Below are 56,610 nucleotides of genomic sequence, written 5' to 3'. Positions count from 1 at the left end.
AGCCATGATCAAACTCTTCAATTTAAAAGTTTGATGCTCAAAGAATTAAACTTCGTAATGAATTACGTGTTCACTCTTGAGACTTGGTATTCATTTTTCGTCTTGCGACGTTAAGAATCCGTATCTTCGAGTGCCCACACAGATTGTCTGATAAATTGTTAAAGAGCAGTGCCGCTTCGCTTTTTCTCAGCGGCGCGGGGTGTGCATAATACGCTTTCCCGCTACAGAGTCAAGCATTTATTTTTGCTTTCTCTGCCGGAATTCTCAGGAGAACCCCGCTCACCCGGCGGCGTGTTTGCCGTTGTTCCGTGTCAGTGGTGGCGCATTATAGGGAGTTATTCCGGCCTGACAAGCGAAAAATATAAAAACTTTATCGTTCGCTCATTTTTCAGGCAAAACATCTTAAATATAGTCTTTTCCGTCTAACTTATAGACAAAAACGAGCCCCGAAGGGCTCGTTTTATCATTTACTGGACGGCGACAATCCGGTCTTCATTAACTTCCAGGCGAATCACTTTACCCGGAACCAATTCACCAGACAGTATTTGCTGTGCCAGCGGGTTTTCAATCTGCTGCTGAATTGCACGTTTCAGAGGACGTGCGCCATAGACCGGATCGTAACCGTTCTCGCTCAGCAGTTTCAGCGCCTCGTCAGAAATGTGGATTTCATAACCACGTTCTTCCAGACGTTTATACAGACGTTTCAACTGAATCTGCGCAATCGACGCAATGTGCTGTTCACCCAGCGGATGGAAGACCACCACTTCATCGATACGGTTAATGAATTCCGGACGGAAGTTATGGCTAACCACACCGAGCACCAGCTCTTTCATGTGCGCATAATCCAGTTCACCGAAGCGTTCCTGAATCAAATCGGAACCGAGGTTAGAGGTCATAATGACAACCGTATTACGGAAGTCGACCGTTCTCCCCTGCCCGTCAGTCAGACGCCCATCATCCAGTACCTGCAACAGAATGTTGAAGACATCCGGATGCGCTTTTTCCACTTCATCCAGCAGAATGACGGAATACGGACGACGACGCACCGCTTCGGTCAGGTAGCCACCTTCTTCATAACCGACATATCCCGGAGGCGCACCAACCAGACGAGACACCGAGTGTTTCTCCATAAACTCGGACATATCGATACGGACCATCGCCTCGTCGCTATCAAACATAAAGTTCGCTAGCGCCTTACAAAGCTCAGTTTTCCCCACACCGGTTGGGCCGAGGAACAGGAATGAACCAATCGGGCGATTTGGATCCGCCAGCCCCGCACGGCTACGACGAATAGCGTTAGATACCGCATCAACCGCTTCGTTCTGACCAATAACGCGATGGTGCAGTTCTTGCTCCATACGCAGCAGTTTTTCGCGCTCGCTTTCCATCATGCGAGAAACCGGAATCCCCGTCCAACGCGCCAGCACTTCAGCAATTTCGGCATCGGTCACTTTATTACGCAACAGACGCATAGTTTTGCCTTCGAGCTGCGTTGCGGCTTCCAGTTGCTTTTCCAGTTCCGGGATTTTGCCGTATTGCAGTTCAGACATCCGCGCCAGGTCACCCACACGGCGAGCCTGTTCAATAGCAATTTTCGCCTGTTCCAGTTCCGCTTTAATGGTCTGCGTACCAGAAAGCGAGGCTTTCTCTGCTTTCCACTCTTCTTCTAACTCGGAGTACTGACGTTCTTTGTCGCTCAGTTCTTCGTTGAGCATATCCAGGCGTTTTTTACTGGCTTCATCAGACTCTTTCATTAACGCCTGTTGTTCCAGTTTGAGCTGGATGATACGGCGATCGAGTCGGTCGAGTTCTTCTGGTTTTGAGTCAATCTGCATACGAATGCTGGATGCTGCTTCATCGATCAGGTCGATGGCTTTATCCGGCAGCTGACGGTCAGCAATGTAGCGATGAGACAACGTCGCTGCTGCAACAATTGCCGGGTCAGTAATTTGCACATGGTGGTGCAGCTCGTAACGTTCTTTCAGGCCTCGCAGAATAGCAATGGTATCTTCAACAGAAGGCTCGGCAACAAACACTTTCTGGAAACGACGTTCCAGCGCAGCATCTTTTTCGATGTACTGGCGATATTCGTCAAGCGTCGTGGCACCTACGCAGTGCAATTCACCACGCGCCAACGCTGGTTTCAGCATGTTTCCGGCGTCCATTGCGCCATCGGCTTTACCCGCGCCGACCATGGTATGTAATTCGTCGATAAACAGGATGACGTTGCCTTCCTGTTTAGCAAGATCGTTAAGTACGCCTTTTAAACGTTCTTCAAACTCACCGCGATATTTCGCCCCAGCCACCAGCGCGCCCATATCCAGCGCCAGTACGCGGCGGCCTTTCAACCCTTCGGGCACTTCGCCGTTGATAATACGCTGCGCCAGACCTTCAACGATGGCAGTTTTACCGACGCCGGGTTCACCAATCAATACCGGGTTATTTTTAGTACGACGTTGCAGCACCTGAATGGTACGGCGAATTTCTTCATCACGACCAATCACCGGATCGAGTTTGCCTTGTTCGGCTCGTTCGGTAAGGTCGATGGTATATTTTTTCAAAGCCTGACGTTGGTCTTCAGCACCTTGATCGTTCACGCTTTCACCTCCACGCATTTGTTCAATCGCTTGAGTAATGTTGGCGGTGGTCGCCCCTGCTGCTTTCAGGATGTCGGCCAGCGTGCCGCGAGACTCAAGTGCCGCCAGAACGAACAGTTCTGACGAGATAAAGTTATCACCACGTTTTTGCGCCAGCTTGTCGCAAAGATTAAGAACGCGCACCAGATCCTGTGATGGCTGGACATCACCACCAGTACCTTCAACCTGTGGTAAACGATTTAATGCCTGATTGATATCTGTGCGCAACTGGCCAGCATTAATGCCAGCGGATGTTAATAAAGGACTAACCGAACCCCCTTCCTGATTCAGCAGGGCGCTCATTAAATGAAGTGGTTCGATGAATTGGTTGTCGTGCCCGAGTGCAAGTGATTGGGCATCGGCAAGAGCAAGCTGGAATTTATTAGTAAGACGATCCAGACGCATAACTCCTCCCATAACGGATCAAAGTTGCTACTGGAGATTAAATGAGGTCATCCCTCAATTATTCAAGGTTATTGACCAGATTAATGTGAAAAGAAAATCACGCGTACCGGATCGTCTTGATTCTTTAGGTTATATCAGCCAAATGAAACTTGCCATACGACCGGTGGTCTTGTCGCGACGATAAGAGAAGAAAGTCTCATTTTCCGTATATGTACAACGGTCGCCGCCGAAAATTTGTTCAACACCAACGCTCGCCAGACGCTGCCGGGCAAGCTGATAAATATCCGCCAGATACTTATCACCATGCTGAATGAAAGCTGTACTCGCTTTGGCGTCTACTGCCATAAACGCCTCGCGAACCTCCGCCCCCACTTCGAACGCACGTGGCCCAATTGCCGGCCCTAACCAGGCGAGAATATTTTCCGGATTATCAGCAAAACAGGAAACCGTCTCTTCCAACACGCCTGCGCACAGTCCACGCCAGCCAGCATGAGCGGCGGCGACCTCCGTTCCCGCACGATTGCAAAACAGCACGGGCAGGCAGTCGGCAGTCATCACTGCGCAAACCGTGCCAGGCGTATTGCTATAAGAGGCATCTGCTCGTTTTGAGGCATAAGGTTCGCCAATAAGCTTAAGCACGTCTTTGCCGTGTACCTGCTCAAGCCAGACCGGTTTAGAAGGCAAATTGCCCGCAGCAAAAAGTCGCTTGCGATTCTCCCCAACGTGATCCGGGTTATCGCCACAATGGGCACCGAGGTTGAGCGAGTCATACGGGGGTAAGCTCACACCGCCGATACGGGTAGAGCTACAAGCCGCAACACCTTTTGGCAGCGGCCACTGCGGGACAATCAGCTTACTCATAACCAGTCCACTTCATCCTTATGCTCTTCGAAATCGGCGCGCATCTCCTCAATCAGCTCCACCATATCTTGTGGAATAGGCGCATGCCATTCCATTTCGATGCCGGAGATCGGGTGATAAAGACGCAGCATGGTTGCATGAAGCGCCTGACGGTCAAACTTACGCAGCGTGGAGATAAACGCTTCCGAAGCACCTTTTGGCGGACGCGGACGTCCACCATAAACCGGATCGCCCACCAGCGGATGAGTGATATGGACCATATGCACGCGGATCTGGTGCGTACGTCCGGTTTCCAGACGCAACCGCAGACGCGTGTGCACACGGAAGTGTTCCATGATGCGATAGTGAGTGACCGCCGGTTTACCCATGGGATGTACCGCCATGTGAGTACGTTTGGTCGGGTGGCGGCTGATTGGTTCATCTACTGTACCGCCAGCGGTCATATGACCAATTGCCACCGCTTCATACTCACGTGTAATTTCACGCCGTTGCAAAGATTCGACTAAACGCGTCTGAGCCGGAACGGTTTTTGCCACAACCATCAGGCCAGTGGTGTCTTTATCCAGACGATGGACAATGCCCGCACGCGGTACATCGGCAATGGGCGGATAATAATGAAGCAATGCATTCAGTACCGTGCCATCCGGGTTACCCGCGCCAGGATGTACCACCAGGTCGCGCGGTTTATTAATAACGATGATATCTTCATCTTCATAGACGATATCCAGCGGGATATCCTGCGGTTCAAAACGCGCTTCTTCTTCAATCTCAGCGTTGATGGCAACCTGCTCGCCACCCAATACTTTTTCTTTCGGCTTATCACACACTTTGCCGTTAACCAGCACACGCTGGTCGAGGATCCATTCTTTTATCCGCGAACGTGAATAATCCGGGAACATTTCGGCCAAAGCCTGATCTAAGCGTTGACCGAGTTGGTTTTCGGACACCGTTGCAGTGAGCTGTACTCGTTGTGCCATATATACTGCTTCTTCGTTTATCGTTGGGGTTTTACGGCTTTGCCGTTTAATATAGTGTGCTATTGTAGCTGGTCTTAACCGGGAGCAGGAACAGAGAATCTCCCGTATTACATTTTGAGGAAAGTCAAAACGTCATGACGCGCATGAAATATCTGGTGGCAGCCGCCACACTAAGCCTGTTTTTGGCGGGTTGCTCGGGGTCAAAGGAAGAAGTACCTGATAATCCGCCAAATGAAATTTACGCGACTGCACAACAAAAGCTGCAGGACGGTAACTGGAGACAGGCAATAACGCAACTGGAAGCGTTAGATAATCGCTATCCGTTTGGTCCGTATTCGCAGCAGGTGCAGCTGGATCTCATCTACGCCTACTATAAAAACGCCGATTTGCCGTTAGCACAGGCTGCCATCGATCGTTTTATTCGCCTTAACCCGACCCATCCGAATATCGATTATGTCATGTACATGCGTGGCCTGACCAATATGGCGCTCGATGACAGTGCACTGCAAGGGTTCTTTGGCGTCGACCGTAGCGATCGCGATCCTCAACATGCACGAGCTGCGTTTAGTGACTTTTCCAAACTGGTGCGCGGCTATCCGAACAGTCAGTACACCACCGATGCCACCAAACGTCTGGTATTCCTGAAAGATCGTCTGGCGAAATATGAATACTCCGTTGCCGAGTATTATACAGAACGTGGTGCATGGGTTGCTGTCGTTAACCGCGTAGAAGGCATGTTGCGCGACTATCCGGATACCCAGGCTACGCGTGATGCGCTGCCGCTGATGGAAAATGCATACCGTCAGATGCAGATGAATGCGCAAGCTGAAAAAGTAGCGAAAATCATCGCCGCAAACAGCAGCAATACATAACAGAAACCTGAAACACAAAACGGCAGCCTTGAGCTGCCGTTTTTTTATTCTGTTAGTTGTGAAACTGAAGCGATTTAGTCACTATCGATCTCATCAAATATGGCCCGCTTTGAGATATTCCTCAAGTAAAAAAACACCTCTTCCTGCGATTTCTCACAAAAAAGATTCGTTGACAAAAAGTGACAAAATTATGAGATTTCCATCACACATTTTGACATCAGGAACGTTATGCTGAATTCACCAAGACGGGAAGACAAGAGGTAAAATTTATGACAATGAACATTACCAGCAAACAAATGGAAATTACTCCGGCCATCCGCCAACATGTCGCAGACCGTCTCGCCAAACTGGAAAAATGGCAAACACATCTGATTAATCCACATATCATTCTGTCCAAAGAGCCACAAGGGTTTGTTGCTGACGCCACAATCAATACACCTAACGGCGTTCTGGTTGCCAGTGGTAAACATGAAGATATGTACACCGCAATTAACGAATTGATCAACAAGCTGGAACGGCAGCTCAATAAACTGCAGCACAAAGGCGAAGCACGTCGTGCCGCAACATCGGTGAAAGACGCCAACTTCGTCGAAGAAGTTGAAGAAGAGTAGTCCTTTATATTGAGTGTATCGCCAACGCGCCTTCGGGCGCGTTTTTTGTTGACAGCGTGAAAACAGTACGGGTACTGTACTAAAGTCACTTAAGGAAACAAACATGAAACACACACCGTTTTTCTTCGCATTCTTTTTTACCTTCCCCTGAATGGGAGGCGTTTCGTCGTGTGAAACAGAATGCGAAGACGAACAATAAGGCCTCCCAAATCGGGGGGCCTTTTTTATTGATAACAAAAAGGCAACACTATGACATCGGAAAACCCGTTACTGGCGCTGCGAGAAAAAATCAGCGCGCTGGATGAAAAATTATTAGCATTACTGGCAGAGCGACGCGAACTGGTCGTCGAGGTGGGAAAAGCCAAACTGCTTTCGCATCGCCCGGTACGTGATATTGATCGTGAACGCGATTTGCTGGAAAGATTAATTACGCTCGGTAAAGCGCACCATCTGGACGCCCATTACATTACTCGCCTGTTCCAGCTCATCATTGAAGATTCCGTATTAACTCAGCAGGCTTTACTCCAGCAACATCTCAATAAAATTAATCCGCACTCAGCACGCATCGCTTTTCTCGGCCCCAAAGGTTCTTATTCCCATCTTGCGGCGCGCCAGTATGCTGCCCGTCACTTTGAGCAATTCATTGAAAGTGGCTGCGCCAAATTTGCCGATATTTTTAATCAGGTGGAAACCGGCCAGGCCGACTATGCCGTCGTACCGATTGAAAATACCAGCTCCGGTGCCATAAACGACGTTTACGATCTGCTGCAACATACCAGTTTGTCGATTGTTGGCGAGATGACGTTAACTATCGATCATTGTTTGTTGGTCTCCGGCACTACTGATTTATCCACCATCAATACGGTCTACAGCCATCCGCAGCCGTTCCAGCAATGCAGCAAATTCCTTAATCGTTATCCGCACTGGAAGATTGAATATACCGAAAGTACGTCTGCGGCAATGGAAAAGGTTGCACAGGCAAAATCACCGCATGTTGCTGCGTTGGGAAGCGAAGCTGGCGGCACTTTGTACGGTTTGCAGGTACTGGAGCGTATTGAAGCGAATCAGCGACAAAACTTCACCCGATTTGTGGTGTTGGCACGTAAAGCCATTAACGTTTCTGACCAGGTTCCGGCGAAAACGACGTTGTTAATGGCGACCGGACAACAAGCTGGTGCACTGGTTGAAGCGTTGCTGGTACTGCGCAACCACAGTCTAATTATGACCCGTCTGGAATCACGTCCGATTCACGGTAATCCGTGGGAAGAGATGTTTTATCTGGATATTCAGGCCAATCTTGAATCAGCGGAAATGCAAAAAGCATTGAAAGAGTTAGGGGAAATCACCCGTTCGATGAAGGTATTGGGCTGTTACCCAAGTGAGAACGTAGTGCCTGTTGATCCAACCTGATGAAAAAGTGCCGGATGATGTGAATCATCCGGCACTGGATTATTACTGGCGATTGTCATTCGCCTGACGCAATAACACGCGGCTTTCACTCTGAAAACGCTGTGCGTAATCGCCGAACCAGTGCTCCACCTTGCGGAAACTGTCAATAAACGCCTGCTTATCGCCCTGCTCCAGCAACTCAATCGCCTCGCCGAAACGCTTATAGTAACGTTTGATTAACGCCAGATTACGCTCTGACGACATAATAATGTCGGCATAAAGCTGCGGATCCTGAGCAAACAGTCGCCCGACCATCGCCAGCTCAAGGCGGTAAATCGGCGAAGAGAGCGCCAGTAGTTGCTCAAGCTGAACATTTTCTTCTGCCAGGTGCAGCCCATAAGCAAAAGTAGCAAAGTGGCGCAGAGCCTGAATAAACGCCATATTCTGATCGTGCTCGACAGCGCTAATACGATGCAACCGAGCGCCCCAGACCTGAATTTGCTCCAGAAACCATTGGTATGCTTCCGGCTTACGTCCATCACACCAGACCACAACTTGCTTTGCCAGGCTACCGCTGTCCGGGCCGAACATCGGGTGTAACCCCAGCACCGGGCCATCGTGCGCCGCCAGCATGGCCTGTAATGGTCCATTTTTCACTGATGCCAGATCAACCAGAATACAATCTTTCGGTAAAGGCGGTAATTTGCCGATAACTTGCTCAGTAACGTGGATGGGCACACTAACAATCACCATTCCGGCATCGGCAACAATATCAGCCGCTCGATCCCAGTCATGTTGCTCCAGAATCCGCACCTGATAACCCGAGAGTATCAGCATCTTCTCGAACAGACGTCCCATCTGACCGCCACCACCGACGATAACCACCGGGCGCAGTGACGGACAAAGCGTTTTAAATCCTTTGTCGTTTTCACTGGAGTAAGATTCACGCATCACCCGACGCAAAACATCCTCAATCAGATCTGGCGGTACACCCAGAGCTTCCGCCTCCGCACGACGCGAGGCCAACATAGATGCCTCGCGCTCCGGAACATAAATAGGCAGTCCAAATCGGCTTTTCACCTCGCCCACTTCAGCAACCAATTCCAGACGCTTCGCTAATAAATTCAGCAGCGCTTTATCGACTTCATCAATTTGATCGCGTAATGCGGTCAACTCAGCAACCATAATAAACCTCTTAAGCCACGCGAGCCGTCAGCTGCCCGTTCAGATCCTGATGAATTTCACGCAGCAAGGCATCGGTCATTTCCCAGCTAATGCAGGCATCGGTTACGGATACACCGTATTTCATTTCACTGCGCGGTTGCTCGGAAGACTGATTGCCCTCGTGGATATTACTTTCGATCATCAGACCAATAATTGAGCGATTGCCATCTTTGATTTGAGCAACCACGGATTCTGCCACCGCAGGCTGACGGCGATAATCTTTATTGGAATTACCGTGGCTGCAATCTACCATCAGAGACGGGCGCAGTCCCGCCTGTTCCATCTCTTTTTCACATTGCGCAACATCCGCAGGGCTATAGTTTGGCGCTTTACCACCGCGCAGGATCACATGCCCGTCCGGATTCCCCTGAGTTTGTAGCAACGCAACCTGCCCTGCCTGGTTAATGCCAACAAAACGGTGCGGCTGGGCGGCGGCGCGCATAGCGTTAATTGCCGTTGCCAGACTGCCATCGGTGCCGTTTTTAAAACCAACCGGCATGGAAAGCCCGGAGGCCATTTCACGGTGAGTTTGCGATTCCGTTGTACGAGCACCAATTGCTGACCAGCTAAACAGATCGCCCAGGTATTGCGGGCTATTCGGATCTAACGCTTCCGTCGCCAGTGGCAGTCCCATATTCACCAGCTCAAGCAGCAATTTACGCGCGATCTGCAGCCCGGCTTCTACATCAAAAGAGCCATCCATATGGGGATCGTTAATTAACCCTTTCCAGCCGACAGTGGTACGGGGTTTTTCAAAATAGACGCGCATTACCAGATAGAGGCTATCGCTGACCTCTGCGGCAAGGGCTTTAAATCGACGAGCATATTCCAGAGCAGTTTCCGGATCATGAATGGAACAAGGACCACATACTACCAGAAGACGAGGATCGCGCCCGGCGATAATATCTGAAATGGTTTTACGCGAGTCAGCAATCTGGGCTTCTTGTTGCAGGCTTAATGGAAAAGCGGCCTTCAGTTGTTCCGGAGTCATTAAAACCTGTTCGTCGGTAATATGTACGTTATTCAGCGCGTCTTTTTGCATGATGGCGATCCTGTTTATGCTCGTTTGCGATAGTTGATCCTCAGCGAGGATGACGTAACGATAACACATAAAGTAAAGTTTTCAATCCATATTTCGTACACATTTCTTTACGTAAGCAATTTATTCGCGCTTTTTACCCTTATTTCTGTATATATAAATTTACACCATCTTTAAAAACAATCCGCTATGCTTTGAAAAAGGAGAAAGAAATGATGAAAAAATTTATCGCCCCCTTGTTGGCTTTACTGGTTAGCGGATGTCAGATTGATCCTTATACTCACGCGCCAACCTTGACCAGCACCGACTGGTATGATGTTGGTATGGAAGATGCGATATCGGGCAGCGCCATTAAAGATGACGATGCATTTAGCGATTCACAGGCGGATCGCGGTCTATACCTTAAAGGATATGCCGAAGGGCAAAAGAAAACTTGCCAGACCGATTTTACTTATGCCCGGGGGCTTTCTGGTAAAAGCTTTCCTGCCAGCTGCAATAATGTTGAAAATGCCAGCCAACTGCATGAAGTATGGCGAAAAGGGGCTGATGAAAATGCCAGCACAATACGATTAAATTAATTACCCCCAAAATAAATTAAGCATGAGATTTTACTCATTATGTTTTATTTCTCACATTGATGACGACCGCATGAAAGGATGATATTTTAATGAGCATTCTGAAAAAATATCGATGCATTTCGAGCGAAGATGGTGAGGATCCCTGAATGCGTTTTTCTCACCGACTGTTCTTACTGCTGATTCTCCTGCTGACGGGAGCACCAATACTCGCTCAGGAACCTTCTGACGTTGCGAAAAACGTGCGTATGATGGTTTCCGGTATTGTCAGTTACACCCGCTGGCCTGGGCTATCAGGGCCACCAAAGTTATGTATCTTTTCATCTTCACGTTTTAGTACCGCCTTACAAGAAAATGCTGCTACATCTTTACCTTATCTGCCTGTCATCATTCATACTCAACAAGAGGCGATAATTTCAGGCTGCAATGGTTTTTATTTTGGCAACGAGTCACCGACATTCCAGATGGAATTAACCGAACAATATCCGTCAAAGGCGTTATTATTAATTGCCGAACAAAATACCGAGTGCATTATTGGTAGCGCCTTTTGTCTGATCATCCACAATAATGACGTCAGATTTGCCGTAAACCTGGATGCCTTATCGCGTAGCGGTGTAAAGGTCAACCCGGATGTCTTAATGCTCGCACGGAAGAAAAATGATGGATAACGATAATTCTCTTCATAAGCGCCCCACGTTTAAAAGAGCATTACGCAACATCAGCATGACCAGCATATTTATCACTATGACGCTGATCTGGCTGCTGCTTTCCGTGACGTCAGTGCTAACCCTGAAACAATACGCGCAAAAAAACCTGGCACTGACAGCAGCAACAATGACTTACAGTCTGGAAGCAGCTGTCGTTTTTGCCGATGGCCCTGCAGCAACTGAAACACTGGCAGCGCTGGGCCAGCAAGGCCAATTTTCAACTGCAGAAGTGCGTGATAAGCAGCAAAATATTCTGGCATCCTGGCATTACACCCATAAGGAACCAGGCGATACTTTCAGCAATTTCATAAGCCACTGGCTCTTCCCTGCCCCCATCATTCAGCCGATTCGTCACAATAGTGAAACCATTGGCGAAGTACGCTTAACTGCTCGCGACAGTTCAATCAGCCATTTTATCTGGTTTTCGCTCGCTGTCCTGACCGGTTGTATTCTGCTGGCATCAGGCATCGCAATTACCCTCACCCGCCATTTGCACAATGGCCTGGTGGAAGCGCTGAAAAATATCACCGATGTCGTACATGATGTGCGTTCTAACCGCAATTTTTCCCGACGAGTTTCGGAAGAACGTATCGCTGAGTTTCACCGCTTCGCTCTCGACTTCAACAGTCTGCTGGATGAAATGGAAGAGTGGCAGCTTCGTTTACAGGCCAAAAATGCGCAGCTTCTACGTACCGCGCTACATGACCCATTAACCGGGCTGGCTAACCGCGCAGCGTTTCGTAGCGGCATCAACACGTTGATGAACAATTCCGATGCCCGAAAAACGTCGGCGTTACTATTTCTTGATGGCGATAATTTCAAATATATCAATGATACCTGGGGTCATGCGACGGGCGATAGAGTCTTGATTGAAATAGCAAAACGGTTAGCTGAATTTGGCGGGCTGCGACATAAAGCATACCGCCTGGGCGGCGATGAATTCGCTATGGTGCTCTATGATGTACAGTCGGAATCTGAAGTGCAGCAGATATGCTCAGCACTGACACAAATTTTTAATCTCCCGTTTGATCTTCATAATGGCCATCAAACTACCATGACATTAAGCATTGGTTACGCGATGACCATTGAGCACGCCTCTGCGGAAAATTTACAAGAGCTTGCCGATCACAATATGTATCAGGCCAAACACCAGCGTGCCGAAAAACTGGTGAGATAACAAGGATATATCGATATGATAAAGCACCTGCTAGCCCCCCTGATTTTCACCTCGCTAATACTTACTGGCTGCCAGTCCCCTCAGGGAAAGTTTACTCCTGAGCAAGTCGCCGCTATGCAATCTTATGGATTTACTGAATCCGCCGGCGACTGGTCGCTGGGCTTATCAGATGCCATTCTGTTCGCAAAAAATGACTACAAATTGCTCCCGGAAAGCCAGCAACAAATCCAAACCATGGCAGCCAAATTGGCCTCGACAGGGCTAACACATGCCCGTATGGATGGACACACCGACAACTATGGTGAAGACAGTTACAACGAAGTCTTATCATTAAAACGGGCGAATGTCGTGGCCGATGCATGGGCTATGGGTGGACAAATTCCGCGCAGCAATCTCATCACACAGGGTTTAGGAAAAAAATATCCCATAGCCAGTAACAAGACCGCCCAGGGCCGCGCCGAAAACCGCCGCGTCGCAGTGGTGATTACAACCCCTTAAAACACGAGCAAACAGACAAAAAAAGGGCCAGCCAATTGGCCAGCCCTTCTTAACAGGATGTCGCTTAAGCGAAATCTTAGTTAAGACGCTCTTTGATACGAGCAGCCTTACCAGTACGCTCACGCAGGTAGTACAGTTTAGCTTTACGAACAGCACCACGACGTTTGACAGAAATGCTGTCAACTACCGGAGAGTGAGTCTGGAAGACACGCTCAACGCCTTCGCCGTTGGAAATTTTACGAACAGTGAATGCAGAGTGCAGACCGCGGTTACGAATTGCGATAACCACGCCCTCGAATGCCTGCAGACGTTTTTTGGAACCTTCAACAACCCATACTTTCACTTCCACGGTATCACCCGGACGGAAGGAAGGTACGTCCTGCTTCATCTGCTCTTGTTCAAGTTGCTTAATAATGTTGCTCATAATTTAATCTCTTATCCTGGGTAAACTGATATCTCGGGGGCTTACGCCATCCCATCATGTTTATGTTGCTGTTGTGCGTGTTCCGTTTTGAACTCCGCCAGCAACCTTGCTTGCTCTTCAGTCAGAGCCAGGTTTTCCAGAAGTTCAGGTCTTCTAAGCCAGGTACGGCCCAGCGACTGTTTCAAACGCCAGCGACGTATCTCGGCATGGTTGCCCGACAGTAACACTGGCGGAACTTCCATCCCTTCTAACACCTCAGGCCGCGTATAGTGCGGGCAATCCAGCAATCCTTCAGCAAAGGAGTCTTCCGTTGCCGAGGCCTCATGTCCCAGTACTCCCGGAATAAACCGGGAAACGGAGTCAATCAGCGTCATTGCTGGTAACTCACCACCACTGAGAACGTAATCGCCGATTGACCATTCTTCATCAATTTCGGTTTGGATCACGCGCTCATCTATACCTTCGTAGCGACCGCACACCAGAATCAATTTTTGATTCGTTGCCAGCTCGCTGACGCCCGCTTGATCAAGCTTGCGTCCCTGTGGTGACAGATAAATCACCTTTGCGCCTTCACCCGCCGCGGCTTTTGCTGCATGAATGGCGTCCCGCAAGGGTTGCACCATCATTAACATCCCCGGTCCGCCGCCGTAAGGACGATCGTCCACGGTACGGTGCCGATCATACGTGAAGTCGCGAGGACTCCAGCTCTGGATGCTCAGCAGGCCATTTTTAACTGCCCGGCCAGTTACCCCGTAATCGGTAATTGCGCGGAACATTTCAGGAAACAGGCTAATTATGCCAATCCACATAGCGCCGTCTTTTACCGTTTATCCGGTGGTTTAAAAACCAGGATCCCAATCTACTTCGATTGAACGAGTAGTGAGATCGACTTTCTTGATAACCTGCCCATCGAGGAACGGTACGAGACGTTCCTTGATACCAAACGCATCTTTCAGGTTTGCCTTAATGACGAGAACGTCATTAGATCCGGTTTCCATCATATCTACGACTTTACCGAGATCGTAGCCTTCAGTGGTTACTACCTGGCAGCCCATCAGGTCTTTCCAGTAGTAGTCACCCTCTTCAAGCTGAGGCAACTGCGATGAATCCACGACAATTTCACAATTCGTCAGCAGGTTCGCCGCATCACGATCGTCAACGCCTTTCAGCTTGATGATCATGTCCTGATTGTGGTGCTTCCAGCTTTCCAGCTGGACTTGCTGCCACTGACCCGCCTTCTGGATAAACCAGGGCTGATAGTCAAAAATGCTTTCGGCGTCTTCGGTGGAAGAAAACACTCTGAGCCACCCACGAATACCGTAAGACGAACCCATTTTTCCCAAAACGATGGGATCAACAGGTGCTTGCGCGGTGAGTTGTTTGCTCATCATGACCACCGTGACAGATTAAGCTGCTTTGTTTACTTCTTTGATCAGCGCAGCAACGCGATCAGAAATAGTTGCGCCCTGGCCAACCCAGTGAGCGATGCGATCCAGATCCAGGCGAGTGCCTTCTTCTTTTTCGCTAGCGATTGGGTTGAAGAAACCAACGCGCTCGATGAAGCGACCGTTGCGTGCATTACGGCTGTCAGCGACAACAACCTGGTAGAACGGACGCTTTTTAGCGCCGTGACGTGCTAAACGAATAGTTACCATAACATCCTCTTGTGTGAATAAAACAACCGGACCCCATCGAGGAACGGAGTCCGGTGTCATATTAAAAGCCCGAAAATTTTACTGATTTCTGGAGAAAATGCAATCAGCAGTTAATAACTCTGTCGCATAAGGTCATTTAGCGACCAGGAAATCCCGGCGGCATCATCCCTTTCATGCTTCTCATCATCTTCGCCATCCCGCCCTTCTTCATTTTCTTCATCATGCGCTGCATGTCGTCGAACTGTTTCAGAAGACGGTTAACGTCCTGCACCTGCATACCGCAACCGGCAGCGATACGGCGCTTACGCGAACCTTTGATGATTTCTGGCTTAGCGCGCTCTTTCATCGTCATCGAGTTGATGATGGCTTCCATACGCACCAGCACTTTATCGTCCATCTGCGACTTGACGTTATCCGGGATCTGCCCCATGCCCGGCAGCTTGCCCATCAGGCTAGCCATGCCGCCCATATTTTTCATCTGGCGCAGCTGCTCAAGAAAGTCGTTGAGATCGAAGCCGTCGCCTTTTTTCAGCTTGCTGGCTAATTTCTCAGCTTGCGCGCGGTCAACTTTGCTTTCGATATCTTCGATCAGTGACAGTACGTCGCCCATGCCGAGAATACGGGAGGCAATACGGTCCGGATGGAATGGCTCCAGCGCCTCGGTTTTCTCGCCAACACCGAGGAACTTGATCGGTTTGCCAGTGATGTGACGAATAGAGAGCGCCGCACCGCCGCGGGCATCGCCGTCCACTTTGGTCAACACTACACCGGTAAGCGGTAACGCTTCATTGAATGCTTTTGCCGTATTGGCCGCATCCTGACCGGTCATGGCATCGACCACAAATAGGGTTTCAACCGGATTAATCGACGCATGGACTTGTTTGATCTCGTCCATCATCGCTTCGTCAACGTGCAGACGACCGGCAGTATCCACCAGCAGCACGTCGTAGAATTTCAGTTTGGCTTCTTTCAGCGCCGCGTTAACGATATCTACCGGCTTCTGACCAACATCAGAAGGGAAGAAATCAACGCCCACCTGCTCTGCCAGCGTCTCAAGCTGTTTGATTGCTGCCGGGCGATAGACGTCGGCAGAAACCACCAGTACTTTCTTCTTGTGCTTCTCGCGCAGGAACTTACCGAGTTTACCAACGCTGGTTGTTTTACCGGCACCTTGCAGGCCCGCCATCAGCACGACCGCAGGCGGTTGCGCAGCCAGGTTCAGGGTCTGGTTCTCTTCGCCCATCGCCGCAACCAGTTCGTTACGGACAATTTTGACGAACTCCTGCCCCGGCGTCAGGCTCTTATTAACTTCATGACCAACCGCTTTCTCTTTTACGCGATTGATAAACTCACGCACTACCGGCAGAGCGACGTCAGCCTCCAGCAGCGCCATGCGCACTTCGCGCAGCGTATCTTTTACGTTGTCTTCAGTGAGGCGTCCACGGCCACTGATATTGCGCAGCGTGCGCGACAAACGATCGGTTAAATTATCAAACATTGTCTCTCGCCTGGGGTGGAAACGGTTGGCCGCAATCGCGACACATCATCAGTATTTTGCCGCAGTATAACATGAAGGCGTCTTTGTTGTTATGCAACGGTTGGAGCAGCGTTCACCTGACGCTATACTGCTTCTCTTTCTTATTGCTCAAACTGTCGACATTACTATGCCCGTTTTTGCTCTGCTCGCGCTTGTCGCCTACTCCGTCAGTCTTGCGCTGATTGTTCCCGGTCTGCTGCAAAAAAACGGCGGCTGGCGGCGCATGGCTATTATTTCTGCGGTCATCGCGCTGGTCTGCCACGCAATCGCTCTGGAAGCCCGCATCCTGCCCGACGGTGATAGCGGACAAAACCTCAGCCTGCTGAACGTTGGTTCATTGGTCAGTTTGATGATCTGTACGGTAATGACCATTGTGGCTTCTCGCAATCGTGGCTGGTTGTTGCTACCCATTGTCTATGCCTTTGCGCTTATCAACCTAGCGCTGGCGACCTTTATGCCCAATGAATACATCACCCATCTGGAAGCAACGCCGGGGATGCTGGTGCACATTGGCTTATCGCTTTTTTCCTATGCCACGCTAATTATCGCTGCCCTGTACGCGCTGCAACTGGCGTGGATTGATTACCAACTGAAGAACAAGAAGCTGGCGTTTAACCAGGAAATGCCGCCATTGATGAGTATCGAGCGTAAAATGTTCCATATCACGCAGATTGGCGTGGTGCTGCTAACGCTCACTCTTTGCACTGGCCTGTTCTACATGCACAACTTATTTAGCATGGAAAATATCGACAAGGCCGTGCTCTCTATCGTGGCGTGGTTTGTCTATATTGTGCTGCTGTGGGGACATTATCATGAAGGATGGCGTGGACGCCGCGTCGTCTGGTTTAACGTTGCGGGTGCAGTCATTCTGACACTGGCCTACTTCGGCAGCCGAATTTTTCAGCAGTTAATCAGCTAAACCCAGAAAAGGAGTTTCCCCTGGAACACATTTCTACTACTACGTTGATCATTATTCTGATCATCATGGTGGTCATTTCAGCCTATTTTTCCGGGTCCGAAACCGGAATGATGACCCTCAACCGCTATCGTCTGCGGCATATGGCGAAACAGGGTAATCGCTCGGCCAAACGCGTCGAAAAATTGCTGCGTAAGCCAGACCGCCTGATAAGCCTGGTGTTAATCGGCAATAACCTGGTCAATATTCTTGCCTCCGCGCTCGGCACTATTGTTGGAATGCGTTTGTACGGCGATGCGGGCGTGGCAATTGCGACTGGTGTGCTGACTTTTGTCGTGCTGGTTTTTGCTGAGGTATTGCCAAAAACCATTGCCGCGCTGTACCCGGAAAAAGTCGCTTATCCGAGTAGTTTTCTGCTGGCTCCGCTGCAAATTTTGATGATGCCGCTGGTCTGGTTGCTGAATGCTATTACCCGCATGTTAATGCGCATGATGGGCATCAAAACCGATATCGTGGTTAGTGGCTCTTTAAGCAAAGAAGAATTACGCACCATTGTGCACGAATCGCGGTCACAAATTTCCCGTCGCAATCAGGATATGCTGCTGTCGGTACTCGATCTGGAAAAGATGACCGTCGATGACATCATGGTGCCGCGCAGTGAAATTATCGGTATTGATATCAACGATGACTGGAAATCGATTCTGCGCCAACTCTCCCACTCACCTCACGGGCGCATCGTGCTCTACCGTGATTCGCTGGACGACGCCATCAGTATGCTGCGTGTGCGTGAAGCCTGGCGACTCATGTCGGAGAAAAAAGAGTTCACCAAAGAAACCATGCTACGCGCCGCGGACGAGATCTATTTTGTCCCGGAGGGTACGCCGCTCAGCACACAGTTGGTGAAGTTTCAGCGCAACAAAAAGAAAGTCGGCCTGGTCGTCAACGAGTATGGAGACATTCAGGGGCTGGTGACGGTCGAAGATATTCTCGAAGAGATTGTCGGCGATTTCACCACGTCGATGTCGCCAACACTTGCCGAAGAGGTCACGCCGCAAAACGACGGGTCGGTGATTATCGATGGCACCGCCAACGTGCGAGAAATTAACAAAGCCTTTAACTGGCATCTACCGGAAGATGATGCTCGTACTGTTAACGGCGTCATTCTGGAAGCGCTGGAGGAGATTCCGGTAGCAGGCACCCGCGTGCGTATAGGCGAGTACGATATCGATATTCTCGACGTACAGGACAATATGATTAAGCAGGTAAAAGTTTTTCCTGTAAAACCGCTGCGCGAGAGTGTGGCGGAGTAAAAAAACGGCCCGGCATTCGCATGCTGGACCGTGATTTATTACGAAAACAGAAATTAAGCTTTTGCCTTCGCTACAGTCACCATCGCCGCACGAATTGTACGACCGTTCAGCGTATAACCCTTCTGCATAATGCCCAGTACGTTACCTGGCGCAACGTCATCAGATTCCACCATTGCGATGGCCTGATGCACATTCGGGTCCAGTGGTACGTTAGTTTCGGCGATCACTTCAACGCCAAACTTACGCACAACATCCAGCATCGACTTCAGCGTCAGCTCAATACCTTCAACCATCGCGGACATATCCGGGTTAGCTTTATCAGCCACTTCCAGCGCACGATCCAGGCTATCAATCACCGGCAGCAATTCGTTGATGAATTTCTCCAGCGCGAATTTGTGAGCTTTTTCAATATCCAGTTCAGTACGACGACGCAGGTTTTCCATTTCGGCTTTTACGCGCAAAATGCCGTCACGTTCACGGGTCTGGGCTTCAGCCAGCTGAGCTTCGAGATTCGCAATTTTTTCATCGCGCGGATCCACCTGCTCAGCAGAAGCTTCTGGCTCAACTGCCTCAATCTCTTCGTGCTGATCCATGATAATTTCTTCCGGGGCTTGCCCCTCAGGCGTTTTCTGTTCTTTACTACTCATGAATTTCTCCGCGTTTTTTTCGCATTCATCTCGCTAACTTCGCTTATTATGGGGATCAGTTTCAGGGTTTCAAGGGAAGCACTCACATTGTCATCAATCTTCGCAACAAGGACCTCGGAAAAATGAATAATCATTTCAAGTGTATTGGCATTGTGGGACACCCACGGCACCCCACTGCACTGACAACACATGAAATGCTCTACCGCTGGCTGTGCACAAAAGGTTACGAGGTCATCGTTGAGCAACAAATCGCTCACGAACTGCAACTGAAGAATGTGAAAACTGGCACGCTCGCGGAGATTGGGCAACAGGCTGATCTCGCGGTTGTCGTTGGCGGCGACGGTAATATGCTGGGCGCGGCGCGCACGCTCGCCCGCTACGATATTAAAGTTATTGGAATCAACCGTGGCAACCTGGGTTTCCTGACTGACCTTGATCCCGATAACGCCCAGCAACAATTAGCCGATGTGCTGGAAGGCCACTACATCAGCGAGAAACGTTTTTTGCTGGAAGCGCAAGTCTGTCAGCAAGATTGCCAGAAACGCATCAGCACGGCGATTAACGAAGTGGTACTTCATCCTGGCAAAGTAGCGCATATGATTGAGTTCGAAGTGTATATCGACGAGATCTTTGCGTTTTCGCAGCGTTCCGATGGACTGATTATTTCGACGCCAACAGGCTCCACCGCATATTCCCTCTCTGCGGGCGGTCCTATTCTGACACCCTCTCTGGATGCGATTACCCTGGTGCCCATGTTCCCGCATACGTTGTCAGCACGACCACTGGTCATAAACAGCAGCAGCACGATCCGTCTGCGTTTTTCGCATCGCCGTAACGACCTGGAAATCAGTTGCGACAGCCAGATAGCACTTCCGATTCAGGAAGGTGAAGATGTCCTGATTCGTCGCTGTGATTACCATCTGAATCTGATTCATCCGAAAGATTACAGTTATTTCAATACATTAAGCACCAAGCTCGGCTGGTCAAAAAAATTATTCTAATTTTACGCCAGCCTCTTTACTGTATATAAAACCAGTTTATACTGTACACAATAACAGTAATGGTTTTTCATACAGGAAAACAACTATGTTGGCACAACTGACCATCAGCAACTTTGCTATCGTTCGTGAGCTTGAGATTGATTTTCATAGCGGCATGACCGTAATAACTGGCGAGACCGGCGCGGGTAAATCTATTGCAATAGATGCCCTCGGCCTTTGTCTCGGTGGTCGCGCTGAAGCCGACATGGTGCGTACCGGCGCTGCTCGTGCCGACCTGTGCGCCCGTTTTTCTCTGAAAGATACGCCAGCGGCCCTGCGTTGGCTGGAAGAAAACCAGCTTGAAGACGGGCATGAATGTTTGCTTCGTCGCGTAATCAGCAGCGATGGTCGCTCCCGTGGTTTCATCAACGGTACAGCTGTTCCTCTGTCACAACTGCGCGAACTGGGTCAGTTGCTGATTCAGATCCATGGTCAGCACGCTCATCAGTTACTCACCAAACCCGAGCACCAAAAATTCCTGCTTGATGGCTATGCCAATGAAACCTCTCAGCTCCAGGAAATGACCGCACGTTATCAGTTGTGGCATCAAAGCTGCCGTGACCTCGCGCATCATCAGCAGTTAAGTCAGGAACGCGCCGCCCGTGCGGAGCTGCTGCAATACCAATTAAAAGAACTTAACGAATTTAATCCGCAGCCTGGAGAGTTTGAGCAAATCGACGAAGAGTACAAACGTCTGGCGAACAGCGGTCAATTGCTGACCACCAGCCAGAATGCATTGGCATTAATGGCTGACGGTGAAGACGCAAATCTGCAAAGTCAACTTTACACGGCTAAACAACTGGTGAGCGAATTGATTGGCATGGACAGCAAACTGTCCGGCGTACTTGATATGCTGGAAGAGGCTACCATCCAGATTGCTGAAGCCAGTGATGAACTACGCCACTACTGCGATCGTCTGGATCTCGATCCCAACCGACTGTTTGAACTTGAACAGCGCATCTCAAAACAGATTTCGCTGGCACGTAAACATCACGTCAGCCCTGAGGCATTGCCACAGTATTACCAGTCGCTACTGGAAGAACAGCAGCAACTGGACGATCAGGCCGACTCACAAGAAACGCTCGCGCTGGCGGTAACGAAACATCATCAGCAGGCACTGGAAACGGCGCGCGCGTTACACCAGCAACGCCAGCATTATGCAAATGAGTTGGCACAGCTGATCACCGATAGTATGCATGCACTCTCTATGCCACATGGGCAGTTTACGATCGATGTTAAATTTGACGAGCATCACCTGGGCGCTGACGGCGCTGATCGTATTGAGTTTCGGGTAACCACCAACCCAGGTCAGCCAATGCAGCCTATTGCCAAAGTCGCATCCGGTGGTGAGTTGTCCCGCATCGCATTGGCAATCCAGGTCATTACCGCGCGTAAAATGGAAACCCCAGCACTGATTTTTGATGAAGTGGATGTAGGGATTAGCGGCCCAACAGCGGCAGTTGTCGGCAAACTGCTACGTCAACTTGGCGAATCAACTCAGGTGATGTGTGTTACCCACCTGCCACAAGTCGCGGGATATGGTCATCAACACTATTTTGTCAGCAAAGAAACCGATGGTGCGATGACAGAAACGCATATGCAATCCCTGGATAAAAAAGCGCGGTTACAAGAGTTGGCGCGCCTGCTTGGTGGCAGTGAAGTCACACGTAACACACTGGCGAATGCGAAAGAACTGCTTGCGGCGTAAACTTTTTTCCTGCTTCACGGTCAGAGTAAACAGCAAAACGCCGTAAGACCGGAAAGCAAAAGGTTTTAAAGTGATGAAAGGTCTATTATCATCGGCATATTACAGATGAGCCACGTACTGCTCGGGCCCGAAAAGGAATCAAATCACTATGCGCTGTAAAACGCTGACTGCTGCAGCAGCAGTACTATTGATGTTGACCGCAGGCTGTTCCACTCTGGAGCGAGTGGTTTACCGTCCTGACATCAACCAGGGGAACTATCTGACCGCTAACGACGTATCCAAAATACGTGTTGGCATGACGCAACAACAAGTTGCGTACGCATTGGGTACACCGCTGATGTCCGATCCATTTGGTACAAATACCTGGTTCTATGTCTTCCGCCAGCAACCTGGTCATGAAGGTGTAACGCAGCAAACGCTGACGCTGACCTTTAACAGTAGCGGTGTGTTGACCAACATTGATAACAAACCTGCGCTGAGTGGTAACTAATAATAAAGTTGCTCTCAAAGACGTTAAAAAAGGTGCTCAATGAGCACCTTTTTTCTGTCTGTTATTTATTCGCTGATTTTTCTGCTCGTTGCCTGCGAAGCTCTTTCGGATCGGCAATGAGAGGACGATAAATCTCCACCCGATCGCCATCATGCACAATATCGCTGAGTTTTGCCGGACGGCTGTAAATGCCGACTTTGTTTTTAGTTAAATCGATATCGGTACGCAATTCCAGCAAACCACTGGCGCGAATAGCTTCTTCAACCGTCGCGCCCTCCTGCAACGTCACGCGCTGCAGGTACTGCTTCTCAGGTAGCGCATAAGCCACCTCAACGGCAATTTTACCTGGCACTGTAGACCTCTTTTGCACGAACAGTAAAAGCCTGCACCATATTAGCTGCCAGCTCTTTAAACACACGACCAAAGGCGAGTTCAATCAACTTATTGGTAAACTCAAAGTCGAGATGAAACTCAATACGGCACGCGTCCTGGCTCAACGGCGTAAACTTCCAACCGCCTATCAATTTCTTAAACGGTCCATCAACCAGACTCATGAGAATACTTTGATTACTGGTCAACTGGTTGCGGGTTGTAAACGTTTTGCTGATCCCAGCCTTAGACACATCTACCGCAGCGGTCATCTGCCCAGGAGTGGACTCCAGAATCCGGCTTCCAGTGCACCCTGGTAAAAACTGAGGATAAGACTGAACGTCATTCACTAACTGATACATTTGCTCCGCGCTGTAGGGTACCAGTGCGGTCCGGCTAATCTGAGGCATAACAATTTCCATCAACAAAAATCCAACAAATAATATCATTTATCCTGCTGTAAAAAAAACGCTATCCCGGCGCTGGGTAACATCGGGATCATGCTAAGATAGAGCCTTGTCCCCCGCAGGATTGATATGGGGTGTTTTCGATTTCAGATTACCGATGATTCACGACGCTTATGACGAAGAAAAAAGCACATAAACCTGGTTCAGCGACCATCGCGCTTAACAAGCGCGCCCGTCACGAATACTTTATCGAAGAAGAGTTCGAAGCGGGACTTGCCCTGCAAGGCTGGGAGGTTAAATCCCTGCGTGCAGGAAAAGCCAATATCAGCGACAGCTACGTCCTTCTGCGTGACGGAGAGGCATTTCTGTTTGGCGCTAACATCACGCCAATGGCTGTGGCCTCCACGCATGTGGTGTGCGATCCTACCCGTACCCGCAAGTTACTTCTCAACCAGCGCGAACTGGACTCATTGTACGGTCGCGTAAATCGAGAAGGCTATACCGTAGTGGCGCTCTCCCTGTACTGGAAAAATGCCTGGTGCAAAGTGAAAATCGGCGTCGCCAAAGGTAAAAAACAGCACGATAAACGTTCAGATATCAAAGAACGCGAATGGCAGGTGGATAAAGCGCGTATCATGAAAAACGCCCATCGTTAAACCTATATAAGCGATACTAATCAAATCCTCACCGCGCCTCCCTATCCGGTGGCGCGAATGAACATCTTGTCGACTGTCAAATCTGACACAGATGTAGCCATCCCATTGCTTAATCGAAAAAAAATCATACTATGCAGGCGCTAATTCCAGGATGATAACGCCTTTTGGGCTAGTCATGCTGCTCATAAATCTGGTATACTTACCGTTACACATTGGGGCTGATTCTGGATTCGACGGGATTTGCGAAACCCAAGGTGCATGCCGAGGGGCGGTTGGCCTCGTAAAAAGCCGCAAAAAATAGTCGCAAACGACGAAAACTACGCTTTAGCAGCTTAATAACCTGCTTAGAGCCCTCTCTCCCTAGCCTCCGCTCTTAGGACGGGGATCAAGAGAGGTCAAACCCAAAAGAGATCGCGTGGAAGCCCTGCCTGGGGTTGAAGCGTTAAAACTTAATCAGGCTAGTTTGTTAGTGGCGTGTCCGTCCGCAGCTGGCAAGCGAATGTAAAGACTGACTAAGCATGTAGTACCGAGGATGTAGGAATTTCGGACGCGGGTTCAACTCCCGCCAGCTCCACCAAATAATGATTGGACGGTGTAAGGACTACACCAACAAAAACAGGAAGTTATAAGTCTCAGCAGGACACCGACCAGACGGTGAGGAGACAAAAAAGGATACGCAACGGAGTCGCGACTCCCTATGACATTAAAGCCCGCTGATGCGGGCTTTTTTATTGGTCCTGACCCGCCCTGAATAGAATTCATCCAATTACAGTCCAGACATATACAGTATCCCTCAGCTCAGTATCAGCTTCTCGACAAATGGTCACTGTTATTTACCCGTTTCCAGAAAGAGAATAATTTGCCCCCATAGCCAGCCTTCCCGGAATCTGTATGTTCATTAATATTGTTATCGATGCCATCAAGTAACATAGGTTGGATGCGATTGATCTTACTCACATTAGTCGACACGGAACTCAGTAAGTTGAACTCTGAAAAAGCAGTTTAAATAGCATTTAAACAAATGCCACCAGTTCGAAAAAGAGTATAAGCACACTTAATATATTGTTTTAATTATTCATTTCCTTTCAACCCAATTCTTATCCCTCACATTACTTGTTATTAATTTGCTGTTTTTGATCACAATAAGAAAACAATATGTAACTTTTATGCGCATTTTTCAGAAATGTAGATATTTTTAGATTATGGCTACGAAATGAGCATCGCCATGTCACCCTACATCTCATAAGAGGATCGCTTCTGATGAATGCACTGACCGCCGTACAAAATAACGCTGTCGATTCAGGCCAGGACTATCGCGGATTCACTCTCATCCCGTCGGCGCAATCCCCGCGTCTGCTGGAACTCACCTTCACCGAACAGACGACCAAACAGTTTCTCGAACAGGTTGCCGAATGGCCCGTGCAGGCGCTGGAGTACAAATCGTTTCTGCGTTTTCAGGTAGGCAAAATTCTCGACGATCTGTGTGCGAATCAGCTGCAACCGCTGCTGTTGAAGACCCTGTTAAACCGCGCTGAAGGTGCGCTGTTGATCAATGCGGTGGGTATCGATGATGTCGCGCAGGCGGATGAGATGGTGAAGCTGGCGACGGCGGTGGCGCATCTGATTGGCCGTTCCAATTTCGATGCCATGAGCGGTCAGTATTACGCGCGTTTCGTGGTGAAAAATGTTGATAACTCAGACAGCTATCTTCGTCAGCCGCACCGCGTAATGGAGCTGCACAACGACGGCACTTACGTCGAAGAGATCACTGATTACGTGCTGATGATGAAAATCGACGAGCAAAACATACAGGGCGGTAACTCGCTGCTGCTGCATCTCGATGACTGGGAACATCTGGACCTCTTTTTCCGCCATCCGCTGGCGCGCCGTCCGATGCGCTTTGCCGCGCCGCCGAGCAAAAACGTCAGCAAAGATGTCTTCCATCCGGTGTTCGATGTCGATCAGCAGGGCCGCCCAGTGATGCGCTATATCGACCAGTTTGTCCAGCCGAAAGACTTCGAAGAAGGCGTGTGGTTGAGCGAGCTTTCGGACGCCATTGAAACCAGTAAAGGCACTCTTTCTGTACCCGTTCCCGTTGGCAAATTCCTGTTGATTAACAACCTGTTCTGGCTGCACGGTCGCGACCGCTTTACTCCGCACCCGGATCTGCGCCGTGAACTGATGCGTCAGCGTGGCTATTTCGCTTACGCCACTCACCACTACCAGACGCATCAGTAAGCGCAAAGGAATTGAGCGGATGTATGATTTTGTGATTATTGGCGGCGGCATCATCGGCATGTCGACCGCCATGCAACTGATTGATATCTATCCTGACGCCCGCATTGCGTTGCTGGAAAAAGAGTCCGGCCCTGCCTGTCACCAGACGGGCCACAACAGCGGCGTGATCCATGCCGGAGTCTATTACACGCCCGGTAGCCTGAAGACGCAGTTTTGCCTGGCGGGGAACCGCGCCACTAAAGTCTTTTGCGATCAAAACGGCATTCGCTACGACAACTGCGGCAAGATGCTGGTCGCCACGTCTGAACTCGAAATGGAACGGATGAATGCGTTATGGAAACGCACGGCGGCAAACGGGATCGAGCGCGAGTGGTTAAACGCCGAGGAGCTGCGCGAGCGTGAACCGAATATCACCGGGCTTGGCGGCATTTTTGTGCCGTCCAGCGGCATTGTCAGCTACCGCGAAGTGACGGCGGCGATGGCAAAAATCTTCCAGGCCAGAGGTGGTGAGATTATTTATAACGCCGAAGTCAGCGCCCTCAGTGAGCATAAAAACGGCGTGGTGATACGTACCCGTCAGGGCGGTGAATATGAAGCATCGACGCTGATTAGTTGTTCCGGGCTGATGGCTGACCGGCTGGTGAAAATGCTCGGCCTCGAACCGGGCTTTATTATCTGCCCGTTCCGCGGCGAGTATTTCCGCCTTGCGCCAGAGCATAACCAGATTGTTAACCACCTGATTTACCCCATTCCCGACCCGGCAATGCCGTTTTTGGGCGTGCATCTCACCCGCATGATCGACGGCAGCGTGACCGTCGGGCCAAACGCGGTGCTGGCTTTCAAACGCGAAGGCTACCGCAAGCGCGACTTCTCATTTAGTGACACGCTGGAGATTTTAGGCTCGTCGGGGATTCGCCGGGTGCTGCAAAACCATCTACGCTCAGGACTGGGCGAGATGAAAAACTCGCTGTGCAAAAGCGGCTATCTGCGGCTGGTGCAAAAGTATTGTCCCCGGCTTTCGTTAAGCGATCTCCAGCCCTGGCCCCCCGGTGTGCGGGCGCAGGCGGTATCGCCGGACGGCAAGCTGATTGACGATTTTCTGTTTGTCACCACCCCGCGCACGATCCACACCTGTAATGCGCCCTCCCCGGCAGCGACATCAGCAATTCCTATTGGTGCGCATATTGTCAGCAAGGTACAAACGCTGTTGGCAAGCCAGAGTAACCCCGGACGCACGCTGCGAGCGGCACGTAGTGTGGATGCCTTACACGCCGCATTTAATTAATAACCTTTGAAAACAGGATGTAGCGATGAAACTTAACGACAGTAACTTATTCCGCCAGCAGGCGTTGATTAACGGGGAATGGCTGGACGCCAACAATGGCGAGGTCATCGACGTCACCAATCCGGCGAACGGCGACAAGCTGGGTAGCGTGCCGAAAATGGGCGCTGATGAAACCCGCGCCGCTATCGACGCCGCCAGCCGCGCCCTGCCCGCCTGGCGTGCGCTCACTGCCAAAGAACGCGCCAACATTCTGCGCAACTGGTTCAATTTAATGATGGAGCATCAGGACGATTTAGCGCGCCTGATGACCCTCGAACAGGGCAAACCACTGGCTGAAGCGAAAGGCGAAATCAGCTACGCCGCCTCATTTATTGAGTGGTTTGCTGAAGAAGGCAAACGTATTTATGGCGACACCATTCCCGGTCATCAGGCCGATAAACGCCTGATTGTGATCAAGCAGCCGATTGGCGTCACCGCGGCTATCACGCCATGGAACTTCCCGGCGGCGATGATTACCCGTAAAGCTGGTCCGGCGCTGGCGGCTGGCTGCACCATGGTGCTGAAGCCCGCCAGTCAGACGCCGTTCTCTGCGCTGGCGCTGGCAGAACTGGCGATTCGCGCGGGCGTTCCGGCTGGCGTGTTTAACGTGGTCACCGGTTCGGCGGGCGCGGTCGGTAACGAACTGACCAGCAACCCGCTGGTGCGCAAGCTGTCGTTTACCGGCTCGACCGAAATTGGCCGTCAGTTAATGGAACAGTGCGCGAAAGACATCAAAAAAGTGTCGCTGGAGCTGGGCGGCAACGCACCGTTTATTGTCTTTGACGATGCCGATCTCGATAAAGCCGTGGAAGGCGCGCTGGCCTCGAAATTCCGTAACGCCGGGCAAACCTGCGTCTGCGCCAACCGCCTGTATGTGCAGGACAGCGTGTATGACCGCTTTGCCGAAAAATTGCAGCAGGCGGTGAGCAAACTGCACATCGGCGACGGGCTGGAGAAAGGCGTCACCATCGGGCCGTTGATCGATGAAAAAGCGGTAGCAAAAGTGGAAGAGCATATTGCTGATGCGCTGGAGAAAGGCGCGCGCGTGGTTTGCGGCGGTAAAGCACATGAACGCGGCGGTAACTTCTTCCAGCCGACCATTCTGGTAGACGTTCCGGCTAACGCCAAAGTGTCGAAAGAAGAGACGTTTGGCCCCCTCGCCCCGCTGTTCCGTTTTAAAGATGAAGCCGATGTGATTGCGCAAGCCAATGACACCGAATTTGGACTTGCAGCCTATTTCTACGCCCGTGATTTAAGCCGCGTCTTCCGCGTGGGCGAAGCACTGGAGTACGGCATCATCGGCATCAACACCGGCATTATTTCCAATGAAGTGGCCCCGTTCGGCGGCATTAAAGCCTCGGGTCTGGGTCGTGAAGGTTCGAAGTATGGCATCGAAGATTACTTAGAAATCAAATATATGTGCATCGGTCTTTAACTGGAGAATGCGAATGATCAGCAATAAAGAGTTAATGCAGCGCCGCAGTCAGGCGATTCCCCGTGGCGTTGGGCAAATTCACCCGATTTTCGCTGACCGCGCGGAAAACTGCCGGGTGTGGGACGTTGAAGGCCGTGAGTATCTTGATTTCGCGGGCGGGATTGCGGTGCTCAATACCGGGCACCTGCATCCGAAAGTGGTTGCGGCGGTGGAAGCGCAATTGAAAAAACTGTCGCACACCTGCTTCCAGGTGCTGGCCTACGAGCCGTATCTGGAGCTGTGCGAGATTATGAATCAGAAGGTGCCGGGCGATTTTGCCAAGAAAACTCTGCTGGTTACGACCGGTTCCGAAGCGGTGGAAAATGCGGTGAAAATCGCCCGCGCCGCCACTAAACGTAGCGGTACTATCGCCTTTAGCGGTGCGTATCACGGGCGCACGCATTACACGCTGGCGCTGACCGGCAAGGTGAATCCGTACTCTGCGGGCATGGGGCTGATGCCGGGTCATGTTTATCGCGCGCTTTATCCTTGCCCGCTGCACGGCATAAGCGAGGATGACGCTATCGCCAGCATCCACCGGATCTTCAAAAATGACGCCGCGCCGGAAGATATCGCCGCCATCGTGATTGAGCCCGTTCAGGGCGAAGGCGGTTTCTACGCCGCGACGCCAGCCTTTATGCAGCGTTTACGCGCGCTGTGTGACGAGCACGGGATCATGCTGATTGCCGATGAAGTGCAGAGCGGCGCAGGGCGTACCGGCACGCTGTTTGCGATGGAGCAAATGGGCGTGGCACCAGATCTCACCACCTTTGCGAAATCGATCGCAGGCGGTTTCCCGCTGGCGGGCGTCACCGGGCGCGCGGAAGTGATGGACGCCGTCGCACCGGGCGGACTGGGTGGCACCTATGCCGGTAACCCGATTGCCTGCGTAGCGGCGCTGGAAGTGTTGAAGGTGTTCGAGCAGGAAAATCTGCTGCAAAAAGCCAACGTTCTGGGGCAGAAGCTGAAAGACGGATTGCTGGCGATAGCCGAAAAACACCCGGAGATCGGCGACGTACGCGGTCTGGGGGCGATGATCGCCATCGAGCTGTTTGAAGATGGCGATCACAGCAAACCGGACGCAAAACTCACCGCCGAGATCGTGGCACGCGCCCGCGATAAGGGTCTGATTCTTCTCTCCTGCGGCCCGTATTACAACGTGCTGCGCATCCTTGTACCGCTCACCATTGAAGACGCTCAGATCCGTCAGGGTCTGGAGATCATCAGCCAGTGTTTTGCTGAGGCGAAGCTGTAGCACCGCACCATGCCGGAGGCGACGCTTTGCGGCTTGTCCGGCCTACGAGAATCCAGGTCGGATAAGGCGTTTACGCCGCATCCGACAATCTGTACGTGAACAGGAATAAATCTATGTCGGCCGGATAAGGCGGAGCCGCTCTCCGGCAAAAAGAACCAATAACAATTAAACGCGTGACCCGACGCGGGAAATGTCGGGGCGCTCTCCCAAGTGACACACTTTCGAGAGGATTCAGGATGGGGCAATCATCGCAACCACATGAGTTAGGCGGCGGGCTGAAGTCACGCCACGTCACCATGTTGTCTATTGCCGGTGTTATCGGCGCAAGTCTGTTTGTCGGTTCCAGCGTCGCCATCGCCGAAGCGGGCCCGGCGGTATTACTGGCCTATCTGTTCGCCGGATTACTGGTGGTTATGATTATGCGGATGTTGGCGGAAATGGCGGTTGCCACGCCCGATACCGGTTCGTTTTCCACCTATGCCGATAAAGCCATTGGCCGCTGGGCGGGCTATACCATCGGCTGGTTGTACTGGTGGTTTTGGGTACTGGTTATCCCACTTGAAGCCAACATCGCCGCCATGATCCTGCACTCATGGGTTCCAGGCATTCCCATCTGGTTATTTTCCCTCGTCATTACCCTCGCCTTAACCGGCAGTAATTTATTAAGCGTTAAAAACTACGGCGAATTTGAGTTCTGGCTGGCGCTGTGTAAAGTCATCGCTATCCTGGCCTTTATTTTCCTTGGTGCCGTCGCAATTAGCGGTTTTTACCCGTATGCCGACGTGAGCGGGATTTCAAGATTGTGGGATAGCGGCGGCTTTATGCCCAACGGCTTCGGTGCGGTATTAAGCGCGATGTTGATCACCATGTTCTCGTTTATGGGCGCAGAAATTGTCACCATTGCCGCCGCGGAATCCGACACGCCGGAAAAACATATTGTTCGCGCCACCAACTCGGTTATCTGGCGTATCTCTATTTTCTATTTGTGTTCTATTTTTGTCGTTGTTGCATTAATCCCGTGGAATATGCCAGGGCTGAAAGCCGTTGGTTCTTATCGCTCGGTTCTGGAATTGCTCAATATTCCTCATGCGAAATTAATCATGGACTGCGTGATATTACTTTCCGTAACCAGTTGCCTGAACTCGGCGCTGTATACCGCTTCCAGGATGCTCTACTCCTTAAGCCGTCGCGGTGATGCTCCCGCGGTAATGGGTAAAATCAACCGCAGTAAAACCCCGTACGTAGCGGTGTTACTCTCCACCAGCGCGGCATTCTTAACGGTGGTGGTGAACTATTACGCGCCTGCGAAGGTGTTTAAATTTCTGATCGACAGCTCCGGCGCTATCGCCCTGCTGGTTTATTTAGTCATCGCCGTTTCACAATTGCGGATGCGCAAAATTCTGCGAGCAGAAGGAAGCGAAATTCGCCTGCGGATGTGGCTTTATCCGTGGCTCACCTGGCTGGTCATCGGCTTTATTACCTTTGTGTTGGTAGTGATGCTATTCCGCCCGGCGCAACAGTTAGAAGTGATCTCCACCGGCTTATTAGCGATTGGGATTATCTGTACCGTGCCAATTATGGCTCGCTGGAAAAAGCTGATAATGTGGCAAAAAACACCCATTCATAATACGCGCTGATAATGATCAGGAGTCACACCATGACCATTACCTCTCTGGATGGCTATCGCTGGCTGAAGAACGATATTATTCGCGGCAATTTTCAGCCGGATGAAAAATTACGGATGAGTTTGCTGACATCGCGTTATGCACTTGGCGTTGGGCCGTTGCGGGAAGCACTTTCGCAACTGGTGGCAGAACGACTGGTCACGGTGGTGAATCAAAAAGGGTATCGGGTGGCGTCTATGTCAGAGCAGGAGCTGCTCGATATTTTCGACGCCCGCGCCAATATGGAAGCGATGCTGGTGAGTCTGGCGATTGCCCGCGGTGGCGATGAATGGGAGGCAGACGTTCTCGCAAAAGCGCATCTGCTCAGTAAGCTTGAGGCCTGTGACGCCAGTGAGAAAATGCTTGATGAGTGGGATCTGCGTCATCAGGCGTTTCATACTGCAATTGTGGCGGGCTGTGGTTCTTACTATTTGCTGCAAATGCGTGAACGGTTGTTTGATCTGGCAGCGCGTTATCGATTTATCTGGCTGCGGCGAACAGTGCTTTCGGTGGAAATGCTGGAAGATAAACACGATCAGCACCAGACCCTGACTGCGGCGGTACTGGCGCGAGATACCGCGCGCGCCAGTGAGTTAATGCGCCAGCATTTACTGACGCCAATTCCCATTATCCAGCAGGCGATGGCTGGCAATTAACTACTCTTCAGGAATACGCAACACTTGCCCCGGGTAAATTTTATCCGGGCTTTTTAGCATCGGTTTATTCGCTTCGAAGATTTTATTGTACAGATTAGCGTTACCGTAGACCTGTTTGGAAATGGCACTCAGAGTGTCGCCAGACTTAACGGTATAAAACTGGCTGGCAGTGGCTGGTGTCGCCGTTTTCACCTGATCATCGACACTGGCAATACCGGAAATATTCCCCACCGCAACAAGGATTTTCTCCTTCGCCTCCTGACTTAAGCCGTCACCAGTGACCGTCGCTTTGCCGTCGGCAATTTGAATGTTCACTTTATCGGCATCAGGTATACCGGTTTTGTTCAGATGCTCCTGCACCTTCTTCGCCTGATCGTCTTTATCGTGCTGACCTGTAACCGCGTCCCAGAGTTTTTCTCCGGCATCTTTCACAAAATTGAACAGACCCATAGCTACCTCATTCGTTAACGGAAACACTCAGAAAGTGTAGCAGAGGAACGCGGCGCGTTAACGCCGCGGGGGTGAGCACAGGTTTAATCGCGGGTTTGCACCCAGAACGCGTGAATCAAACCGGGGATATAGCCAAGCAGTGTCAGCAGAATATTAATAATGAACGCCCAACCGAACCCTTTACCGAGCAGCACGCCGAGCGGCGGCAGAATGATGGTGATGACGATTCTCCAGAAACCCATATGTACTCCCTATAAGAAAATTACTCATTGTTTAAAAAGAGATTTTATCTCTTAAGCGTAGTAATTTTAGCGGAGCCTGCCAGTTTCAGCGTACGCTTTTACTCTCATTTACGCTGCTGATGCTGGTATATGTTGCACACTTAGTTTAGAGTTTACTTAATTTAGAAAATACTTAAACAACTATGACTGAACTCGCACAATTACAGGCCAGTGCCGAACAGGCAGCGGCCTTATTGAAATCAATGAGCCACCCTAAACGATTGCTGATTCTGTGTATGCTTAGCGGTTCCCCCGGCACCAGCGCGGGAGAGCTGACGCGCATTACCGGACTGAGTGCCTCTGCGACATCACAGCATCTCGCTCGTATGCGGGGCGAAGGGCTTATCGACTGCCAACGGGATGCCCAACGCATTCTATATTCCATTAAAAATGAGGCGGTAAATGCCATTATCGCCACCCTGAAAAATGTCTATTGTCCGTAAGGAGTCACTATGGCTTTGACAACCATTTCGCCGCATGATGCACAAGAATTAATCGCACGCGGCGCAAAGTTAATCGATATTCGTGATGCTGATGAATATCTTCGTGAACATATTCCTGAAGCAGATCTGGCTCCATTATCCGTACTGGAACAGTCAGGTCTTCCGCCTAAATTACGTCGCGAGCAAATTATATTCCACTGCCAGGCAGGTAAACGCACCAGTAATAACGCTGATAAATTAGCAGCGATTGCCGCCCCCGCAGAAATCTTTTTACTCGAAGATGGGATTGATGGCTGGAAAAAAGCAGGATTGCCAGTAGCGGTAAATAAATCCCAACCCTTACCGTTAATGCGCCAGGTGCAAATCGCCGCGGGTGGTTTAATATTAATCGGCGTTGTACTGGGTTATACCGTAAATAGCGTTTTCTTCTTATTAAGCGGCTTTGTTGGTGCTGGGTTACTGCTTGCAGGAATTAGTGGTTTTTGTGGAATGGCAAGGTTGTTAGATAAGATGCCGTGGAACCAACGAGCTTGAGCAGCGACGCCGGACGCGCCATAGCAGCGACATCCGGCCTCAGTAATTAGATCAGGAAATCGTCGAGAGATTTACCTTCTGCCAGCGCCTGAGCGATTGGCTTCGGTGTACGGCCCTGACCGGTCCAGGTTTTAGTTTCACCGTTAACATCGATGAATTTATATTTCGCCGGACGCGGCTGGCGTTTTTTACCAGCGCGTGGTGCCGCAGCAGAGCTATTACCCAATAACTCTTCCGGGTTAATTCCGTCAGCTTTCATCAGCTCCAGCCAGGTGCTAATTTTTTCCTGGCGCTCTGCCAGTTCACGCTGCTGTTGTTCTTCTTCTTCACGTCTTTCTTTAGTGACAACCCTGAATTTTTCGAGCATTTCTTCAAGAACGTCAATGGAGAATTCGCGAGCCATCGCACGGAGGGTGCGAATGTTATTTAAACTTTGTAACATTACGGACATAATAAAGAAAACCTTTTAACGCCAAAACAAAAAAGTATTTCGTCGCGTAGTGTAAGCGATCACTTATTATATTTCCACAAAATTTAATCTATTTACAGTCCTGCACGAGATTATTTCAGCTGTTATTTTCTGAAACTCTCAGAATAATTTCAAGATTATATATTAGCCATTTTGATGAGTAATTTCGGTTATTGGTGAACAGAGCGGCTCTCTCTGCTCGCTAATTCCGCAAGCCTGACAAAACCAAAGTGAATAAAAATGCAATTCAACCGAATAAAAGAAAACATCTATCACTGGTGCTTTCTGCTGTCAATGTACATTATCTGTCATAAAAAATGCTGAAAATGACCCGGTCACTACATACACCGAATTCTCTACGCTTATAGCGTTACCTCACCCCCAAACCTTCATGAGTGAAAATAAAGGCAAGCACATATCCAATTGATTTAATTAAAAATAAATCATATCGGCATGTAAAAATCCACAATGTACAAAAAACGCGCCGTTACGGAATATTTTATCTACAAAAACAGATTAAATAAAAATTTTTCACTAATTGATTAGTCATAGCCAGCGATATACGCTATGCAAAAATGCAGATGGCAATGAGATCCACTGCTTTCATCTCCATTAACATCCCATTACGCTTTTATTAAGGAGCATTAGCATGTTCTCACCGCAGTCACGCTTGCGTCATGCAGTTGCAGATACGTTCGCGATGGTTGTTTACTGTTCTGTCGTGAACATGTGTATTGAAGTTTTCCTCTCCGGAATGAGCTTCGAACAGTCTTTTTATTCCAGATTGGTAGCGATTCCGGTGAACATCTTAATTGCATGGCCATACGGTATGTACCGCGATCTGTTTATGCGCGCGGCACGCAAAGTTAGCCCGTCAGGCTGGATAAAAAATCTGGCGGATATCCTGGCTTATGTGACGTTCCAGTCACCGGTGTATGTGGCGATCTTGTTAGTGGTGGGCGCAGACTGGCATCAGATTATGGCGGCAGTCAGTTCAAACATCGTTGTTTCGATGTTGATGGGGGCGGTTTATGGCTACTTCCTCGATTATTGCCGCCGACTGTTTAAAGTCAGCCGTTACCAGCAGGTAAAAGCCTGACCCTTCTTTTCGCGACTGGCATCGCCAGTCGCGTCTTTAACTGGCTTCGCCAAATAAACCATTCAAATAACGTTCAAGCGCAACACGCGAACTAAAGCCATGCGGGATACCGTAATGCTCATGACGTTCACCCGCTAAATAGAGCGGAAATTGCTGGTAATGATCGCAAGTTTTAATATCGGAAGCGGGTTCAGCCAGTGTTGAACTACGTTCTTTTAATGTTGGATGAATCACCAGGGCGGTACGTCCCATTCGCGCTTCGCGATTAACATAGACATAATTTTCCCCACGGCGGTAACCATACGCTTTCTGGGTTACCACATCGACAGTAAAACCGACTTTTTCAAGTACGCGCGCCACCTCGTCTGGTCGTAAATACATATTTGATCCTCGTTATTATCAACCGCGGGCCTACCTTACCTGATTGCGCATTCACAACGCTTTCAGAAAAGTCCATAAAGCCGCGATGAACCTCAGTTAAGAAAATTATGGTCTACACTGAAAATTACATCGAATTCTAATGGGGGATCATATGTTTAACCGACCGAACCGCAACGACGTTGATGATGGCGTGCAGGATATCCAGAATGATGTCAATCAATTAGCTGACAGTCTCGAATCTGTATTGAAGTCCTGGGGCAGCGACGCCAAAGGGGAAGCCGAAGCCGCTCGTAGTAAAGCGCAGGCTCTACTGAAAGAAACCAGGGCGCGAATGCATGGTCGTACTCGCGTCCAGCAAGCCGCGCGCGATGCCGTTGGCTGCGCGGATTCTTTTGTTCGTGAAAGACCCTGGTGTAGTGTGGGTACAGCGGCAGCGGTGGGTATTTTTATCGGCGCACTGTTAAGCATGCGCAAATCGTAGTGCAAAAATGATAATAAATACGCGTCTTTGACCCCGAAGCCTGGCTTCGGGGTTTCTTTTTGCCTGGTGAATCACAAAAATCCCCCTACCCCGTCACGCTCGCCCCAGGGTAACCCTGACCATTATTTGCTATATATTGTGTGGTTGAATCTTTTTTCAACTACATCTAGTATCTCTGTATCAACAGAGAGACAACCCGACGCGTATCATCGCGCCGTATCTTCATTTTAAACGGAAATACGAATCATGCGCATTACTATTTACACTCGTAACGATTGCGTTCAGTGCCACGCCACTAAACGGGCGATGGAAAACCGGGGCTTTGATTTTGAAATGATTAATGTCGATCGCGTTCCTGAAGCGGCAGAAGCGCTGCGTGCTCAGGGCTTTCGTCAGTTGCCGGTTGTGATTGCAGGCGATCTTAGCTGGTCTGGTTTCCGCCCGGACATGATCAATCGTCTGCATCCAGCGCCACACGCGGCCAGTGCATGAGCCAGCTCGTCTACTTTTCCAGCAGCTCCGAAAATACGCAGCGTTTTATCGAACGTTTAGGGCTGCCCGCGGTGCGCATCCCGCTCAATGAGCGGGAACGGATTCAGGTAGACGAGCCTTACATCCTGATCGTGCCCTCTTACGGCGGCGGCGGTACGGCTGGCGCGGTGCCACGACAGGTCATTCGCTTTTTAAACGACGAGCATAACCGGGCGTTGCTGCGCGGCGTTATTGCTTCGGGTAATCGCAACTTTGGTGAGGCATATGGCCGCGCCGGAGATGTGATTGCCCGGAAATGCGGCGTGCCGTGGCTGTACCGCTTTGAACTCATGGGTACGCAAAGCGATATCGAAAACGTTCGTAAAGGAGTAACTGAATTTTGGCAACGACAACCGCAGAACGCCTGACGCAGGAAACGATGGATTATCACGCTCTGAATGCGATGCTTAACCTTTACGATAGCGCAGGTCGCATTCAGTTCGATAAAGATCGCCAGGCAGTAGACGCCTTTATGACGACGCATGTGCGTCCGAACAGTGTGGCCTTCAGTAGCCAGCAGCAGCGCCTGAACTGGCTGGTTAACGAAGGTTACTATGATGAAAGTGTCCTTAATCGCTACTCTCGCGATTTTGTCATTACGCTGTTTGCCCACGCGCACGCCAGCGGTTTTCGTTTCCAGACATTCCTAGGAGCATGGAAGTTTTACACCAGCTATACGTTGAAGACATTCGACGGTAAGCGTTATCTGGAAGATTTTGCCGATCGCGTCACGATGGTGGCGCTGACGCTGGCACAAGGCGATGAAACACTGGCGACGCAGCTCACCGATGAGATGCTGTCAGGACGCTTTCAGCCAGCCACGCCAACATTCCTCAACTGCGGTAAGCAGCAGCGCGGCGAACTGGTTTCCTGTTTTCTGCTGCGTATTGAAGACAATATGGAGTCGATTGGCCGGGCAGTAAATTCCGCACTACAACTGTCGAAACGCGGCGGCGGCGTAGCATTTTTGCTGTCGAATCTGCGGGAAGCGGGCGCGCCAATTAAACGTATTGAAAATCAATCTTCTGGCGTGATTCCGGTGATGAAAATGCTGGAAGACGCATTTTCCTATGCCAACCAACTCGGCGCGCGTCAGGGGGCTGGGGCAGTCTATTTACATGCTCATCATCCCGATATTCTGCGTTTTCTCGATACAAAACGGGAAAATGCCGACGAAAAAATCCGCATTAAAACACTGTCGCTGGGCGTGGTGATCCCGGATATCACTTTCCATCTGGCAAAAGAGAATGCGCAGATGGCGCTGTTTTCGCCCTATGACGTTGAGCGGGTTTATGGCAAACCGTTTGCCGATGTCGCCATCAGCGAACGCTATGACGAACTGGTTGCCGATGAACGCATTCGCAAAAAATACCTCAACGCTCGTGATTTCTTCCAGCGACTGGCAGAGATCCAGTTTGAGTCTGGCTATCCGTACATCATGTATGAAGACACGGTTAACCGTGCTAACCCTATCGCCGGGCGCATAAATATGAGCAATCTCTGCTCAGAAATTTTGCAGGTTAACAGCGCCTCAGAATATGACGAGAATCTCGACTATGCCCGTACAGGCCATGATATTTCCTGCAATCTAGGGTCGTTGAATATTGCCCACACCATGGATTCCCCCGACTTTGCCCGCACGGTAGAGACTGCCGTACGCGGTTTAACGGCGGTGTCAGATATGAGTCATATCCGCAGCGTGCCGTCCATCGAAGCCGGAAATGCCGCCTCGCACGCCATCGGACTGGGGCAGATGAATTTACACGGCTATCTGGCGCGAGAAGGCATCGCTTATGGTTCGCCGGAAGCACTCGATTTCACCAATCTCTATTTCTATACCATCACTTGGCACGCACTGCGTACCTCGATGTTGCTGGCGCGCGAACGCGGTGAAACCTTCGCCGGGTTCAAACAGTCACGCTATGCCAGTGGTGAATATTTCAGCCAATATCTGCAAAGTAACTGGCAGCCGAAAACGGCGAAAGTTGGCGAACTGTTTGCCCGTAGCGGTATTACGTTACCTACCCGTGAGATGTGGGCGCAGCTGCGCGACGACGTGATGCGCTATGGTATCTACAACCAGAATCTCCAGGCGGTGCCGCCAACCGGTTCTATCTCTTATATCAACCATGCCACGTCGAGTATTCATCCGATTGTGGCGAAAGTAGAGATACGCAAAGAGGGCAAAACCGGGCGCGTTTACTACCCTGCCCCGTTTATGACTAACGAAAATCTGGCGCTGTATCAGGACGCTTACGAAATCGGCGCAGAAAAGATCATCGACACCTACGCGGAAGCGACTCGCCATGTCGATCAGGGGCTGTCGCTGACGCTGTTTTTCCCCGATACCGCCACCACTCGCGATATCAACAAAGCGCAGATTTACGCCTGGCGCAAGGGTATCAAAACGCTCTATTACATTCGCCTGCGTCAGATGGCGCTGGAAGGCACTGAAATTGAAGGCTGCGTCTCCTGTGCACTTTAAGGAATATCTATGAAACTCTCACGTATCAGCGCCATCAACTGGAACAAGATATCTGACGATAAAGATCTGGAGGTGTGGAATCGCCTGACCAGCAATTTCTGGCTACCAGAAAAGGTGCCACTGTCGAACGATATTCCTGCATGGCAGACATTAAGTGTCGTAGAACAACAACTAACAATGCGCGTTTTTACTGGCCTGACGCTGCTCGACACGCTGCAAAATGTTATCGGCGCGCCCTCGCTGATGCCCGATGCACTCACCCCCCATGAAGAGGCGGTATTATCAAATATCAGCTTTATGGAAGCGGTTCATGCCCGCTCTTACAGTTCAATTTTCTCGACGCTGTGCCAGACCAAAGATGTCGATGCCGCCTACGCCTGGAGTGAAGAAAACGCGCCGTTGCAGCGAAAAGCACAGATTATTCAGCAACATTATCGCGGTGATGATCCGCTGAAAAAGAAAATCGCCAGTGTGTTTCTTGAATCTTTTTTGTTCTATTCCGGTTTCTGGCTGCCGATGTATTTTTCCAGCCGCGGAAAGCTAACCAATACCGCAGACCTGATCCGTCTGATTATCCGGGATGAAGCAGTCCACGGTTACTACATCGGCTATAAATATCAGAAAAACCTGGAAAAGATCTCCCAGGCACGACGTGAAGAATTGAAGAGTTTCGCCTTCGATTTGTTGCTGGAACTCTATGACAACGAGTTGCAATACACCGATGAGCTGTACGCCGAAACCCCGTGGGCTGACGATGTGAAAGCGTTTCTCTGTTACAACGCCAATAAGGCGTTGATGAATCTGGGCTACGAACCGCTATTTCCCGCAGAAATGGCGGAAGTGAATCCGGCAATCCTCGCCGCGCTTTCGCCGAATGCCGATGAAAATCACGATTTCTTTTCCGGTTCAGGCTCTTCATATGTGATGGGAAAAGCGGTCGAAACAGAAGATGAAGACTGGAATTTCTGAGGGGGTTATTTTCAAAAATATCACTACCCGCTGCAGGGAAATAATTCCCGCCAAATAGCTTTATATCACGCAAATAATTTGTGGTGATCTACACTGATACTCTGTTGCATTATTCGCCTGAAACCACAATATTCAGGCGTTTTTTTGCTATCTTTGACAAAAAATATCAACTTTTCTCGATTTGCTCTCAGCCCTTATATCATGGGAAATTCCGGCGATTTGCTCACATCAATATTCATGCCACATTTGCCATCAGGGGTTGCCTCAGATTCTCAGTATGTTAGGGTAGAAAAAAGTGACTATTTCCATTGGGTAATGTATCGACATAAACAAATAACAGGAATCTTTCTATTGCATGGCAATTAAATTAGAAATTAAAAATCTTTATAAAATATTTGGTGAGCATCCACAGCGAGCTTTCAAATATATCGAACAAGGACTTTCAAAAGAACAAATTCTGGAAAAAACTGGGCTATCGCTTGGCGTAAAAGACGCCAGTCTGGCCATTGAAGAAGGCGAGATATTTGTCATCATGGGATTATCCGGTTCGGGTAAATCCACAATGGTACGCCTTCTCAATCGCCTGATTGAACCCACCCGCGGGCAAGTGCTGATTGATGGTGTGGATATTGCCAAAATATCCGACGTCGAACTCCGTGAGGTGCGCAGAAAAAAGATTGCGATGGTCTTCCAGTCCTTTGCCTTAATGCCGCATATGACCGTGCTGGACAATACTGCGTTCGGTATGGAACTGGCCGGAATTAATGCCGAAGAACGCCGGGAAAAAGCCCTTGATGCACTGCGTCAGGTCGGGCTGGAAAATTATGCCCACAGCTACCCGGATGAACTCTCTGGCGGGATGCGTCAACGTGTGGGATTAGCCCGCGCGTTAGCGATTAATCCGGATATATTATTAATGGACGAAGCCTTCTCGGCACTCGATCCATTAATTCGCACCGAGATGCAGGATGAGCTGGTAAAATTACAGGCGAAACATCAGCGCACCATTGTCTTTATTTCCCACGATCTCGATGAAGCTATGCGTATTGGTGACCGAATTGCCATTATGCAAAATGGTGAAGTGGTGCAGGTTGGTACACCGGATGAAATTCTTAATAATCCGGCGAATGATTATGTTCGTACCTTCTTCCGTGGCGTCGATATTAGCCAGGTGTTCAGTGCGAAAGATATTGCTCGTCGTACACCGAACGGCTTAATTCGTAAAACCCCCGGCTTCGGCCCGCGTTCGGCACTGAAATTATTGCAGGATGAAGATCGCGAATATGGCTACGTCATCGAACGCGGTAATAAGTTTGTCGGCGCTGTGTCTATCGATTCGCTTAAAGCCGCGTTAACGCAGCAGCAAGGTCTTGATGCGGCGCTGATTGATGCGCCGTTAGCGGTCGATGCACAAACGCCTCTTAGCGAGTTGCTCTCTCATGTCGGACAGGCACCCTGTGCGGTGCCCGTGGTCGACGAGGACCAACAGTATGTCGGCATCATTTCGAAAGGAATGCTGCTGCGCGCTTTAGATCGTGAGGGGGTAAATAATGGCTGATCAAAATAATCCGTGGGATACCACGCCAGCGGCGGACAGTGCTGCACAATCCGCAGACGCCTGGGGTACACCGGCTGCTGCACCGACTGACGGCGGTGGTGCTGACTGGCTGACCAGTACGCCTGCGCCAAACGTCGAGCATTTTAATATTCTCGATCCGTTCCATAAAACTCTGATCCCGCTCGACAGTTGGGTCACTGAAGGGATCGACTGGGTCGTTACCCATTTTCGTCCCGTCTTTCAGGGCGTGCGCGTTCCGGTTGATTACATCCTCAACGGTTTCCAGCAATTGCTGCTGGGTATGCCCGCGCCGGTGGCGATTATCGTTTTCGCTCTCATCGCCTGGCAGATTTCCGGGGTCGGAATGGGCGTGGCGACGCTGGTTTCGCTGATTGCCATCGGCGCAATCGGTGCCTGGTCACAGGCAATGGTTACCCTGGCGCTGGTGTTAACCGCCCTGCTGTTCTGTATCGTCATAGGTTTGCCGTTGGGGATCTGGCTGGCGAGAAGTCCGCGAGCGGCGAAAATTATTCGTCCACTGCTTGATGCCATGCAGACCACGCCCGCGTTTGTTTATCTGGTGCCAATCGTCATGCTGTTTGGTATCGGCAACGTGCCGGGCGTGGTGGTGACGATCATCTTTGCACTGCCGCCGATTATCCGTCTGACGATTCTGGGAATTAACCAGGTTCCGGCGGATCTGATTGAAGCCTCGCGCTCATTCGGTGCCAGCCCGAGCCAGATGCTGTTCAAAGTTCAGTTACCGCTGGCGATGCCAACCATTATGGCGGGCGTTAACCAGACGCTGATGCTGGCCCTTTCTATGGTGGTCATCGCTTCGATGATTGCCGTCGGCGGGCTGGGTCAGATGGTACTTCGCGGTATCGGTCGTCTGGATATGGGGCTTGCCACCGTTGGCGGCGTCGGGATTGTGATCCTCGCCATTATCCTCGATCGCCTGACGCAGGCCGTTGGGCGCGACTCACGTAGTCGCGGCAACCGTCGCTGGTACACCACTGGCCCTGTCGGTCTGCTGACCCGCCCATTCATTAAGTAACTCTGCACTTGCCCGGTAACACCGGGCATATCACCCTGCCAAAAAAAGGAATAACAATGCGACATAGCGTACTTTTTGCGACAGCGTTTGCCACGCTTATCTCTACACAAACTTTTGCTGCCGACCTGCCGGGCAAAGGCATTACAGTTAATCCAGTTCAAAGCACCATCACCGAAGAAACCTTCCAGACGCTGCTGGTCAGCCGCGCGCTGGAGAAATTAGGTTATACCGTCAATAAACCCAGCGAAGTGGATTACAACGTTGGCTACACCTCGCTTGCTTCCGGCGATGCAACCTTCACCGCCGTGAACTGGACGCCACTGCATGACAACATGTACGAAGCTGCCGGTGGCGATAAGAAATTTTATCGTGAAGGGGTATTTGTTAACGGCGCGGCACAAGGTTACCTGATCGATAAGAAAACCGCCGACCAGTATAAAATTACCAACATCGCGCAACTTAAAGATCCGAAGATCGCCAAACTGTTCGATACCAACGGCGACGGTAAAGCGGATTTAACCGGCTGTAACCCAGGCTGGGGCTGCGAAGGTGCGATCAACCACCAGCTTGCCGCGTATGGACTGACCAATACCGTGACGCATAATCAGGGGAACTACGCAGCGATGATGGCTGACACCATCAGTCGTTACAAAGAGGGTAAGCCGGTGTTTTACTACACCTGGACGCCGTACTGGGTGAGTAACGAACTGAAACCGGGGAAAGATGTGGTCTGGTTGCAGGTGCCGTTCTCCGCACTGCCGGGCGATAAAAATGCCAATACCAAACTGCCGAATGGCGCGAATTACGGCTTCCCGGTCAGTACCATGCATATCGTTGCCAACAAAGCCTGGGCCGAGAAAAACCCGGCAGCAGCGAAACTGTTTGCCATTATGCAGTTACCAGTGGCAGATATTAACGCCCAGAACGCCATCATGCATGACGGCAAAGCCTCAGAAGACGATATTCAGGGCCACGTTGATGGTTGGATCAAAGCCCACCAGCAGCAGTTCGATGGCTGGGTGAATGAAGCGCTGGCAGCGCAGAAGTAATTTTTATTCGGGCGGATAAGGCGTTTTTGCCTCATCCGCCGCTCTGTACACAATGCCTGATGCGACGCTGGCGCGTCTTATCATACCTACAAACCACACCGCACATTTCAACAATCTATCTTTCATCCCATATTCATCAACATCCGCTATTATTGATTTCCAGCTTAATCATCACCTGATGAACAAAAATAATGACTAAACCTAATCATGAGCTTAGCCCGGCGCTGATCGTGCTGATGTCTATCGCCACCGGTCTGGCGGTAGCCAGTAACTATTACGCCCAGCCATTGCTCGACACCATCGCGCGTAACTTTTCCCTTTCCGCCAGTTCGGCGGGCTTTATTGTTACCGCCGCGCAGTTGGGCTATGCCGCAGGTCTGCTGTTTCTTGTTCCCCTCGGTGATATGTTTGAACGCCGCCGCCTGATTGTCTCGATGACCTTACTGGCAGCGGGCGGTATGTTAATCACTGCCAGCAGTCAGTCACTGGCGATGATGATCCTCGGTACGGCATTAACCGGTTTATTCTCGGTCGTGGCACAAATTCTGGTTCCACTGGCAGCGACGCTGGCCTCACCGGACAAACGCGGCAAAGTGGTTGGCACCATTATGAGCGGCCTGCTATTGGGGATCTTACTCGCACGGACCGTTGCCGGATTGCTGGCAAACCTCGGCGGCTGGCGCACCGTCTTTTGGGTTGCCTCGGTGTTAATGGCACTGATGGCGCTGGCATTATGGCGTGGTCTGCCACAAATGAAATCAGAAACCCACCTCAACTACCCACAGTTGCTTGGTTCCGTTTTCAGCATGTTTATCAGCGATAAGATCCTGCGCACCCGCGCGTTGCTGGGCTGCCTGACCTTTGCCAACTTCAGCATTCTCTGGACCTCAATGGCCTTTTTGCTTGCCGCTCCACCTTTTAACTACAGCGATGGTGTAATTGGTCTGTTTGGACTTGCGGGAGCTGCCGGAGCGTTGGGCGCTCGTCCGGCGGGCGGTTTTGCCGACAAGGGCAAATCGCACCACACAACAACTTTCGGTCTGCTTCTGCTGTTACTTTCATGGCTGGCAATCTGGTTTGGTCACACTTCCGTACTGGCGCTGATTATCGGCATCCTGGTGCTGGACCTCACCGTGCAGGGCGTGCATATCACTAACCAGACGGTAATTTATCGAATACACCCTGATGCGCGTAATCGCCTGACCGCAGGTTACATGACCAGCTACTTTATTGGCGGTGCCGCTGGTTCGCTAATTTCAGCCTCAGCCTGGCAACATGGCAGTTGGGCTGGCGTGTGTCTGGCTGGCGCGACGATTGCCCTGGTTAACTTACTGGTCTGGTGGCGAGGTTTTCATCGTCAGGAAGCCGCAAATTAAGCAATCAGCAACCGTTTTCGTGGCTTTACACTTATAAGGGTGTTAAGAAGCCCATCAGTCTGATAAGGTTAAGATATTCATTCAGTCTATTTATAATATTAACAATCGTTAAGCGTACACTCTATGGAAAGCCCTACTCCACAGCCTGCTCCTGGTTCGGCGACCTTCATGGAAGGATGCAAAGACAGTTTACCGATTGTTATTAGTTATATTCCGGTGGCCTTTGCGTTCGGTCTGAATGCGACCCGTCTGGGATTCTCTCCTCTCGAAAGCGTTTTTTTCTCCTGCATCATTTATGCAGGCGCGAGCCAGTTCGTCATTACCGCGATGCTGGCAGCCGGGAGTAGTTTGTGGGTTGCTGCACTGACCGTCATGGCAATGGATGTTCGCCATGTTTTGTATGGCCCGTCACTGCGTAGCCGTATTATTCAGCGTCTGCAAAAATCGAAAACCGCCCTGTGGGCGTTTGGCCTGACGGATGAGGTTTTTGCCGCCGCAACCGCAAAACTGGTACGCAATAATCGCCGCTGGAGCGAAAACTGGATGATCGGCATTGCCTTCAGTTCATGGTCATCGTGGGTATTTGGTACGGTAATAGGGGCATTCTCCGGCAGCGGCTTGCTGCAAGGTTATCCCGCCGTTGAAGCAGCATTAGGTTTTATGCTTCCGGCACTCTTTATGAGTTTCCTGCTCGCCTCTTTCCAGCGCAAACAATCTCTTTGCGTTACCGCAGCGTTAGTTGGTGCCCTTGCAGGCGTAACGCTATTTTCTATTCCCGTCGCCATTCTGGCAGGCATTGTCTGTGGCTGCCTCACTGCGTTAATCCAGGCATTCTGGCAAGGAGCGCCCGATGAGCTATGAGGTTCTGCTGCTTGGGTTACTGGTTGGCGCGGCGAATTATTGCTTCCGCTATCTGCCGCTGCGCCTGCGTGTGGGTAATGCCCGCCCAACCAAACGTGGCGCGGTAGGTATTTTGCTCGACACCATTGGCATCGCCTCGATATGCGCTCTGCTGGTTGTCTCTACCGCACCAGAAGTGATGCACGATACACGCCGTTTCGTGCCCACACTGGTCGGCTTCGCGGTACTGGGTGCCAGTTTCTATAAAACACGCAGCATTATCATCCCAACACTGCTTAGTGCGCTGGCCTATGGGCTCGCCTGGAAAGTGATGGCGATTATATAATCCACAAGAATCATTTTTCTAAAACAATACATTTACTTTATTTGTCACTGTCGTTACTATATCGGCTGAAATTAATGAGGTCATACCCAAATGGATAGTTCGTTTACGCCCATTGAACAAATGCTAAAATTTCGCGCCAGCCGCCACGAAGATTTTCCTTATCAGGAGATCCTTCTGACCCGTCTTTGCATGCATATGCAAAGCAAGCTGCTGGAAAACCGCAATAAAATGCTGAAGGCTCAGGGGATTAACGAGACGTTGTTTATGGCGTTGATTACGCTGGAGTCTCAGGAAAACCACAGTATTCAGCCTTCTGAATTGAGTTGTGCTCTTGGATCATCCCGTACCAACGCGACGCGTATTGCCGATGAACTGGAAAAACGCGGTTGGATCGAACGTCGTGAAAGCGATAACGATCGCCGCTGCCTGCATCTGCAATTAACGGAAAAAGGTCACGAGTTTTTGCGCGAGGTTTTACCGCCGCAGCATAACTGCCTGCATCAACTCTGGTCCGCGCTCAGCACAACAGAAAAAGACCAGCTCGAGCAAATCACCCGCAAATTGCTCTCCCGTCTCGACCAGATGGAACAGGGCGGTGTGGTTCTCGAAGCGATGAGCTAACGCGTCATCTCGCTCAAAAATCCAGATTTATAAAAGAAAAAATAACCGGCCAGCATCGCAACATGCTGGCCTTTTTGGCAAGCAGGTCGGCTCAGCCGATGAGTTAAGAAGATCGTGGAGAACAATATGAGCGCAAATGCGGAGACTCAAACCCCGCAGCAACCGATAAAGAAGAGCGGCAAACGTAAGCGTCTGCTCCTCCTTCTCACCTTGCTCTTTATAATTATTGCCGTAGCGATAGGGATTTATTGGTTTTTGGTACTGCGTCATTTCGAAGAAACCGATGACGCATACGTGGCAGGGAATCAGATTCAAATTATGTCTCAGGTGTCTGGCAGCGTGACGAAAGTCTGGGCCGATAACACCGATTTTGTAAAAGAAGGCGACGTGCTGGTCACTCTCGACCCGACAGATGCTCGCCAGGCGTTTGAAAAAGCCAAAACTGCACTGGCTTCCAGCGTTCGCCAAACCCACCAGCTGATGATTAACAGCAAACAGTTGCAGGCGAATATTGAGGTGCAAAAAATCGCCCTCGCGAAAGCACAAAGCGACTACAACCGCCGTGTGCCGCTGGGCAATGCCAACCTGATTGGTCGCGAAGAGCTGCAACACGCCCGCGACGCCGTCACCAGTGCCCAGGCGCAACTGGACGTCGCTATTCAACAATACAATGCCAATCAGGCGATGATTCTGGGGACGAAACTGGAAGATCAGCCTGCCGTACAACAGGCTGCCACCGAAGTACGTAACGCCTGGCTGGCGCTGGAGCGTACCCGTATTGTCAGTCCGATGACCGGTTATGTCTCCCGCCGCGCGGTACAGCCTGGGGCGCAAATTAGCCCAACGACGCCGCTGATGGCGGTCGTTCCAGCCACCAATATGTGGGTGGATGCCAACTTTAAAGAGACGCAGATTGCCAATATGCGTATCGGTCAACCGGTCACCATCACCACCGATATTTACGGCGATGATGTGAAATACACCGGTAAAGTGGTTGGTCTGGATATGGGCACAGGTAGCGCGTTCTCACTGCTTCCGGCGCAAAACGCCACCGGTAACTGGATCAAAGTCGTTCAGCGTCTGCCTGTGCGTATTGAACTGGACCAGAAACAGCTGGAGCAATACCCGCTGCGTATCGGTTTATCCACGCTGGTGAGTGTCAATACCACTAACCGTGACGGTCAGGTACTGGCAAACAAAGTACGTTCCACACCGGTCGCGGTAAGCACCGCGCGTGAAATCAGCCTGGCACCTGTCAATAAACTGATCGACGATATCGTAAAAGCTAACGCTGGCTAATCCAGAGGTGCGTGTGATGCAACAGCAAAAACCGCTGGAAGGCGCACAACTGGTCATTATGACGATTGCGCTGTCACTGGCGACATTCATGCAGGTGCTGGACTCCACCATTGCTAACGTGGCGATCCCCACTATCGCCGGGAATCTGGGCTCATCGCTCAGCCAGGGAACGTGGGTAATCACTTCTTTCGGGGTGGCGAATGCCATCTCGATCCCGCTTACCGGCTGGCTGGCAAAGCGCGTCGGGGAAGTGAAACTGTTCCTCTGGTCCACCATCGCCTTTGCTATTGCGTCGTGGGCGTGTGGTGTCTCCAGCAGCCTGAATATGCTGATCTTCTTCCGCGTGATTCAGGGGATTGTCGCCGGGCCGTTAATTCCGCTTTCGCAAAGTCTATTGCTGAATAACTACCCGCCAGCCAAACGCTCGATCGCGCTGGCGTTGTGGTCGATGACGGTGATTGTTGCGCCAATTTGCGGCCCGATCCTCGGCGGTTATATCAGTGATAATTACCACTGGGGCTGGATATTCTTCATCAACGTGCCGATTGGCGTGGCGGTGGTGTTGATGACACTGCAAACTCTGCGCGGACGTGAAACCCGCACCGAACGGCGGCGGATTGATGCCGTGGGGCTGGCACTGCTGGTTATTGGTATCGGCAGCCTGCAGATTATGCTCGACCGCGGTAAAGAGCTGGACTGGTTCTCATCACAGGAAATTATCATCCTCACCGTGGTGGCGGTGGTGGCTATCTGCTTCCTGATTGTCTGGGAGCTGACCGACGATAACCCGATAGTCGATCTGTCGTTGTTTAAGTCGCGCAACTTCACCATCGGCTGCTTGTGTATCAGCCTCGCGTATATGCTCTACTTCGGCGCGATTGTTCTGCTGCCGCAGTTGTTGCAGGAGGTCTACGGTTACACGGCGACGTGGGCAGGGCTGGCCTCTGCGCCGGTAGGGATTATTCCGGTGATCCTGTCGCCGATTATCGGCCGCTTCGCGCATAAACTGGATATGCGCCGACTGGTAACCTTCAGCTTTATTATGTATGCCGTCTGCTTCTACTGGCGTGCCTATACCTTTGAACCGGGTATGGATTTTGGCGCGTCGGCCTGGCCACAGTTTATCCAGGGTTTTGCGGTGGCCTGCTTCTTTATGCCGCTGACCACCATTACGCTGTCCGGTTTGCCACCGGAACGACTGGCGGCGGCATCGAGCCTCTCCAACTTTACGCGAACGCTGGCGGGGTCTATCGGCACGTCGATAACCACGACCATGTGGACCAACCGCGAGTCGCTGCACCATGCACAGTTGACTGAGTCGGTAAACCCGTTCAACCCGAATGCTCAGGCGATGTACAGTCAACTGGAAGGGCTTGGTATGACGCAACAGCAGGCATCAGGCTGGATTGCCCAGCAGATAACCAATCAGGGGCTGATTATTTCCGCCAATGAGATCTTCTGGATGTCAGCCGGGATATTCCTCGTCCTGCTGGGGCTGGTGTGGTTTGCTAAACCGCCATTTGGCGCAGGTGGCGGCGGAGGCGGTGCGCACTAAGGTTGCCAAAGGGAGCTGCGGCTCCCTTTTTATTTGCTCATTCTGCAAACGGTTGTTTTATACACTCATTCGGTGTATCTTTTCGCCGCCCCAAACTCTTCCATTCACCATTAGCCGGTTCTGAGCATTCGCTCAGGTTGTTAATTCTCTTTTTCCTTCGCCCTCGCTTTCGCGGGTGATACTCACATTTTTCTTTTAACCCCAAAACTCGCACCCTCGCGGGCGTACATTTATTACACACAAAATAATGGATTATTATGAATACCCAACGTAAATACGGGAGAACCTGGCATTACCCCTTCTCTCCAGGCACCACCAGCGATGACCGCATTAACACCGATTACTGGCAGGATTTACAGACCATCACGCAATTGGTGCACACAGAAAAACTCGATGGCGAAAATAACTGCCTTAACCGCTACGGCGTGTTTGCCCGCTCCCATGCCACGCCTACGCAGTCGGCATGGACCTATAAAATTCGCCAACGCTGGCAACTGCTGAAAAACGATCTCGGCAACCTGGAGTTGTTTGGTGAAAATCTCTACGCCGTTCATTCCATTGAATACCGCGCGCTGGAACAGGACTTTTACCTGTTTGCCGTTCGCTGCCAGGATATGTGGCTGAGCTGGGAAGAGGTGCAGTTTTACGCCGCTCTGTTTGATTTCCCCTGCGTTCCCGAAATCTCCGGCCCGCAGCCGGGGAATGATGAAAAAAGCTGGCAACGTGATTTTCTGGCGCTGACCAATGCGCGCGGCACATTCGATCCCTGGGATACGCAAACCTGTCAACCCTGTACGCTGGAAGGCATTGTCAGCCGAAATCATGATGCGTTTTCTGTCGCTGACTTTTCGCATAACGTCTTCAAGTATGTGCGCAAAAATCATGTCAAAACCACTGTGCACTGGAAACGCCACTGGCAACGGGCGCGGATGGCCCATGAGTTCGTTTATGGAGAACAGTCATGATTTGGCAACTTACCGACGATAAACGCTGGTCGGCGCTACGTCAGCGTTTTAGCTGGGTTGAGGAGATGCATCACACGCCACAAGACCCTGAGCATCATGGTGAAGGCGACGTCGGCGTACATACCGAAATGGTGCTTAACGCCCTCATTACTCTGCCAGAATTCCAGCAACTCCCCGCTCAACAGCAGGAAGTTTTATGGGCGGCGGCGTTATTGCATGATGTTGAAAAGCGCAGCACTACCGTGCAGGAAAACGGACGTATTCAGTCTCCTGGTCATGCTCGTCGGGGCGAACTGACGGCTCGACAAATTTTATGGCGCGATATCCCAACGCCGTTCGTGCTGCGCGAGCAAATTGTTGCACTGGTGCGTCTGCATGGGTTACCGCTATGGTTACTGGAACGTCCGGAACCGGAGCGTTTGTTGCTCACGGCTGCAATGCGCATCGACACGCGTCTGCTCGCTTTGCTTGCTCGTGCCGATCTGCTTGGTCGCCAAAGCCCGGATCAGCAATCAATGCTGGAACGCATCGATCTGTTCGAGCTGTTTTGCCATGAGCAACAATGCTGGGGAAAAATGCGCCCGTTCGTTTCTGATTCCGCACGCTGGCACTACCTGACTCATGAGCAAAGTTCTCCTGATTTTGTTCCCTGGGAGGCTGAACCTTTTGAGGTTATTTTGCTGTGTGGCTTACCGGGTATGGGCAAAGATCGCTATATCAGTGAACAGTGCCAGGGAATGGACGTTATCAGCCTTGATGATATGCGGCGGCGAATCAATGCCAGTCCGGACGACAAAACCGCCACCGGGCGTATTGTGCAACAGGCAAAAGAAGAGGCGCGCGTTTTTTTACGCCAGAAAAAGCCGTTCATCTGGAATGCAACGAACATTACCCGCCAGCTGCGCAGCCAGCTCATCAGTCTGTTTACGGCTTACGGCGCACGAGTAAAAATCGTTTATCTGGAAGTGCCATGGGCGCAATGGAACCAGCAAAATGCCAGACGCGAGTATGCAGTTCCTGAAGCGGTCGTGATGCGGATGGCCTCAAGGCTGGAAGTTCCTCAACCTGATGAAGCACATAGCGTGGAATATCGGATGACTGACAGGTAACAAAAGCCGGGCGGTGTTTTCACCAGCCCGGCCTCTTCTGCTTAAACTGACTAAATGTGCAGTTCCTGCAACTTCTCTTTCGGCAGCGCCAGTTCTTCGTTGCTGTTGATGCGCACGTCACGTTCCAGAATGTTACGCGCAATATCCTGCGCTTCCTGCAACGAGTGCATCTGGTAAGTGCCACACTGGTAGACGTTCAGTTCCGGGATCTGATTCTGATCCTGCACTTTCAGCACGTCTTCCATTGCCGCTTTCCAGGCATCAGCGACACGCTGCTCATCTGGCGTACCAATCAGACTCATATAAAAACCGGTGCGGCAGCCCATTGGCGAGATATCGATAATCTCTACGCCATTACCGTTAAGATGGTTACGCATAAAACCAGCAAACAGGTGCTCCAGGGTATGGATCCCTCTTTCTGGCATCACTTCTTTGTTCGGCACGCAGAAGCGCAGATCGAACACGGTGATTGCGTCGCCATGCGGGGTGTTCATTGTTTTCGCCACCCGAACTGCAGGCGCTTCCATCCGGGTATGATCGACTGTGAAGCTATCTAACAACGGCATTTAGCCACCTCCGGTAATTTTTTTTAAAATTTTCTGAACTCTTTGTTCCCAGGCGAGTCTGAGTATATGAAAGACGCGCATTTGTTATCATCATCCCTGAATTCAGAGATGAAATTTTGGCCACTCACGAGTGGCCTTTTTCTTTTCTGTCAGGCGTGCTTTTCCAGCCACACCGCAAACGGTTCGGTATCAGCGGCTTCCATTTCCTGCTGACGGCGTTCAGACGCCTCGCGCTCGGCGACAAAATCCTCTTCGCGCAGAATTTCCAGCGGCTCTTCACGCAGCAGATTACGGTACGCTTCAGCAAACGCTTTGCCTGTTCCGCCAATACCAGTATCAATCATAGACCTTAAGATACGGGCAGAGAAAGTCAGATCGGGATTATCGAAGCAGGCGACCAGTTCATCACACACTTTCTGATACGCTTCGCCGCCGTTAATGCTATCCAGCGTTTGCGCGACGCGTTTCAGATCGCGGAACAGATCTTTACCCACCTGCGGTAACGGGAACTGCGCGGTTTCGCAGCCGATACCCAGCGTCAGGCCCGGTTTGCGACCTTCGAGGATCACCCGGTTCCAGTTAACGCGTGTACAGGCAAGTTCGCTACTGCTCATTTCCGGTGCGTCAGCCAGCGCACACCAGACCATAAACAGGTCGAGGAATCGCACCTGTTGTTCATCTACACCAATCGGCGAGAACGGGTTGATGTCCAGCGAGCGGACTTCAATATATTCAATGCCGCCACGTAACAGCGCATCAGAAGGCGACTCACCACTGCGGGTAACGCGTTTTGGACGAATCGGCGCGTACAGTTCGTTTTCAATCTGCAGCACATTGCTGTTGATTTGCAGCCGCTTACCGTCTTTCTCAATACCAATCTTCGCGTACTCTTCCGATGGCGTTTTGATTGCCTGTTTAAGGCCCGCCACGTACTCGTAGAGATCATTGAAGGTGATACCAAGATTGCTTTGCGATTTATTGGTATAGCCGAGATCGCTCAAACGAAGAGAGGTCGCATACGGCAGGTAATACATACCGCACTCGGTTTTCTCAAACGGCAGCGACGTTGGTTTTCCTTGCAAGAAAGAAGAACAAATCGCTGGAGACGCACCAAACAGATAAGGAATGACCCAACCGAAGCGATAGTAGTTACGGATAACGCGGAAATAACCCGCAGAAATTTTCTCTTTGGCATCAGCGCCCGAGATATCACCGCACTTCGCCTGCCAGAATGCCATTGGCAAAGAGAAATTATAGTGCACGCCGGAAATGGTTTGCATCAGCGCGCCGTAGCGATTTTTCAGCCCTTCACGGTACAGCGTTTTAAAGCGACCGGTGTTAGAAGTGCCGTACTGTGCCAGTTCGATGTCCTGACCTTCTGCGATGTAGCATGGCATACTTAACGGCCACATCCGCTCATCGCCCATATTGCGCGCCGTATAGCGATGCAGATCGCGCATAAAGGTCAGCATATGTTCAATATCACCATCCACTGGTGTAATAAATTCCAGCAATGCTTCCGCAAAATCGGTAGTAATCCATTTATGGGTCAGTGCAGAACCTAATGCTTCAGGATGACCTGTTGTTGCCAGTGTGCCATCAGCATTAACACGCAAAGTTTCGCGCTCCAGCCCACGCTGTATCCCCTTTAACGCCTGAGGATGTTTTTCCAGCCAGGCCAGCGCCTGTGATACGTCCGGGATCAAATTGACCTCCCGCCTGTCAAAATCGTTTTAATTAGCATAACTGTAATGGTGACCATATGTGCAGGCCTACAATTAGTGCCACCACATCATGCCCTGAACGGTAGCTGCTGCAACTGCAACATAGCGTAACGCTTTACCAAGGCACAAAAAAAAGATTACCGGTCCCCACGAGATGCGCATCCATCCCGCTAACAGACACAGTAAATCGCCAACCACGGGCATCCAGCTTAATAATAGCGTGACTGCACCATAGCGTTTCAGCCAGCCGGTAGCTTTCTCTTGCCAGCGCGATGTTTTACGCAATGGAAAGAAACGCCCAAGGATAACGTTAGTTAACCCTCCAAGGCTATTACCCATTGTTGCTGTTAAAACTAAAACCCAGGGATGACTCACTCCGGAAAGCAACATTGCCACCAGCACGACTTCGGAGTTGCCGGGTAATAGTGTAGCGCTGAGAAAACTACTGGCAAACAACGAGAAAAGCGATAACGCTTCACTCACAGCAAGCGAACATCCACGGCGTCCATGCCTGCTGCACGGGCCGCCTGAATACCGAAATCGGCATCTTCAAAGACCACACACTGCGTCGGTTGCACGCCCATACGCTGCGCGCACAACAAAAATGTGTCTGGCGCGGGTTTATGGTGTTTGACGTGATCGGCAGCGACGACGGCGTCAAAATAACGGCGTAATCCCAGGTGCGCCAGCAATGCCTCAGCGATGGCGCTTTCACTCCCCGTTCCTACAGCCATTGGGCGACGACCATGCCAGCTTTTCACCACTTCAACAAGAGGAAGCGGCTCGACACTATCCAGCAGCATACTTCTTACTGCTTCTGTTTTTTCACGCGCTAACGCATGCGGGTCGAGATCGGCCTGATTCAGCTCAATAATCGCCTGAGCAATACGCCAGGTGGGCGAGCCATTAAGCGCAATCATCGCCTGAACATCGTACTGAAGACCGTAGTGCCCTAATACTTCGCGCCACGCTTTACGGTGCGTAGGCTCGGTATCCAGGATGGTGCCATCCATATCAAAAATTAAACCTGCATAACGCTCGTACATGGTCTTCTCGCAAGTCGAAAAATATGACGCTACTTTAGCGTAATTGCTTGATTTTGTCGCTGATGGAGAAGGAGAAGAAAATTCAGGAAATGGATAAAGTAGTTATTTAGAAATGAGATATTTTTGAAGGAAATTTTTTGGATAATATGGTGCATCCGGGAGGATGACTCACTGGCGTTCGCCCTTCGGGCCGCTGCTGGCGCAACGTTATCCTCCCTGGTGCCTGCGGTTAATACCGCTACCTCTTCGATACCTTCATTGCTGAAGGTTACGGAGAATATGGTGCATCCGGGAGGATTCGAACCTCCGACCGCTCGGTTCGTAGCCGAGTACTCTATCCAGCTGAGCTACGGATGCATCGGGAAAATTTATTTTACTGCTGATATTGATATCGCTACTAAAGCCATATCAAGTAAGAGATGGTGCATCCGGGAGGATTCGAACCTCCGACCGCTCGGTTCGTAGCCGAGTACTCTATCCAGCTGAGCTACGGATGCATCGGGAAATTTATTTTACTGCTGATATTGATACCGCCACTAAAGCCATATCAAGTAAGAGATGGTGCATCCGGGAGGATTCGAACCTCCGACCGCTCGGTTCGTAGCCGAGTACTCTATCCAGCTGAGCTACGGATG

General features: G+C 50.8%; 60 protein-coding genes, 2 tRNA genes, 1 other RNA gene and 1 other annotated feature. Of the genes, 40 read left to right on the top strand and 23 right to left on the bottom strand.

Annotated features, from left to right (window positions below; genetic code table 11):
- Window positions 1–467: 467 nt before the first annotated feature.
- The 3 genes from clpB to rluD form a co-directional block, all read right to left on the bottom strand.
- Entirely contained in the window at window positions 468–3,041 is a 2,574-nt protein-coding gene (gene clpB / locus ACJHX4_RS24690) for an ATP-dependent chaperone ClpB (RefSeq protein ID WP_001235102.1), read from the bottom strand.
- Between the two features lie 129 nt (window positions 3,042–3,170).
- Window positions 3,171–3,902: a purine nucleoside phosphorylase YfiH gene (yfiH, locus tag ACJHX4_RS24685; RefSeq protein WP_000040156.1), complete on the bottom strand. Its 732-nt coding sequence runs from the start codon at window positions 3,900–3,902 to the stop codon at window positions 3,171–3,173.
- Window positions 3,899–4,879, bottom strand: coding sequence for a 23S rRNA pseudouridine(1911/1915/1917) synthase RluD (gene rluD, locus ACJHX4_RS24680; RefSeq protein WP_001531897.1), 981 nt, complete (start codon window positions 4,877–4,879; stop codon window positions 3,899–3,901). The genes yfiH and rluD overlap by 4 nt, the downstream gene beginning before the upstream one ends.
- 134 nt (window positions 4,880–5,013) lie before the next feature.
- On the opposite strand from rluD, the gene bamD reads away from it, so the two are divergent.
- From bamD to pheA, 4 genes are all read left to right on the top strand, one after another.
- Window positions 5,014–5,751 carry an outer membrane protein assembly factor BamD gene (gene bamD / locus ACJHX4_RS24675; protein WP_000197686.1) on the top strand — a complete coding sequence of 246 codons (738 nt, stop codon included), beginning with the start codon at window positions 5,014–5,016 and terminating at the stop codon, window positions 5,749–5,751.
- A 269-nt stretch (window positions 5,752–6,020) separates the two neighbouring features.
- Window positions 6,021–6,362, top strand: a complete 342-nt coding sequence (gene raiA / locus ACJHX4_RS24670) for a ribosome-associated translation inhibitor RaiA (protein WP_000178456.1) — start codon at window positions 6,021–6,023, stop codon at window positions 6,360–6,362.
- 102 nt (window positions 6,363–6,464) lie between these two features.
- Window positions 6,465–6,590: a sequence feature (Phe leader region), on the top strand.
- The gene (gene pheL, locus ACJHX4_RS24665) at window positions 6,466–6,513 is read left to right on the top strand and encodes a pheA operon leader peptide PheL (protein WP_001386991.1); all 48 of its coding nucleotides are present in this window, start codon (window positions 6,466–6,468) and stop codon (window positions 6,511–6,513) included. Its footprint overlaps the feature before it by 48 nt.
- Before the next feature lie 21 nt (window positions 6,591–6,611).
- Entirely contained in the window at window positions 6,612–7,772 is a 1,161-nt protein-coding gene (gene pheA / locus ACJHX4_RS24660) for a bifunctional chorismate mutase/prephenate dehydratase (protein WP_000200140.1), read from the top strand.
- A gap of 42 nt (window positions 7,773–7,814) precedes the next feature.
- On the opposite strand, the gene tyrA is transcribed toward pheA, so the two are convergent.
- Together tyrA and aroF are read right to left on the bottom strand one after the other, a co-directional pair.
- Complete coding sequence (gene tyrA / locus ACJHX4_RS24655) at window positions 7,815–8,936, bottom strand: bifunctional chorismate mutase/prephenate dehydrogenase (RefSeq protein ID WP_000225212.1); 1,122 nt, start codon at window positions 8,934–8,936, stop codon at window positions 7,815–7,817.
- A gap of 10 nt (window positions 8,937–8,946) precedes the next feature.
- Window positions 8,947–10,017 (bottom strand): 3-deoxy-7-phosphoheptulonate synthase AroF, encoded by a 1,071-nt coding sequence (gene aroF, locus ACJHX4_RS24650; RefSeq protein WP_001168045.1) that lies wholly within the window; start codon window positions 10,015–10,017, stop codon window positions 8,947–8,949.
- 209 nt (window positions 10,018–10,226) lie between these two features.
- Here aroF and ACJHX4_RS24645 point away from each other — a divergent pair, with 209 nt between their 5' ends.
- From ACJHX4_RS24645 to ACJHX4_RS24630, 4 genes are all read left to right on the top strand, one after another.
- Complete coding sequence (locus tag ACJHX4_RS24645; RefSeq protein WP_001296308.1) at window positions 10,227–10,592, top strand: DUF2799 domain-containing protein; 366 nt, start codon at window positions 10,227–10,229, stop codon at window positions 10,590–10,592.
- Between the two features lie 146 nt (window positions 10,593–10,738).
- Window positions 10,739–11,257: a YfiR family protein gene (locus tag ACJHX4_RS24640; RefSeq protein ID WP_001212400.1), complete on the top strand. Its 519-nt coding sequence runs from the start codon at window positions 10,739–10,741 to the stop codon at window positions 11,255–11,257.
- Window positions 11,247–12,473 (top strand): diguanylate cyclase DgcN, encoded by a 1,227-nt coding sequence (gene dgcN, locus ACJHX4_RS24635; protein ID WP_000969008.1) that lies wholly within the window; start codon window positions 11,247–11,249, stop codon window positions 12,471–12,473. The genes ACJHX4_RS24640 and dgcN overlap by 11 nt, the downstream gene beginning before the upstream one ends.
- 15 nt (window positions 12,474–12,488) lie before the next feature.
- Window positions 12,489–12,971, top strand: a complete 483-nt coding sequence (locus tag ACJHX4_RS24630) for an OmpA family protein (RefSeq protein ID WP_000589791.1) — start codon at window positions 12,489–12,491, stop codon at window positions 12,969–12,971.
- Between the two features lie 76 nt (window positions 12,972–13,047).
- Here ACJHX4_RS24630 and rplS read toward each other — a convergent pair whose 3' ends face one another.
- From rplS to ffh, 5 genes are all read right to left on the bottom strand, one after another.
- Window positions 13,048–13,395, bottom strand: a complete 348-nt coding sequence (gene rplS, locus ACJHX4_RS24625; protein ID WP_000065253.1) for a 50S ribosomal protein L19 — start codon at window positions 13,393–13,395, stop codon at window positions 13,048–13,050.
- A gap of 41 nt (window positions 13,396–13,436) precedes the next feature.
- Window positions 13,437–14,204, bottom strand: a complete 768-nt coding sequence (gene trmD / locus ACJHX4_RS24620) for a tRNA (guanosine(37)-N1)-methyltransferase TrmD (RefSeq protein ID WP_000264790.1) — start codon at window positions 14,202–14,204, stop codon at window positions 13,437–13,439.
- A gap of 30 nt (window positions 14,205–14,234) precedes the next feature.
- On the bottom strand, window positions 14,235–14,783 hold the full coding sequence (gene rimM, locus ACJHX4_RS24615; RefSeq protein ID WP_000043335.1) for a ribosome maturation factor RimM: 549 nt from the start codon (window positions 14,781–14,783) through the stop codon (window positions 14,235–14,237).
- Between the two features lie 18 nt (window positions 14,784–14,801).
- Complete coding sequence (rpsP, locus tag ACJHX4_RS24610) at window positions 14,802–15,050, bottom strand: 30S ribosomal protein S16 (RefSeq protein ID WP_000256450.1); 249 nt, start codon at window positions 15,048–15,050, stop codon at window positions 14,802–14,804.
- 136 nt (window positions 15,051–15,186) lie between these two features.
- Complete coding sequence (gene ffh / locus ACJHX4_RS24605; RefSeq protein ID WP_000460035.1) at window positions 15,187–16,548, bottom strand: signal recognition particle protein; 1,362 nt, start codon at window positions 16,546–16,548, stop codon at window positions 15,187–15,189.
- A 166-nt stretch (window positions 16,549–16,714) separates the two neighbouring features.
- Here ffh and ACJHX4_RS24600 point away from each other — a divergent pair, with 166 nt between their 5' ends.
- Together ACJHX4_RS24600 and ACJHX4_RS24595 are read left to right on the top strand one after the other, a co-directional pair.
- Window positions 16,715–17,506 carry an inner membrane protein YpjD gene (locus ACJHX4_RS24600; protein WP_001314062.1) on the top strand — a complete coding sequence of 264 codons (792 nt, stop codon included), beginning with the start codon at window positions 16,715–16,717 and terminating at the stop codon, window positions 17,504–17,506.
- A 20-nt stretch (window positions 17,507–17,526) separates the two neighbouring features.
- Entirely contained in the window at window positions 17,527–18,813 is a 1,287-nt protein-coding gene (locus ACJHX4_RS24595) for an HlyC/CorC family transporter (protein WP_010723175.1), read from the top strand.
- 53 nt (window positions 18,814–18,866) lie between these two features.
- On the opposite strand, the gene grpE is transcribed toward ACJHX4_RS24595, so the two are convergent.
- Complete coding sequence (gene grpE, locus ACJHX4_RS24590; RefSeq protein ID WP_001296310.1) at window positions 18,867–19,460, bottom strand: nucleotide exchange factor GrpE; 594 nt, start codon at window positions 19,458–19,460, stop codon at window positions 18,867–18,869.
- A 122-nt stretch (window positions 19,461–19,582) separates the two neighbouring features.
- Between grpE and nadK the strand changes: the two genes are divergently transcribed.
- The 3 genes from nadK to bamE all read left to right on the top strand — a co-directional run bounded on the left by nadK (window position 19,583) and on the right by bamE (window position 22,698).
- Window positions 19,583–20,461: an NAD(+) kinase gene (gene nadK / locus ACJHX4_RS24585; protein WP_001059176.1), complete on the top strand. Its 879-nt coding sequence runs from the start codon at window positions 19,583–19,585 to the stop codon at window positions 20,459–20,461.
- A gap of 85 nt (window positions 20,462–20,546) precedes the next feature.
- Entirely contained in the window at window positions 20,547–22,208 is a 1,662-nt protein-coding gene (gene recN, locus ACJHX4_RS24580; RefSeq protein WP_000880939.1) for a DNA repair protein RecN, read from the top strand.
- A gap of 148 nt (window positions 22,209–22,356) precedes the next feature.
- A complete protein-coding gene (gene bamE / locus ACJHX4_RS24575; RefSeq protein ID WP_001203437.1) occupies window positions 22,357–22,698 on the top strand; it encodes an outer membrane protein assembly factor BamE in 342 nt (113 codons plus the stop codon).
- A gap of 61 nt (window positions 22,699–22,759) precedes the next feature.
- Here bamE and ACJHX4_RS24570 read toward each other — a convergent pair whose 3' ends face one another.
- The gene (locus ACJHX4_RS24570; RefSeq protein WP_001117834.1) at window positions 22,760–23,050 is read right to left on the bottom strand and encodes an RnfH family protein; all 291 of its coding nucleotides are present in this window, start codon (window positions 23,048–23,050) and stop codon (window positions 22,760–22,762) included.
- The gene (ratA, locus tag ACJHX4_RS24565; protein WP_001339419.1) at window positions 23,040–23,477 is read right to left on the bottom strand and encodes a type II toxin-antitoxin system toxin RatA; all 438 of its coding nucleotides are present in this window, start codon (window positions 23,475–23,477) and stop codon (window positions 23,040–23,042) included. The genes ACJHX4_RS24570 and ratA overlap by 11 nt, the downstream gene beginning before the upstream one ends.
- A gap of 170 nt (window positions 23,478–23,647) precedes the next feature.
- On the opposite strand from ratA, the gene smpB reads away from it, so the two are divergent.
- The 8 genes from smpB to csiR all read left to right on the top strand — a co-directional run bounded on the left by smpB (window position 23,648) and on the right by csiR (window position 32,741).
- Entirely contained in the window at window positions 23,648–24,130 is a 483-nt protein-coding gene (smpB, locus tag ACJHX4_RS24560) for an SsrA-binding protein SmpB (protein WP_000162574.1), read from the top strand.
- Window positions 24,131–24,344: 214 nt separating this feature from the next.
- Window positions 24,345–24,707: a transfer-messenger RNA gene (gene ssrA / locus ACJHX4_RS24555) on the top strand.
- A 683-nt stretch (window positions 24,708–25,390) separates the two neighbouring features.
- Window positions 25,391–26,368 (top strand): glutarate dioxygenase GlaH, encoded by a 978-nt coding sequence (gene glaH / locus ACJHX4_RS24550; RefSeq protein WP_000993107.1) that lies wholly within the window; start codon window positions 25,391–25,393, stop codon window positions 26,366–26,368.
- 19 nt (window positions 26,369–26,387) lie between these two features.
- Window positions 26,388–27,653 (top strand): L-2-hydroxyglutarate oxidase, encoded by a 1,266-nt coding sequence (gene lhgO / locus ACJHX4_RS24545; RefSeq protein ID WP_000271888.1) that lies wholly within the window; start codon window positions 26,388–26,390, stop codon window positions 27,651–27,653.
- A gap of 25 nt (window positions 27,654–27,678) precedes the next feature.
- The gene (gabD, locus tag ACJHX4_RS24540) at window positions 27,679–29,127 is read left to right on the top strand and encodes an NADP-dependent succinate-semialdehyde dehydrogenase (protein WP_000772888.1); all 1,449 of its coding nucleotides are present in this window, start codon (window positions 27,679–27,681) and stop codon (window positions 29,125–29,127) included.
- Between the two features lie 13 nt (window positions 29,128–29,140).
- Entirely contained in the window at window positions 29,141–30,421 is a 1,281-nt protein-coding gene (gene gabT / locus ACJHX4_RS24535) for a 4-aminobutyrate--2-oxoglutarate transaminase (RefSeq protein ID WP_000625041.1), read from the top strand.
- Between the two features lie 236 nt (window positions 30,422–30,657).
- Window positions 30,658–32,058 (top strand): GABA permease, encoded by a 1,401-nt coding sequence (gene gabP / locus ACJHX4_RS24530; protein WP_001296312.1) that lies wholly within the window; start codon window positions 30,658–30,660, stop codon window positions 32,056–32,058.
- A gap of 20 nt (window positions 32,059–32,078) precedes the next feature.
- Window positions 32,079–32,741 carry a DNA-binding transcriptional regulator CsiR gene (gene csiR / locus ACJHX4_RS24525; protein WP_000156817.1) on the top strand — a complete coding sequence of 221 codons (663 nt, stop codon included), beginning with the start codon at window positions 32,079–32,081 and terminating at the stop codon, window positions 32,739–32,741.
- Here csiR and kbp read toward each other — a convergent pair whose 3' ends face one another.
- Both kbp and ACJHX4_RS24515 read right to left on the bottom strand, forming a co-directional pair.
- Complete coding sequence (gene kbp / locus ACJHX4_RS24520; RefSeq protein ID WP_000522415.1) at window positions 32,742–33,191, bottom strand: potassium binding protein Kbp; 450 nt, start codon at window positions 33,189–33,191, stop codon at window positions 32,742–32,744. It lies immediately after the preceding gene.
- 83 nt (window positions 33,192–33,274) lie between these two features.
- On the bottom strand, window positions 33,275–33,433 hold the full coding sequence (locus ACJHX4_RS24515) for a YqaE/Pmp3 family membrane protein (protein ID WP_000508177.1): 159 nt from the start codon (window positions 33,431–33,433) through the stop codon (window positions 33,275–33,277).
- A gap of 182 nt (window positions 33,434–33,615) precedes the next feature.
- On the opposite strand from ACJHX4_RS24515, the gene ACJHX4_RS24510 reads away from it, so the two are divergent.
- Both ACJHX4_RS24510 and ygaP read left to right on the top strand, forming a co-directional pair.
- Window positions 33,616–33,915: an ArsR/SmtB family transcription factor gene (locus tag ACJHX4_RS24510; RefSeq protein ID WP_000137288.1), complete on the top strand. Its 300-nt coding sequence runs from the start codon at window positions 33,616–33,618 to the stop codon at window positions 33,913–33,915.
- 9 nt (window positions 33,916–33,924) lie between these two features.
- Window positions 33,925–34,449 (top strand): thiosulfate sulfurtransferase YgaP, encoded by a 525-nt coding sequence (ygaP, locus tag ACJHX4_RS24505; protein ID WP_001229463.1) that lies wholly within the window; start codon window positions 33,925–33,927, stop codon window positions 34,447–34,449.
- A gap of 46 nt (window positions 34,450–34,495) precedes the next feature.
- Here ygaP and stpA read toward each other — a convergent pair whose 3' ends face one another.
- The gene (gene stpA, locus ACJHX4_RS24500) at window positions 34,496–34,900 is read right to left on the bottom strand and encodes a DNA-binding protein StpA (RefSeq protein ID WP_000115381.1); all 405 of its coding nucleotides are present in this window, start codon (window positions 34,898–34,900) and stop codon (window positions 34,496–34,498) included.
- 667 nt (window positions 34,901–35,567) lie between these two features.
- On the opposite strand from stpA, the gene alaE reads away from it, so the two are divergent.
- Complete coding sequence (gene alaE / locus ACJHX4_RS24495; protein WP_000492656.1) at window positions 35,568–36,017, top strand: L-alanine exporter AlaE; 450 nt, start codon at window positions 35,568–35,570, stop codon at window positions 36,015–36,017.
- 36 nt (window positions 36,018–36,053) lie between these two features.
- On the opposite strand, the gene ACJHX4_RS24490 is transcribed toward alaE, so the two are convergent.
- A complete protein-coding gene (locus ACJHX4_RS24490; protein WP_000281320.1) occupies window positions 36,054–36,398 on the bottom strand; it encodes a DUF2002 family protein in 345 nt (114 codons plus the stop codon).
- Between the two features lie 151 nt (window positions 36,399–36,549).
- Here ACJHX4_RS24490 and ACJHX4_RS24485 point away from each other — a divergent pair, with 151 nt between their 5' ends.
- From ACJHX4_RS24485 to ACJHX4_RS24410, 16 genes are all read left to right on the top strand, one after another.
- On the top strand, window positions 36,550–36,879 hold the full coding sequence (locus ACJHX4_RS24485) for a DUF883 domain-containing protein (RefSeq protein WP_001295174.1): 330 nt from the start codon (window positions 36,550–36,552) through the stop codon (window positions 36,877–36,879).
- A gap of 246 nt (window positions 36,880–37,125) precedes the next feature.
- Window positions 37,126–37,371, top strand: a complete 246-nt coding sequence (gene nrdH, locus ACJHX4_RS24480; protein ID WP_001223227.1) for a glutaredoxin-like protein NrdH — start codon at window positions 37,126–37,128, stop codon at window positions 37,369–37,371.
- On the top strand, window positions 37,368–37,778 hold the full coding sequence (nrdI, locus tag ACJHX4_RS24475) for a class Ib ribonucleoside-diphosphate reductase assembly flavoprotein NrdI (protein ID WP_000080947.1): 411 nt from the start codon (window positions 37,368–37,370) through the stop codon (window positions 37,776–37,778). The genes nrdH and nrdI overlap by 4 nt, the downstream gene beginning before the upstream one ends.
- Window positions 37,751–39,895, top strand: coding sequence for a class 1b ribonucleoside-diphosphate reductase subunit alpha (gene nrdE / locus ACJHX4_RS24470; protein ID WP_000246582.1), 2,145 nt, complete (start codon window positions 37,751–37,753; stop codon window positions 39,893–39,895). The genes nrdI and nrdE overlap by 28 nt, the downstream gene beginning before the upstream one ends.
- 9 nt (window positions 39,896–39,904) lie before the next feature.
- Complete coding sequence (gene nrdF / locus ACJHX4_RS24465; protein WP_000777934.1) at window positions 39,905–40,864, top strand: class 1b ribonucleoside-diphosphate reductase subunit beta; 960 nt, start codon at window positions 39,905–39,907, stop codon at window positions 40,862–40,864.
- Window positions 40,865–41,219: 355 nt separating this feature from the next.
- Window positions 41,220–42,422 carry a glycine betaine/L-proline ABC transporter ATP-binding protein ProV gene (gene proV, locus ACJHX4_RS24460; RefSeq protein WP_000985509.1) on the top strand — a complete coding sequence of 401 codons (1,203 nt, stop codon included), beginning with the start codon at window positions 41,220–41,222 and terminating at the stop codon, window positions 42,420–42,422.
- Entirely contained in the window at window positions 42,415–43,479 is a 1,065-nt protein-coding gene (gene proW / locus ACJHX4_RS24455; protein WP_000774966.1) for a glycine betaine/L-proline ABC transporter permease ProW, read from the top strand. Before proV ends, proW begins: the two co-directional genes overlap by 8 nt.
- 56 nt (window positions 43,480–43,535) lie before the next feature.
- Window positions 43,536–44,528 carry a glycine betaine/L-proline ABC transporter substrate-binding protein ProX gene (gene proX / locus ACJHX4_RS24450; protein ID WP_001216534.1) on the top strand — a complete coding sequence of 331 codons (993 nt, stop codon included), beginning with the start codon at window positions 43,536–43,538 and terminating at the stop codon, window positions 44,526–44,528.
- A gap of 191 nt (window positions 44,529–44,719) precedes the next feature.
- Window positions 44,720–45,904 carry an MFS transporter gene (locus ACJHX4_RS24445; RefSeq protein ID WP_000165701.1) on the top strand — a complete coding sequence of 395 codons (1,185 nt, stop codon included), beginning with the start codon at window positions 44,720–44,722 and terminating at the stop codon, window positions 45,902–45,904.
- A 123-nt stretch (window positions 45,905–46,027) separates the two neighbouring features.
- Window positions 46,028–46,765, top strand: a complete 738-nt coding sequence (ygaZ, locus tag ACJHX4_RS24440) for an L-valine exporter subunit YgaZ (RefSeq protein WP_000445658.1) — start codon at window positions 46,028–46,030, stop codon at window positions 46,763–46,765.
- Window positions 46,755–47,090 (top strand): L-valine transporter subunit YgaH, encoded by a 336-nt coding sequence (gene ygaH, locus ACJHX4_RS24435; RefSeq protein ID WP_000119749.1) that lies wholly within the window; start codon window positions 46,755–46,757, stop codon window positions 47,088–47,090. The genes ygaZ and ygaH overlap by 11 nt, the downstream gene beginning before the upstream one ends.
- 90 nt (window positions 47,091–47,180) lie before the next feature.
- Window positions 47,181–47,711 carry a multidrug efflux transporter EmrAB transcriptional repressor EmrR gene (emrR, locus tag ACJHX4_RS24430; protein WP_000378443.1) on the top strand — a complete coding sequence of 177 codons (531 nt, stop codon included), beginning with the start codon at window positions 47,181–47,183 and terminating at the stop codon, window positions 47,709–47,711.
- Between the two features lie 126 nt (window positions 47,712–47,837).
- A complete protein-coding gene (gene emrA / locus ACJHX4_RS24425) occupies window positions 47,838–49,010 on the top strand; it encodes a multidrug efflux MFS transporter periplasmic adaptor subunit EmrA (protein ID WP_021514432.1) in 1,173 nt (390 codons plus the stop codon).
- A 16-nt stretch (window positions 49,011–49,026) separates the two neighbouring features.
- Window positions 49,027–50,565: a multidrug efflux MFS transporter permease subunit EmrB gene (gene emrB, locus ACJHX4_RS24420; protein WP_001296316.1), complete on the top strand. Its 1,539-nt coding sequence runs from the start codon at window positions 49,027–49,029 to the stop codon at window positions 50,563–50,565.
- Window positions 50,566–50,822: 257 nt separating this feature from the next.
- Window positions 50,823–51,530 (top strand): RNA ligase family protein, encoded by a 708-nt coding sequence (locus ACJHX4_RS24415; protein WP_001097132.1) that lies wholly within the window; start codon window positions 50,823–50,825, stop codon window positions 51,528–51,530.
- On the top strand, window positions 51,527–52,639 hold the full coding sequence (locus ACJHX4_RS24410) for an ATP-binding protein (protein ID WP_000638136.1): 1,113 nt from the start codon (window positions 51,527–51,529) through the stop codon (window positions 52,637–52,639). The genes ACJHX4_RS24415 and ACJHX4_RS24410 overlap by 4 nt, the downstream gene beginning before the upstream one ends.
- Before the next feature lie 50 nt (window positions 52,640–52,689).
- On the opposite strand, the gene luxS is transcribed toward ACJHX4_RS24410, so the two are convergent.
- From luxS to ACJHX4_RS24380, 6 genes are all read right to left on the bottom strand, one after another.
- Complete coding sequence (gene luxS, locus ACJHX4_RS24405) at window positions 52,690–53,205, bottom strand: S-ribosylhomocysteine lyase (protein WP_001130208.1); 516 nt, start codon at window positions 53,203–53,205, stop codon at window positions 52,690–52,692.
- Window positions 53,206–53,354: 149 nt separating this feature from the next.
- On the bottom strand, window positions 53,355–54,911 hold the full coding sequence (gene gshA / locus ACJHX4_RS24400) for a glutamate--cysteine ligase (RefSeq protein WP_000611804.1): 1,557 nt from the start codon (window positions 54,909–54,911) through the stop codon (window positions 53,355–53,357).
- Window positions 54,912–54,983: 72 nt separating this feature from the next.
- Window positions 54,984–55,412 (bottom strand): YqaA family protein, encoded by a 429-nt coding sequence (locus ACJHX4_RS24395; protein WP_001287462.1) that lies wholly within the window; start codon window positions 55,410–55,412, stop codon window positions 54,984–54,986.
- The gene (gene yqaB, locus ACJHX4_RS24390; RefSeq protein WP_000273309.1) at window positions 55,409–55,975 is read right to left on the bottom strand and encodes a fructose-1-phosphate/6-phosphogluconate phosphatase; all 567 of its coding nucleotides are present in this window, start codon (window positions 55,973–55,975) and stop codon (window positions 55,409–55,411) included. The genes ACJHX4_RS24395 and yqaB overlap by 4 nt, the downstream gene beginning before the upstream one ends.
- 280 nt (window positions 55,976–56,255) lie before the next feature.
- A tRNA-Arg gene (locus ACJHX4_RS24385) sits at window positions 56,256–56,332 on the bottom strand.
- A gap of 63 nt (window positions 56,333–56,395) precedes the next feature.
- Window positions 56,396–56,472 (bottom strand) — tRNA-Arg (locus ACJHX4_RS24380).
- Between the last annotated feature and the right edge of the window lie 138 nt (window positions 56,473–56,610).

This window comes from Escherichia sp. WS2035 (assembly GCF_046487065.1).
GTDB classification, from domain to species: domain Bacteria; phylum Pseudomonadota; class Gammaproteobacteria; order Enterobacterales; family Enterobacteriaceae; genus Escherichia; species Escherichia coli.
Note: the sequence above shows the minus strand (reverse complement) of the source record. Positions and strands in the feature narration are given on the sequence as shown.

Coding starts and splice junctions, on each gene's coding strand:
- clpB (WP_001235102.1), bottom strand. CDS start 3,041: ATGCGTCTGGATCGTCTTACTAATAAATTCCAGCTTGCTCTTGCCGAT.
- yfiH (WP_000040156.1), bottom strand. CDS start 3,902: ATGAGTAAGCTGATTGTCCCGCAGTGGCCGCTGCCAAAAGGTGTTGCG.
- rluD (WP_001531897.1), bottom strand. CDS start 4,879: ATGGCACAACGAGTACAGCTCACTGCAACGGTGTCCGAAAACCAACTC.
- bamD (WP_000197686.1), top strand. CDS start 5,014: ATGACGCGCATGAAATATCTGGTGGCAGCCGCCACACTAAGCCTGTTT.
- raiA (WP_000178456.1), top strand. CDS start 6,021: ATGACAATGAACATTACCAGCAAACAAATGGAAATTACTCCGGCCATC.
- pheA (WP_000200140.1), top strand. CDS start 6,612: ATGACATCGGAAAACCCGTTACTGGCGCTGCGAGAAAAAATCAGCGCG.
- tyrA (WP_000225212.1), bottom strand. CDS start 8,936: ATGGTTGCTGAGTTGACCGCATTACGCGATCAAATTGATGAAGTCGAT.
- aroF (WP_001168045.1), bottom strand. CDS start 10,017: ATGCAAAAAGACGCGCTGAATAACGTACATATTACCGACGAACAGGTT.
- ACJHX4_RS24645 (WP_001296308.1), top strand. CDS start 10,227: ATGATGAAAAAATTTATCGCCCCCTTGTTGGCTTTACTGGTTAGCGGA.
- ACJHX4_RS24640 (WP_001212400.1), top strand. CDS start 10,739: ATGCGTTTTTCTCACCGACTGTTCTTACTGCTGATTCTCCTGCTGACG.
- dgcN (WP_000969008.1), top strand. CDS start 11,247: ATGATGGATAACGATAATTCTCTTCATAAGCGCCCCACGTTTAAAAGA.
- ACJHX4_RS24630 (WP_000589791.1), top strand. CDS start 12,489: ATGATAAAGCACCTGCTAGCCCCCCTGATTTTCACCTCGCTAATACTT.
- rplS (WP_000065253.1), bottom strand. CDS start 13,395: ATGAGCAACATTATTAAGCAACTTGAACAAGAGCAGATGAAGCAGGAC.
- trmD (WP_000264790.1), bottom strand. CDS start 14,204: ATGTGGATTGGCATAATTAGCCTGTTTCCTGAAATGTTCCGCGCAATT.
- rimM (WP_000043335.1), bottom strand. CDS start 14,783: ATGAGCAAACAACTCACCGCGCAAGCACCTGTTGATCCCATCGTTTTG.
- rpsP (WP_000256450.1), bottom strand. CDS start 15,050: ATGGTAACTATTCGTTTAGCACGTCACGGCGCTAAAAAGCGTCCGTTC.
- ffh (WP_000460035.1), bottom strand. CDS start 16,548: ATGTTTGATAATTTAACCGATCGTTTGTCGCGCACGCTGCGCAATATC.
- ACJHX4_RS24600 (WP_001314062.1), top strand. CDS start 16,715: ATGCCCGTTTTTGCTCTGCTCGCGCTTGTCGCCTACTCCGTCAGTCTT.
- grpE (WP_001296310.1), bottom strand. CDS start 19,460: ATGAGTAGTAAAGAACAGAAAACGCCTGAGGGGCAAGCCCCGGAAGAA.
- nadK (WP_001059176.1), top strand. CDS start 19,583: ATGAATAATCATTTCAAGTGTATTGGCATTGTGGGACACCCACGGCAC.
- recN (WP_000880939.1), top strand. CDS start 20,547: ATGTTGGCACAACTGACCATCAGCAACTTTGCTATCGTTCGTGAGCTT.
- bamE (WP_001203437.1), top strand. CDS start 22,357: ATGCGCTGTAAAACGCTGACTGCTGCAGCAGCAGTACTATTGATGTTG.
- ratA (WP_001339419.1), bottom strand. CDS start 23,477: ATGCCTCAGATTAGCCGGACCGCACTGGTACCCTACAGCGCGGAGCAA.
- smpB (WP_000162574.1), top strand. CDS start 23,648: ATGACGAAGAAAAAAGCACATAAACCTGGTTCAGCGACCATCGCGCTT.
- glaH (WP_000993107.1), top strand. CDS start 25,391: ATGAATGCACTGACCGCCGTACAAAATAACGCTGTCGATTCAGGCCAG.
- lhgO (WP_000271888.1), top strand. CDS start 26,388: ATGTATGATTTTGTGATTATTGGCGGCGGCATCATCGGCATGTCGACC.
- gabD (WP_000772888.1), top strand. CDS start 27,679: ATGAAACTTAACGACAGTAACTTATTCCGCCAGCAGGCGTTGATTAAC.
- gabT (WP_000625041.1), top strand. CDS start 29,141: ATGATCAGCAATAAAGAGTTAATGCAGCGCCGCAGTCAGGCGATTCCC.
- gabP (WP_001296312.1), top strand. CDS start 30,658: ATGGGGCAATCATCGCAACCACATGAGTTAGGCGGCGGGCTGAAGTCA.
- csiR (WP_000156817.1), top strand. CDS start 32,079: ATGACCATTACCTCTCTGGATGGCTATCGCTGGCTGAAGAACGATATT.
- kbp (WP_000522415.1), bottom strand. CDS start 33,191: ATGGGTCTGTTCAATTTTGTGAAAGATGCCGGAGAAAAACTCTGGGAC.
- ACJHX4_RS24515 (WP_000508177.1), bottom strand. CDS start 33,433: ATGGGTTTCTGGAGAATCGTCATCACCATCATTCTGCCGCCGCTCGGC.
- ACJHX4_RS24510 (WP_000137288.1), top strand. CDS start 33,616: ATGACTGAACTCGCACAATTACAGGCCAGTGCCGAACAGGCAGCGGCC.
- ygaP (WP_001229463.1), top strand. CDS start 33,925: ATGGCTTTGACAACCATTTCGCCGCATGATGCACAAGAATTAATCGCA.
- stpA (WP_000115381.1), bottom strand. CDS start 34,900: ATGTCCGTAATGTTACAAAGTTTAAATAACATTCGCACCCTCCGTGCG.
- alaE (WP_000492656.1), top strand. CDS start 35,568: ATGTTCTCACCGCAGTCACGCTTGCGTCATGCAGTTGCAGATACGTTC.
- ACJHX4_RS24490 (WP_000281320.1), bottom strand. CDS start 36,398: ATGTATTTACGACCAGACGAGGTGGCGCGCGTACTTGAAAAAGTCGGT.
- ACJHX4_RS24485 (WP_001295174.1), top strand. CDS start 36,550: ATGTTTAACCGACCGAACCGCAACGACGTTGATGATGGCGTGCAGGAT.
- nrdH (WP_001223227.1), top strand. CDS start 37,126: ATGCGCATTACTATTTACACTCGTAACGATTGCGTTCAGTGCCACGCC.
- nrdI (WP_000080947.1), top strand. CDS start 37,368: ATGAGCCAGCTCGTCTACTTTTCCAGCAGCTCCGAAAATACGCAGCGT.
- nrdF (WP_000777934.1), top strand. CDS start 39,905: ATGAAACTCTCACGTATCAGCGCCATCAACTGGAACAAGATATCTGAC.
- proV (WP_000985509.1), top strand. CDS start 41,220: ATGGCAATTAAATTAGAAATTAAAAATCTTTATAAAATATTTGGTGAG.
- proW (WP_000774966.1), top strand. CDS start 42,415: ATGGCTGATCAAAATAATCCGTGGGATACCACGCCAGCGGCGGACAGT.
- proX (WP_001216534.1), top strand. CDS start 43,536: ATGCGACATAGCGTACTTTTTGCGACAGCGTTTGCCACGCTTATCTCT.
- ACJHX4_RS24445 (WP_000165701.1), top strand. CDS start 44,720: ATGACTAAACCTAATCATGAGCTTAGCCCGGCGCTGATCGTGCTGATG.
- ygaZ (WP_000445658.1), top strand. CDS start 46,028: ATGGAAAGCCCTACTCCACAGCCTGCTCCTGGTTCGGCGACCTTCATG.
- ygaH (WP_000119749.1), top strand. CDS start 46,755: ATGAGCTATGAGGTTCTGCTGCTTGGGTTACTGGTTGGCGCGGCGAAT.
- emrR (WP_000378443.1), top strand. CDS start 47,181: ATGGATAGTTCGTTTACGCCCATTGAACAAATGCTAAAATTTCGCGCC.
- emrA (WP_021514432.1), top strand. CDS start 47,838: ATGAGCGCAAATGCGGAGACTCAAACCCCGCAGCAACCGATAAAGAAG.
- emrB (WP_001296316.1), top strand. CDS start 49,027: ATGCAACAGCAAAAACCGCTGGAAGGCGCACAACTGGTCATTATGACG.
- ACJHX4_RS24415 (WP_001097132.1), top strand. CDS start 50,823: ATGAATACCCAACGTAAATACGGGAGAACCTGGCATTACCCCTTCTCT.
- ACJHX4_RS24410 (WP_000638136.1), top strand. CDS start 51,527: ATGATTTGGCAACTTACCGACGATAAACGCTGGTCGGCGCTACGTCAG.
- luxS (WP_001130208.1), bottom strand. CDS start 53,205: ATGCCGTTGTTAGATAGCTTCACAGTCGATCATACCCGGATGGAAGCG.
- yqaB (WP_000273309.1), bottom strand. CDS start 55,975: ATGTACGAGCGTTATGCAGGTTTAATTTTTGATATGGATGGCACCATC.